Origin of the sequence: Novosphingobium decolorationis, assembly GCF_018417475.1 — a bacterium.
GTDB lineage: Bacteria > Pseudomonadota > Alphaproteobacteria > Sphingomonadales > Sphingomonadaceae > Novosphingobium > Novosphingobium decolorationis.
The window spans coordinates 1076463-1133614 of sequence record NZ_CP054856.1 but is presented as its reverse complement, the minus strand read 5'-3'; the positions used below and the strand labels follow the sequence as shown (position 1 = coordinate 1133614).

The 57152-nt window shown below is 65.5% G+C and carries 52 protein-coding genes and 1 tRNA gene (2 of these 53 cut by a window edge); 29 read left to right on the top strand and 24 right to left on the bottom strand.

The annotated features are described in order from the left end of the window. Positions 1 to 393 carry the beginning of a DUF4136 domain-containing protein gene (locus HT578_RS05150; RefSeq protein WP_213502430.1) on the bottom strand. Its footprint begins 516 nt before the window's first position, so only the first 393 of its 909 coding nucleotides appear in the window; the start codon lies at positions 391 to 393; the stop codon falls past the left edge of the window. A 221-nt stretch (positions 394 to 614) separates the two neighbouring features. Between HT578_RS05150 and ykgO the strand changes: the two genes are divergently transcribed. From ykgO to HT578_RS05115, 7 genes are all read left to right on the top strand, one after another. After that, complete coding sequence (gene ykgO, locus HT578_RS05145; protein WP_123152541.1) at positions 615 to 740, top strand: type B 50S ribosomal protein L36; 126 nt, start codon at positions 615 to 617, stop codon at positions 738 to 740. Between the two features lie 103 nt (positions 741 to 843). Next, the gene (locus HT578_RS05140) at positions 844 to 1455 is read left to right on the top strand and encodes an HAD-IA family hydrolase (protein WP_239026491.1); all 612 of its coding nucleotides are present in this window, start codon (positions 844 to 846) and stop codon (positions 1453 to 1455) included. Between the two features lie 164 nt (positions 1456 to 1619). Then, positions 1620 to 3062, top strand: coding sequence for a circularly permuted type 2 ATP-grasp protein (locus HT578_RS05135; protein WP_039392680.1), 1443 nt, complete (start codon positions 1620 to 1622; stop codon positions 3060 to 3062). Beyond that, a complete protein-coding gene (locus HT578_RS05130; protein ID WP_039392681.1) occupies positions 3062 to 4009 on the top strand; it encodes an alpha-E domain-containing protein in 948 nt (315 codons plus the stop codon). Before HT578_RS05135 ends, HT578_RS05130 begins: the two co-directional genes overlap by 1 nt. 9 nt (positions 4010 to 4018) lie before the next feature. Then, on the top strand, positions 4019 to 4894 hold the full coding sequence (locus HT578_RS05125; protein ID WP_213502428.1) for a transglutaminase family protein: 876 nt from the start codon (positions 4019 to 4021) through the stop codon (positions 4892 to 4894). Between the two features lie 97 nt (positions 4895 to 4991). Then, complete coding sequence (locus tag HT578_RS05120) at positions 4992 to 5756, top strand: proteasome-type protease (RefSeq protein WP_039392683.1); 765 nt, start codon at positions 4992 to 4994, stop codon at positions 5754 to 5756. A 171-nt stretch (positions 5757 to 5927) separates the two neighbouring features. After that, on the top strand, positions 5928 to 6377 hold the full coding sequence (locus HT578_RS05115) for a hypothetical protein (protein WP_213502427.1): 450 nt from the start codon (positions 5928 to 5930) through the stop codon (positions 6375 to 6377). 28 nt (positions 6378 to 6405) lie between these two features. Here the strand turns inward: HT578_RS05115 and HT578_RS05110 are convergent, their stop codons facing one another. Beyond that, the gene (locus tag HT578_RS05110; protein WP_213502426.1) at positions 6406 to 7089 is read right to left on the bottom strand and encodes an extensin family protein; all 684 of its coding nucleotides are present in this window, start codon (positions 7087 to 7089) and stop codon (positions 6406 to 6408) included. A 448-nt stretch (positions 7090 to 7537) separates the two neighbouring features. On the opposite strand from HT578_RS05110, the gene HT578_RS05105 reads away from it, so the two are divergent. The 11 genes from HT578_RS05105 to HT578_RS05055 all read left to right on the top strand — a co-directional run bounded on the left by HT578_RS05105 (position 7538) and on the right by HT578_RS05055 (position 20388). After that, a complete protein-coding gene (locus HT578_RS05105) occupies positions 7538 to 8671 on the top strand; it encodes a phosphoserine transaminase (RefSeq protein WP_039392686.1) in 1134 nt (377 codons plus the stop codon). A gap of 126 nt (positions 8672 to 8797) precedes the next feature. Next, positions 8798 to 10384: a phosphoglycerate dehydrogenase gene (gene serA / locus HT578_RS05100; RefSeq protein WP_039392687.1), complete on the top strand. Its 1587-nt coding sequence runs from the start codon at positions 8798 to 8800 to the stop codon at positions 10382 to 10384. A 356-nt stretch (positions 10385 to 10740) separates the two neighbouring features. After that, the gene (locus tag HT578_RS05095) at positions 10741 to 11355 is read left to right on the top strand and encodes a hypothetical protein (RefSeq protein ID WP_213502425.1); all 615 of its coding nucleotides are present in this window, start codon (positions 10741 to 10743) and stop codon (positions 11353 to 11355) included. Between the two features lie 598 nt (positions 11356 to 11953). Then, on the top strand, positions 11954 to 13078 hold the full coding sequence (locus tag HT578_RS05090; protein ID WP_213502424.1) for an ATP phosphoribosyltransferase regulatory subunit: 1125 nt from the start codon (positions 11954 to 11956) through the stop codon (positions 13076 to 13078). Positions 13079 to 13230: 152 nt separating this feature from the next. Further along, positions 13231 to 14520, top strand: a complete 1290-nt coding sequence (locus HT578_RS05085; RefSeq protein WP_213502423.1) for an adenylosuccinate synthase — start codon at positions 13231 to 13233, stop codon at positions 14518 to 14520. Positions 14521 to 14658: 138 nt separating this feature from the next. Next, positions 14659 to 15102, top strand: a complete 444-nt coding sequence (locus HT578_RS05080) for a L,D-transpeptidase family protein (RefSeq protein WP_338422168.1) — start codon at positions 14659 to 14661, stop codon at positions 15100 to 15102. 187 nt (positions 15103 to 15289) lie between these two features. Then, the gene (locus tag HT578_RS05075; protein WP_239026490.1) at positions 15290 to 15697 is read left to right on the top strand and encodes a MarR family winged helix-turn-helix transcriptional regulator; all 408 of its coding nucleotides are present in this window, start codon (positions 15290 to 15292) and stop codon (positions 15695 to 15697) included. Next, positions 15694 to 17781 carry an FUSC family protein gene (locus tag HT578_RS05070; RefSeq protein WP_213502421.1) on the top strand — a complete coding sequence of 696 codons (2088 nt, stop codon included), beginning with the start codon at positions 15694 to 15696 and terminating at the stop codon, positions 17779 to 17781. The genes HT578_RS05075 and HT578_RS05070 overlap by 4 nt, the downstream gene beginning before the upstream one ends. Then, positions 17778 to 17993: a DUF1656 domain-containing protein gene (locus tag HT578_RS05065; protein ID WP_039392694.1), complete on the top strand. Its 216-nt coding sequence runs from the start codon at positions 17778 to 17780 to the stop codon at positions 17991 to 17993. Before HT578_RS05070 ends, HT578_RS05065 begins: the two co-directional genes overlap by 4 nt. Next, positions 17990 to 18892, top strand: a complete 903-nt coding sequence (locus HT578_RS05060; RefSeq protein WP_213502420.1) for an efflux RND transporter periplasmic adaptor subunit — start codon at positions 17990 to 17992, stop codon at positions 18890 to 18892. The genes HT578_RS05065 and HT578_RS05060 overlap by 4 nt, the downstream gene beginning before the upstream one ends. Continuing rightward, entirely contained in the window at positions 18892 to 20388 is a 1497-nt protein-coding gene (locus HT578_RS05055) for a TolC family protein (RefSeq protein ID WP_213502419.1), read from the top strand. The genes HT578_RS05060 and HT578_RS05055 overlap by 1 nt, the downstream gene beginning before the upstream one ends. A 25-nt stretch (positions 20389 to 20413) precedes the next feature. Here HT578_RS05055 and HT578_RS05050 read toward each other — a convergent pair whose 3' ends face one another. Continuing rightward, on the bottom strand, positions 20414 to 20596 hold the full coding sequence (locus HT578_RS05050) for a DUF1674 domain-containing protein (protein WP_213502418.1): 183 nt from the start codon (positions 20594 to 20596) through the stop codon (positions 20414 to 20416). A 55-nt stretch (positions 20597 to 20651) separates the two neighbouring features. Here HT578_RS05050 and HT578_RS05045 point away from each other — a divergent pair, with 55 nt between their 5' ends. Next, the gene (locus HT578_RS05045; protein WP_213502417.1) at positions 20652 to 21890 is read left to right on the top strand and encodes an RsmB/NOP family class I SAM-dependent RNA methyltransferase; all 1239 of its coding nucleotides are present in this window, start codon (positions 20652 to 20654) and stop codon (positions 21888 to 21890) included. Positions 21891 to 22136: 246 nt separating this feature from the next. Here the strand turns inward: HT578_RS05045 and HT578_RS05040 are convergent, their stop codons facing one another. Beyond that, positions 22137 to 23216, bottom strand: a complete 1080-nt coding sequence (locus HT578_RS05040) for a choice-of-anchor A family protein (RefSeq protein ID WP_213502416.1) — start codon at positions 23214 to 23216, stop codon at positions 22137 to 22139. 128 nt (positions 23217 to 23344) lie between these two features. Then, on the bottom strand, positions 23345 to 23881 hold the full coding sequence (gene msrA / locus HT578_RS05035; RefSeq protein ID WP_213502415.1) for a peptide-methionine (S)-S-oxide reductase MsrA: 537 nt from the start codon (positions 23879 to 23881) through the stop codon (positions 23345 to 23347). Positions 23882 to 24040: 159 nt separating this feature from the next. Here msrA and HT578_RS05030 point away from each other — a divergent pair, with 159 nt between their 5' ends. From HT578_RS05030 to HT578_RS05015, 4 genes are all read left to right on the top strand, one after another. After that, positions 24041 to 24892 carry a class I SAM-dependent methyltransferase gene (locus tag HT578_RS05030; RefSeq protein WP_213502414.1) on the top strand — a complete coding sequence of 284 codons (852 nt, stop codon included), beginning with the start codon at positions 24041 to 24043 and terminating at the stop codon, positions 24890 to 24892. Between the two features lie 14 nt (positions 24893 to 24906). Beyond that, positions 24907 to 25782, top strand: a complete 876-nt coding sequence (aguB, locus tag HT578_RS05025; RefSeq protein WP_213502413.1) for an N-carbamoylputrescine amidase — start codon at positions 24907 to 24909, stop codon at positions 25780 to 25782. Positions 25783 to 25786: 4 nt separating this feature from the next. Continuing rightward, positions 25787 to 26329 (top strand): 2-amino-4-hydroxy-6-hydroxymethyldihydropteridine diphosphokinase, encoded by a 543-nt coding sequence (gene folK / locus HT578_RS05020; RefSeq protein WP_239026489.1) that lies wholly within the window; start codon positions 25787 to 25789, stop codon positions 26327 to 26329. A gap of 30 nt (positions 26330 to 26359) precedes the next feature. Continuing rightward, positions 26360 to 26435, top strand: a tRNA-Lys gene (locus tag HT578_RS05015). Between the two features lie 136 nt (positions 26436 to 26571). On the opposite strand, the gene HT578_RS05010 is transcribed toward HT578_RS05015, so the two are convergent. From HT578_RS05010 to HT578_RS04995, 4 genes are all read right to left on the bottom strand, one after another. Then, positions 26572 to 27972, bottom strand: a complete 1401-nt coding sequence (locus HT578_RS05010; protein ID WP_213502411.1) for a diguanylate cyclase domain-containing protein — start codon at positions 27970 to 27972, stop codon at positions 26572 to 26574. 182 nt (positions 27973 to 28154) lie between these two features. Continuing rightward, positions 28155 to 29369: a polysaccharide pyruvyl transferase family protein gene (locus HT578_RS05005; protein ID WP_213502410.1), complete on the bottom strand. Its 1215-nt coding sequence runs from the start codon at positions 29367 to 29369 to the stop codon at positions 28155 to 28157. Between the two features lie 328 nt (positions 29370 to 29697). Continuing rightward, the gene (locus tag HT578_RS05000; protein WP_213502409.1) at positions 29698 to 30528 is read right to left on the bottom strand and encodes a sulfotransferase family protein; all 831 of its coding nucleotides are present in this window, start codon (positions 30526 to 30528) and stop codon (positions 29698 to 29700) included. A 175-nt stretch (positions 30529 to 30703) separates the two neighbouring features. Continuing rightward, entirely contained in the window at positions 30704 to 31837 is a 1134-nt protein-coding gene (locus HT578_RS04995) for an acyltransferase family protein (RefSeq protein ID WP_213502408.1), read from the bottom strand. 432 nt (positions 31838 to 32269) lie between these two features. Here HT578_RS04995 and HT578_RS04990 point away from each other — a divergent pair, with 432 nt between their 5' ends. Continuing rightward, a complete protein-coding gene (locus tag HT578_RS04990; protein WP_213502407.1) occupies positions 32270 to 32701 on the top strand; it encodes a GtrA family protein in 432 nt (143 codons plus the stop codon). Here the strand turns inward: HT578_RS04990 and HT578_RS04985 are convergent. The 7 genes from HT578_RS04985 to HT578_RS04955 all read right to left on the bottom strand — a co-directional run bounded on the left by HT578_RS04985 (position 32646) and on the right by HT578_RS04955 (position 40945). Continuing rightward, entirely contained in the window at positions 32646 to 33659 is a 1014-nt protein-coding gene (locus HT578_RS04985) for a glycosyltransferase family 2 protein (RefSeq protein WP_239026488.1), read from the bottom strand. The two genes, HT578_RS04990 and HT578_RS04985, sit on opposite strands and share 56 nt — an antisense overlap. Then, entirely contained in the window at positions 33656 to 34672 is a 1017-nt protein-coding gene (locus HT578_RS04980) for an NAD-dependent epimerase/dehydratase family protein (protein ID WP_213502406.1), read from the bottom strand. The genes HT578_RS04985 and HT578_RS04980 overlap by 4 nt, the downstream gene beginning before the upstream one ends. Before the next feature lie 25 nt (positions 34673 to 34697). Next, a complete protein-coding gene (locus tag HT578_RS04975; RefSeq protein WP_239026487.1) occupies positions 34698 to 35957 on the bottom strand; it encodes a class I SAM-dependent methyltransferase in 1260 nt (419 codons plus the stop codon). Next, on the bottom strand, positions 35950 to 37170 hold the full coding sequence (locus HT578_RS04970; protein ID WP_213502405.1) for a DegT/DnrJ/EryC1/StrS family aminotransferase: 1221 nt from the start codon (positions 37168 to 37170) through the stop codon (positions 35950 to 35952). Before HT578_RS04970 ends, HT578_RS04975 begins: the two co-directional genes overlap by 8 nt. Further along, positions 37161 to 38318, bottom strand: coding sequence for a CDP-glucose 4,6-dehydratase (gene rfbG, locus HT578_RS04965; protein ID WP_213502404.1), 1158 nt, complete (start codon positions 38316 to 38318; stop codon positions 37161 to 37163). Before rfbG ends, HT578_RS04970 begins: the two co-directional genes overlap by 10 nt. Further along, positions 38311 to 39132, bottom strand: a complete 822-nt coding sequence (gene rfbF, locus HT578_RS04960) for a glucose-1-phosphate cytidylyltransferase (protein ID WP_213502403.1) — start codon at positions 39130 to 39132, stop codon at positions 38311 to 38313. Before rfbF ends, rfbG begins: the two co-directional genes overlap by 8 nt. A gap of 145 nt (positions 39133 to 39277) precedes the next feature. Next, positions 39278 to 40945, bottom strand: coding sequence for a hypothetical protein (locus HT578_RS04955; RefSeq protein WP_213502402.1), 1668 nt, complete (start codon positions 40943 to 40945; stop codon positions 39278 to 39280). A gap of 293 nt (positions 40946 to 41238) precedes the next feature. Here HT578_RS04955 and HT578_RS04950 point away from each other — a divergent pair, with 293 nt between their 5' ends. Genes HT578_RS04950 through HT578_RS04940 form a run of 3 tightly spaced genes read left to right on the top strand, consistent with a single transcriptional unit; the run spans position 41239 to position 44097 of the window. Beyond that, positions 41239 to 42411 (top strand): glycosyltransferase family 4 protein, encoded by a 1173-nt coding sequence (locus tag HT578_RS04950; RefSeq protein WP_213502401.1) that lies wholly within the window; start codon positions 41239 to 41241, stop codon positions 42409 to 42411. After that, a complete protein-coding gene (locus HT578_RS04945; RefSeq protein WP_213502400.1) occupies positions 42408 to 43379 on the top strand; it encodes an ATP-grasp domain-containing protein in 972 nt (323 codons plus the stop codon). The genes HT578_RS04950 and HT578_RS04945 overlap by 4 nt, the downstream gene beginning before the upstream one ends. A 7-nt stretch (positions 43380 to 43386) precedes the next feature. Next, the gene (locus HT578_RS04940) at positions 43387 to 44097 is read left to right on the top strand and encodes an HAD family hydrolase (RefSeq protein ID WP_213502399.1); all 711 of its coding nucleotides are present in this window, start codon (positions 43387 to 43389) and stop codon (positions 44095 to 44097) included. 15 nt (positions 44098 to 44112) lie between these two features. Here HT578_RS04940 and HT578_RS04935 read toward each other — a convergent pair whose 3' ends face one another. From HT578_RS04935 to HT578_RS04915, 5 genes are all read right to left on the bottom strand, one after another. Next, the gene (locus HT578_RS04935; RefSeq protein WP_213502398.1) at positions 44113 to 44784 is read right to left on the bottom strand and encodes a sugar transferase; all 672 of its coding nucleotides are present in this window, start codon (positions 44782 to 44784) and stop codon (positions 44113 to 44115) included. A gap of 6 nt (positions 44785 to 44790) precedes the next feature. Beyond that, the gene (locus HT578_RS04930; RefSeq protein WP_213502397.1) at positions 44791 to 47064 is read right to left on the bottom strand and encodes a GumC family protein; all 2274 of its coding nucleotides are present in this window, start codon (positions 47062 to 47064) and stop codon (positions 44791 to 44793) included. Between the two features lie 205 nt (positions 47065 to 47269). Continuing rightward, a complete protein-coding gene (locus tag HT578_RS04925; protein WP_213502396.1) occupies positions 47270 to 48475 on the bottom strand; it encodes a glycosyltransferase in 1206 nt (401 codons plus the stop codon). Then, positions 48472 to 49905, bottom strand: a complete 1434-nt coding sequence (locus tag HT578_RS04920) for a lipopolysaccharide biosynthesis protein (protein WP_213502395.1) — start codon at positions 49903 to 49905, stop codon at positions 48472 to 48474. The genes HT578_RS04925 and HT578_RS04920 overlap by 4 nt, the downstream gene beginning before the upstream one ends. 1 nt (position 49906) lies before the next feature. Then, positions 49907 to 51148 carry an O-antigen ligase family protein gene (locus tag HT578_RS04915; protein ID WP_213502394.1) on the bottom strand — a complete coding sequence of 414 codons (1242 nt, stop codon included), beginning with the start codon at positions 51146 to 51148 and terminating at the stop codon, positions 49907 to 49909. Between the two features lie 545 nt (positions 51149 to 51693). Here HT578_RS04915 and HT578_RS04910 point away from each other — a divergent pair. After that, complete coding sequence (locus HT578_RS04910) at positions 51694 to 53031, top strand: pectate lyase family protein (RefSeq protein ID WP_213502393.1); 1338 nt, start codon at positions 51694 to 51696, stop codon at positions 53029 to 53031. Between the two features lie 68 nt (positions 53032 to 53099). Next, a complete protein-coding gene (locus tag HT578_RS04905) occupies positions 53100 to 54227 on the top strand; it encodes a glycosyltransferase family 4 protein (protein ID WP_239026486.1) in 1128 nt (375 codons plus the stop codon). Positions 54228 to 54276: 49 nt separating this feature from the next. Here HT578_RS04905 and HT578_RS04900 read toward each other — a convergent pair whose 3' ends face one another. From HT578_RS04900 to HT578_RS04890, 3 genes are all read right to left on the bottom strand, one after another. Next, on the bottom strand, positions 54277 to 55518 hold the full coding sequence (locus HT578_RS04900) for an outer membrane beta-barrel protein (protein ID WP_213502392.1): 1242 nt from the start codon (positions 55516 to 55518) through the stop codon (positions 54277 to 54279). Positions 55519 to 55520: 2 nt separating this feature from the next. Beyond that, positions 55521 to 56117, bottom strand: a complete 597-nt coding sequence (locus HT578_RS04895; RefSeq protein WP_213502391.1) for a polysaccharide biosynthesis/export family protein — start codon at positions 56115 to 56117, stop codon at positions 55521 to 55523. 189 nt (positions 56118 to 56306) lie between these two features. After that, on the bottom strand, positions 56307 to 57152 hold the 3' portion of the coding sequence (locus HT578_RS04890; RefSeq protein WP_213502390.1) for a sulfotransferase family protein. 36 nt of this gene lie beyond the right edge of the window; 846 of the gene's 882 nt are visible here — the last part of the coding sequence; its start codon lies beyond the right edge, outside the window; the stop codon is at positions 56307 to 56309.

Genomic DNA, 57152 nt, shown 5'->3' with positions numbered 1-57152 from the left:
CCCCGGCACGGTCTCGGGGCCGTCGTCGTGCGTGTTTTCCTGCGCGGTGGTGACGACCTTGATCGGGCCGTGGCCCAGCGCATCGGCGAGCGCATCGGCGCGCACGAATCGGCTGACCTGGACGCGCCCATCGCGCGGGTCCTTCTCACGATGGCTGGAACGCGGCGCCATCGGTGCGATCGGGCCGCTCCAGCCCGGCCCGCGCCAGCCACCATAGCCCCCGTATCCGCCCCATCCGCCCCAACCGCCATAGCGCGAACCCCAGCCCGGCTGGGCGAGGGCGGGGGAGATCAGGAGGGCGCTGGCCAGCGAAACCGTCAGCACCCGCCCGGCGGCGCGGCGCACAGGGCCAGCGATGGACAGGCGATTCGGCGAAAGATCTCGATAGGCCACGTGCGTCTTTTCCTTGGGGCTGGCGTGTCGGGCGCGATCTGGGTAGGGGAGCGGACCCGCGAAGGCCATAGCATCTGCGTGCGTTGCTGGCAGATGAATGGCCCCGTTTTGCCGTTGCTGGCGCGGCGCGATGCTTGACTCTGTGCGCGCCAACCAGTAACGGGCCGACTTCAAATTTCCGGCGGTCGGTAACCGCCTGACCAACCTGGACGAGACAAGACATGAAGATTCGCAACAGCCTCAAGTCGCTCAAGGGCCGTCACCGCGATAACCGCGTGATCCGTCGCCGTGGCCGCACCTACGTCATCAACAAGACGCAGCCCCGCTTCAAGGCGCGCCAGGGCTGATCTGATTCGCCTGTCCCCGCGGCCTGTCGGCGGCGGGGAAACTTACGGCGGTCGGTCTGTGCACTGATGACATGAGACCCCCGCCATGTGCGGGGGTTTTGCCGTGTCCGGAATAGATGCCGTTGTTTTCGACGTGGGCCGTGTGCTTGTCCAATGGGACATGCGCCGCCTGTTTGCCCAGCTCATCGACGATCCGCAGGAGCTGGAATGGTTCTGCACCACGGTCGTCACCGAGAAATGGCACCATCAGCATGACGAGGGCCGCGAGCTTTCCGAGCTTGTCGCCGAGCGCAAGGCCGAGTTTCCCGGCCACGATCACCTGATCGACGCCTACGCCACGCGCTTCCTCGAGACGATCCCCGGCAATATCCCGGGCTCACACGAGATCGTGCGCGAACTCGCCGCTTCGGGAATGCCGCTGTTCGCGATCACCAACTTCGCCTCGCCCTTCTGGCGCGAATACCGCGCGCAGGAACCGCTCTTCGACCTGTTCGGGGAGATCGTTGTCTCGGGCGATGAAAAGATTGCAAAGCCCGACCATCGCATCTTTGACCTGGCCGCGCAGCGCTTTGGCCACGCGCCTTCGGCCATGCTCTTCATCGATGACAACGCGGCCAATATCGAGGCTGCGGCGGCGCTCGGCTGGAATGTCCATCATTTCCAGGATGCGCCCACCCTGCGCGCCGACCTTGCGTCCCGGGGGCTGCTCGCCTGAGCGCGCGGCGCCTGTCGTCACAGCCTGTGCTTCTGGCTGGAACACATTTCTCCTGTCTGCCTTAACCCTTCTGCAGGGTGTGAAACTTTTATTTCGCACCTGCAGCGGGGGGTCCTTGGCAAGTCCCGTTCTATGTTGCATCACGTGGACAAACGGGAGTCACGATGTCGACGACGAACGCACCGAAGTTTGACGAAATGCTCAACGAGGACGGAACTGTTCGTTCCGCCTATGCCGATTTTCGCAATTGGTACGATGCGCAGGACAAGTCCTGGCTGAAACGACAGGACGGGGAAGCGGAACGTTTCTTCCGGCGCATCGGAATTACTTTCAATGTCTACGGGGAATCGGACGCCGAAGAGCGCCTCATCCCCTTCGACATGATCCCCCGGATCATCACCGCGAAGGAATGGCGCAAGCTCACCAAGGGCATCGAGCAGCGCGTGCGCGCGATCAACGCCTTCCTTCAGGACCTTTACCACCGGCAGGAAATCATCCGCTCCGGACGCCTCCCGATCAGCGCCTTGCGCAACAACGAGGCGTTCCTCTCGCAGATGATCGGCTTCACCCCGCCGGGCGGCGTCTACACCCACATCGTGGGCATCGACCTCGTGCGCACGGGGCCCGATGAATTCATGGTGCTGGAGGACAATGCGCGCACGCCCTCGGGCGTCTCCTACATGCTGGAGAACCGCGAGACGATGATGGCGATGTTCCCGGACCTGTTCACGCAGATCCCGGTGCGCCCCGTTTCCGACTACCCGCGCCGTCTCGCCCGGTCGCTGCGCGCCTGTGCGCCCGCGGCCTACAACGCGGCCGGGGGCAAGCGCCCGGTCGTCGCGGTGCTGACGCCGGGCATCTACAACTCGGCCTATTTCGAGCACGCCTTCCTCGCCGACCAGATGGGCGCGGAACTGGTGGAGGGCAGCGACCTTCGCATCATGAACGGGCGCGTCGCGATGCGCACGACGACCGGCTACAAGGCGATCGACGTCATCTACCGCCGTGTCGACGATGATTATCTCGACCCGCTCACTTTCAACGCGGATTCGGTGCTGGGCGTGGCGGGCATCATGGACGTCTACCGTTCGGGCGGCGTCACCATCGCCAACGCGCCGGGCACAGGGATCGCCGATGACAAGGCGATCTACAGCTACATGCCCGAGATCGTGGAATTCTACACGGGCGAAAAGCCGATCCTCAACAATGTGCCGACCTGGCGCTGTTCGGAAGCGGATTCGCTGGCCTACGTGCTCGACAACCTGAAAGACCTGGTGGTCAAGGAAGTCCACGGCTCGGGCGGCTACGGCATGCTGATCGGGCCTACCTCCTCCAAGAAGGAGCTGGCCGCCTTCGAGCAGAAGCTGCGCGCCAAGCCCGACAACTACATCGCCCAGCCCACGCTCTCGCTCTCGACGGTGCCGATCTTCACGCGCGAGGGGCTGGCGCCGCGCCACGTGGACCTGAGGCCCTTCGTGCTGGTCTCGCCCGACGGGATCGACATCACGCCCGGCGGCCTCACCCGCGTCGCGCTCAAGAAAGGATCGCTGGTGGTCAATTCCTCGCAGGGCGGTGGCACCAAGGACAGCTGGGTGCTGGAGGACTGATGCTCGGACGTGCTGCCAATGGCGTTTACTGGATGGCCCGCTACCTGGAGCGGGCGGAGAACACCGCGCGCCTGATCGACGTGGGCTTCCACCTCGCGCTCACCGGATCGAGCAAGGATTCGCAGCACGACGAGTGGCGCTCGGTGCTGACGACGGCCGGCCTGATCGAGGATTACGAGGCGCTCTACTCCGATTTTTCCGGCCCGCAGGTGTTCAACTACATCCTGCGCGATCCCGAAAATCCGGGCTCGGTGCTCAAGATGCTCGAATACGCGCGGACCAACGCGCGGGTCGTGCGCACCAGCATCACCAACTCGGTGTGGGAAGCCACGAACGAGGGGTGGATGACGCTCAAGGACATGCTCGCGCGGCCCGTGCGCGAGACGAACCTGGGCGAAGTGCTCACCGCGATCCGGCGCACCGGCACGCTCGTGCGCGGCGCGCTTGAAGGCACCATGCTGCGCAACGAGGTCTACAACTTCGCGCGCATCGGCACCTTCATCGAGCGCGCGGACAACACCGCGCGCATTCTCGATGTGAAGTACTACGTGCTGCTGCCTTCCAACGCCTGGGTCGGCTCCAACCTCGACAACCAGCAGTGGGACACGCTGCTGCGCTCGGTTGCGGGCAACCGGGCCTTCTCCTGGCTCAACGCGGGCTCGATGGACCCGCGCGAGATCGCCCGCTTCCTGATCCTGGATGGCCAGTTCCCGCGCAGCCTGGTGTTCTGCGCCGAGAAGATCCGCAGCAACCTGGCCGGCCTTGCCAAGGAGTACGGCGGAGAGACGTCCGCGCACGAACTCCTGCGCGACAAGCTCTCGCGCCTGCACCAGATCGATGTCGAGGAAATCTTCGACCAGGGCCTGCACGAATTCCTGCAGGACTTCATCACCCGCACCAACGAGGTCGGCGCCGTGATCGCGGCCGACTACCGCTTCACAGAGTAAGGGGCCTTCGTGCTGCTGACCGTTTCCCATACGACCCGCTATGTCTTCGAAGACCCCGTTTCGCATGGATTGCAGCGCCTGCGCCTGAAACCCAAGTCCACCCACGGGCAGGAGGTGCTCGACTGGACGATGGAGCTGACCGGCGCGAAGGTCGAGGCCGAGTACGACGACCAGCACAACAACCACACCGCGCTCGTCTCGCTGGAGGCGGGCGCGCGCGAAGTGATCGTGACCTGCAAGGGCTCGGTGCAGACCTCGATCAGCGACGGGGTCACGGGCATGCATTGCGGGCACATGCCGCTGTGGTGCTTCCTGCGTCCGACCGACCTTACCCGTGCGGGCAACAAGGTGCGCCAGCTCGTCGCCTCGGTCGAGGCGGACCGGGAGGATACGCTCGGGTTCCTCCACGCGCTGTCCTACGCGGTGGGCGAGGCGGTCGAGTACCTGCCGGGCGAGACCGACACGACGACGACGGCCGAGCAGGCTCTCGCGGCGGGCAAGGGGGTGTGCCAGGACCACGCCCATATCTTCATCAGCGCCGGACGCCTGCTCGACATTCCGATGCGCTACGTGGGCGGCTATCTCAAGATGGACGACCGCGAGGAGCAGGAGGCCGGGCACGGCTGGGCCGAGGCGTACGTCCAGGGGTTGGGCTGGGTCGGTTTCGATATCTCCAACAAGGTCTGCCCGGATGAGCGGTACATCCGCGTAGCCACGGGTTGCGATTATCGCGAGGCTGCGCCGGTTACAGGTATTTCCCAAGGCGGCGGCGCGACGAGCCTCGATGTCCATTTGTCGGTGGCGGAGAAGCTGCTAGGAGGACAGCAGCAGCAGCAATCCGGCGACGGGGTGCAGCAGCAGCAGACGGGAAGCGGCTCGGCCTGAAGGTCGATCTGTCCCGTCTGTTCAGGTTACGGGACGTGAGACGTTCGGGGCAGGGCTCCGGCGCTCCTCAGAAAAGTTTGCAGGAACAAGAGCTTCCATGACGTACTGCGTTGGCATGATGCTGGAGCGTGGCCTCGTGTGCATGAGCGACACGCGGACCAATTCGGGGGTCGATAATATCTCGACCTTCCGCAAGATGAACCACTGGGAAGTGCCCGGTGAGCGAATCATCACGATCATGACGGCGGGCAACCTGGCCACCACGCAGGCCGTGATCAGCCAGCTGGAAGAGCGCAACAAGGCCCCTTCGGACCGGCACAACTCGCTGCTCGAGGCCGAGACGATGTTCCAGGTCGCCACGATCGTGGGCAACCTCCTTCACGAGACGATCGCCAGCCGGGTCGAGGACAACGGCCAGCGCGCGGCGGCGGGCACCTTCAGCGCGACGATCATCGTGGCGGGCCAGATCGCAGGGATGGAGCCGCGCCTGTTCATGATCTACCCGGAAGGCAACTTCATCGAGGCGAGTTTCGACACCCCTTTCTTCCAGATCGGGGAGACCAAGTACGGCCGCCCCATCCTCCTGCGCGGCTACGAGCCCGACATGAGCTTCGAGGCGGCGGTGAAGCTGCTGACCGTGTCCTTCGATTCGACCCTCAAGGCCAATCTCTCGGTGGGCCTCCCGCTCGATCTTCTGGTGATCGAGCGCGACCGCTTCACCCCGCTCCACGAGCGGCGCATCGAGGCGGGCGACCCCTATCTGCAGTCGGTTTCGGACGGCTGGGGCGAGGCGCTGCGCCAGGCGTTGGAAGCGCTGCCCGATTACCGCATGGACGGCGATGCGGGTGGCCTGTCGGCCTGATCCGCGAGAGCGCAAAACACCTCCATTTCCGAGTTAGTTGGCGCTGCTAACGCGCCTGCCTGCGTGGTACCCCAAGGCTTCGACTCCCCCACAAGAATGGAGCGGATCATGGGCCTTGGATTGTTCAGAAAAGGTGGCCGCGGGCCTGCGCAGAGCAGTTCGGCGGCGCGCATGCGCGACGTGCGCACCGAAGGGAAGGGCTACTTCCTCGCGGGCAAGGGGCAGTACACGCATGAGGTGGTGCGGCTGGCCCGGGGCCATTCGGCGCTGGCCTGGGGGGCTGAGCCGCCCACAGCCGTGGCGGGGATCGTCACGCATGGGACCAGTCAGGCAAAAGTGCTCGGGCGCGATTTTCTCGCCCGGCTGGTCGAGACCGCGCCCAATGGCTTTGCCTGCAACCGCATCGCCGTCCACATCACGGGCGAAGGCATCGGCTACCTGCCGCCGAGCCTGTCGTCGATCTACGCCGAATGGGCCGAGGACTGGCGCCTGACCCAGACCTTGATCCTGTGCAAGGCGCGCGTTCTCATCAAGCCGGGCAAGGGGCCCCGGCGGCGCCCCTGCGCGCAAGTCATGCTCGACATCGCGCGCCCCTTTGAAATCCGCGCCTTCGGGAGTTGAGGGAAGGGGGCTGGGGGACAGCCGCCGATTAGCGGCAATAGCTCCCGCCGCTCGCTTCCAGGTGGAAGTGGTTGGCATGTGCGGCGTTGTAATCGGGACCCAGCACCATGCCGAACCGCTTGCAGGCGCTCTCGTGGACGACGCGCAGGAAGCGCTTTTCCGCGCCGGATCCCTGTTCCCAGTCGTCCAGGACCGAAATCCGCCGTCCGTCGGCAAGGACGAAGCCGGAGACGTCGATGGCGTTGGCGGTGGCATGGCCCGAACGCTTCGCGGTCCCCGCCACGTTGCGGCAGTTGTAGCTGCCGAAGGTCTCGATCCGCGCGATGCGGCTGCCCAGGATCTGCTCGGCCGCGCGGTCGACGCCAAAGCGCGCCCATCCGGCAAACCCGGTCGCCACCGTGCAGGTCACCGGCCCCAGGTTGGAGAGGCCAAGCGAGGCGGTGTCGCTGGCAAGGCTGGACAGACGCACCGTGTTCACGGTTGAACAGCCCTTGCCGAAGTACTTGTCGTCGAGCGGCTGGAAGGCGGCGTGCTGCGCGCTCAGTTCGCTCAGGCATTGGCCAAAGGCGGGGCTGGGGCGGCTGTAGGCGCGCGATGGCCGCGAGGATTGGGACTGCCGTGCGCTCTCGCGCTGCGAGGCAGGCGGCTGCGGGCTGCCGATGCAGGCGCCGAGCAGGCCCACAAGGGGCAGGATCAGCAGGTTTCTGCGCATGGAACGAGCTTATCACACCTGCGTGGTTAACGTGAGGTTGCTCACTCAACCCGTGGAGATCGCTGGAGTTCCAAGGAGTTGGCGCTGCGGGCAGGGCAGCAGTCGGAAAAAGGTAGAAAGATGTTTCCGAGGGCCATCGCCCTCGGGCTCCCCAAACTGTCAAGCTCACCTTTGTCGCGCCGCCTTGGCGGAGACTGGTGAGGGTGCCGATCTTGGGGTCAAGGGGCGATGGCCCCTTGAAAGACAACTTCTTTTTCGTGTCTGGCGGACGTCTCTGCGCGGGCGCCATCACGCGAAAGTGCCCTTTGGGTCCGAGATGTATCCGACCATCGTACAATTGCCCCGATTGGCAGCGGGAATCGTTTGACATGATCGGGCAACGCTTTAGATGCGGCTTCGGGCCACGCGGTCCCAACGCCGCGCGTGCTCTCTGTGAGGAGAGTCTTAAATGACTGATATTACGGTTCCGGCGCGCAAGCCTGCGCGTCCGCATTTCTCGTCGGGTCCCTGCGCCAAGGCACCCACCTTTGCTCCCGAAAAGCTGGCCACCGAATCGCTGGGTCGTTCGCACCGCGCGAAGATCGGCAAGTCGCGCCTTCAGTACTGCATCGACCTGATGCGCGAAGTGCTGCAGCTGCCCGACACCCACCGCATCGGTATTGTCCCCGGTTCCGACACCGGCGCCTTCGAGATGGCCATGTGGACCATGCTCGGCGCCAAGCCGGTCACCACGCTCGCCTGGGAAAGCTTCGGCGAAGGCTGGGTGACGGACGCGGCCAAGCAGCTCAAGCTCGACCCCACCGTGATCCGCGCCGACTACGGCCAGATCCCCGACCTCACCCAGGTGGATTGGAGCAACGACGTGCTCTTCACCTGGAACGGCACCACCTCGGGCGTGCGCGTTCCCAATGCGGATTTCATTCCCGCCGACCGTGAAGGCCTGGCCTTCGCCGACGCGACCTCGGGCGTCTTCGCCTACGACATCGACTGGTCCAAGATCGACGTGGCCACCTTCTCCTGGCAGAAGGTCCTGGGCGGCGAGGGCGGCCATGGCGTCCTGATCCTCGGCCCCCGTGCGGTCGAGCGTCTGGAAACCTACACCCCCGATCGCCCGCTTCCCAAGATCTTCCGCATGACCAAGGGCGGCAAGCTGATCGAGGGCATCTTCAAGGGCGAGACGATCAACACCCCCTCGATGCTGGCCGTCGAAGACGCGATCTTCGCGCTGGAGTGGGCCAAGGACCTGGGCGGCCTCGAAGGCCTCAAGGCCCGTTCGGACGCCAATGCGGCCGCTCTCGACAAGATCGTTGAAGAGCGCGACTGGCTCGGCCACCTGGCCGCCGATCCGGCGACCCGTTCGAAGACCTCGGTCTGCCTTACCGTCGAAGGCGCGGACACCGACTTCATCAAGAAGTTCGCCGCCGCACTTGAGAAGGAAGGCGCGGCCTTCGATCTCGCCGGCTACCGCGATGCGCCTGCGGGCCTTCGCATCTGGTGCGGCGCCACGGTCAACACCCAGGACATCGAGGATCTCGGTCCCTGGCTTGACTGGGCCTACGCCACCGTCAAGGCCGCTGCCTGATTTTGTCGCTGTGTCCCGGCCATTGCGCCGGGGCCGGTTCTCCCGCAGGCCTGGCCATGTGCCGCCTGTGCTCCCCGCCAGCTGTCCATGTGTGGACGCGCGGGACGACGACAAGGAATTTGTAAAATGACCAAGCCCAAGGTTCTCATTTCGGACAAGATGGACCCCAACGCTGCGCGCATCTTCGAAGAGCGCGGCTGCGACGTGGACGTCATCACCGGCGAAACGCCCGAGCAGCTGATCGCCCGCATCGGCGAATACGATGGTCTCGCCATCCGTTCCTCGACCAAGGTCACCAAGGAAATCCTTGATGCCGCGACCAACCTCAAGGTCATCGGCCGCGCCGGCATCGGCGTCGACAACGTCGACATCCCCTATGCCTCGGGCAAGGGCGTGGTTGTCATGAACACCCCGTTCGGCAACTCGATCACCACCGCCGAGCACGCCATCGCCATGATGTTCGCGCTGGCTCGCCAGATCCCGGAAGCCAACGCGCAGACCAAGGAAGGCAAGTGGCCGAAGAACGCCTTCATGGGCGTGGAAGTCACCGGCAAGACGCTCGGCCTCATCGGCGCGGGCAACATCGGCTCGATCGTTGCCAGCCGTGCGCTCGGCCTCAAGATGAAGGTCGTCGCCTACGATCCGTTCCTGACCCCTGAGCGCGCCGTGGAAATGGGCGTGGAGAAGGCCGACCTCGACACCGTCCTGGGCAAGGCCGACTTCATCACGCTGCACACGCCGCTGACCGAGCAGACCCGCAACATCCTCTCGGAAGACAACCTCGCCAAGACCAAGAAGGGCGTGCGCATCGTCAACTGCGCGCGTGGCGGTCTGATCGACGAGAACGCGCTCAAGAAGATGCTCGACAGCGGCCACGTCGCCGGTGCCGCGCTCGACGTGTTCCAGACCGAGCCGGCCAAGGACTCGCCGCTGTTCGAGTGCGCGAACTTCATCTGCACCCCGCACCTGGGCGCCTCGACCACCGAAGCGCAGGTCAACGTCGCGCTGCAGGTGGCCGAGCAGCTTGCCGACTACCTCGTCAACGGCGGCGTCACCAACGCGCTCAACATGCCCTCGCTCTCGGCCGAGGAAGCGCCCAAGCTCAAGCCCTACATGAAGCTCGCCGAACAGCTCGGCAGCCTCGTCGGCCAGCTGACCCGCGATTCGGTCCCGCGCATCTCGATCCACACCGAAGGTGCGGCCGCCGAACTCAACATGCGCCCGATGGTCGCCGCTGTTCTCGCCGGGTTCCTGCGCGTCCAGTCGGACTCGGTGAACATGGTCAACGCCCCCTACCTCGCCAAGGAGCGCGGTCTGGAAGTGCGCGAAGTGAAGACCGAGCGCGAAGGCAACTACCACACGCTGATCCGCGTCTCGGTCAAGACCGAAGCTGGTGAGCGTTCGGTGGCCGGCACGCTGTTCAACAACCAGGACCCGCGCCTGATCGAACTGTTCGGCATCAGCGTCGAATCCGACCTGTCGGGCGACATGATGTACATCGTCAACGAGGACGCCCCGGGCTTCATCGGCCGCATCGGTACGCTGCTGGGCGAAAACGGCATCAACATCGGCACCTTCAACCTGGGTCGGCGCGAGACCGGCGGCGAAGCCGTGCTGATGCTCTCGGTCGACAGCGCGGTCCCCGAGGACGTGCTCAAGCAGGCCGAAGCCCTTCCGGGCGTGAAGCTGGTCAAGGCGCTCAAGTTCGCCTGATCCCCGCCGCGGCCTCCGGGCTGTCGTAGTTACGAACGATCATGGGGGCGGGCCTTCGGGCTCGCCCTCTTTTCGTTTCGAAGGGGCTGGGAACCTCGAAGAAGGGGAAGGAAGACAAATGCGAGGGCCATCGCCCTCGCGCTCCCGGAATCGGAGAGCTGTGGCCTATTGGAGAGGTCGCTTCCTCCTGCTGTCGCTGTTCTCGCCAGGGTCGGTCCGGTGCCGTCTGGGCGAAGCTCGCATTGATGGTGTTGTGAGGAATGGAGCGATTGTGTCTTCTCAAGAACCTTTTAGTGTCATGATCTTCAGAAAGAGACATTCGCGTTGTTGAAGGTTCTCGGGGCGGAGGTGTGGTCATGCTTTCTTTGATTTTACTTGGGCTGTCGTCAAACTTGACGGCGCCAACTTTAAGTCGCGACAAGATTCTGGAAATTGGCTCGGGCCTGGCGCAACTGCGAATAGATGGCAATGTCGCGGCAGAACTTGACCTGATACTGTCGCCCGAGGGCAAACCGTTGCGCTGCAAAATACTGCGGAGCAAGGGCAATTCGAAAATGGCCGAAGCCATTTGCCCCACTCTTATGCAGATGAAAATGTTGAAGCCTGCCGAGGCCGATGGAGGCCGCGCGTACGGCAGACTGCGCTATATATTTCAAGCAGGGACGAGACGAATTGACCTCGGGTTGAAAGCGAATCCCGATATGGAGCTATTCGTCGCAAACCTGCCCGGCGAGAATGAAAATCAACTGGATGTGCCGGTTTCGGTGTACATCGACGGCGAAGGGCGGGTCGCAGATTGCCAAGGGGCCTCGGCGCAGAGCAGTCCCTATGCCGATGTGGCCTGCCAGCAAGTACGAGGACAGGCGTTCACCAGATTGTACGATAAAGATTCTGTCCCGGTCTCGTATGTTGAGGAGTTGCTGATCCGCTTCAGCATTCAAGCACCCGATGCGCCGAATGCGGAAACTTGAGTGCATCGCGAGGCATGACGGGTCTTCACATCACGATCTGCAAAGAAGGATCGCGGCCATTCGCGGGGGACGCGCGCCGCTGACCTAGGCTGTTTGGGGAGCCCGAGGGCGATGGCCCTCGGAACTCAACCTCTTTCCGCTTTTTTTAGCCGCATTTTCAAGCAAGGCACGTGCGAGGACGCCGGCAGGGCCTTGGCCTTGCGCGCGGTGAGATTGGATTTTCCTACACCGGGGCGCCTGGGGTATTCTCTCCGTTCGCTCTGCCGTGTTGGGGCGGTCGGAAAGGTAAGGGATGCGTGGCGGTACAATTCTGCAAGGGCCGGACGGCGGGGCGGGGTGGCGCAGGGTGACAGGTGACACGATCTTCCTCTGGACAGTGTCAACTGTGTCAACCTGGGTATCGTCCCTGGGGCCGATAGGGGCGTGAAATCGGGGCGGAGCTGGCAAGATCGTGCGCGGGGGTGGCTCGCGGCTTGCTGAATCCGTCTTGCTGGCCCTATAGGCGCACCCGAACAAGGCCGCGCACTTCCCGCGCGCGGTTCGAAAGCGCCGGATCGCCCGATCTGCCGTCCGGCCATTGGAGTTTGGAAACGTTCACATGCAGGATACCGACCGCGACCTGTTGCCCGAAGGGCTTGGAGACCGTCTGCCCGCGCAGGCCCGTGCCGCACAGCATGTGCGCCGCGTGGGGCATGACGTTCTGGCCAGCCACGGCTACGCGCGCGTCGAGCCGCCGCTTCTCGAATTCGAGAAGTCGCTGGCGAGCCGCATGGCCGGTGTCCAGGCGCGCCGCATGTTCCGTTTCGTCGATCCCGCGTCGCTGCGCCTTCTTGCGCTGCGCTCGGACATCACCGCGCAAGTCGCGCGCATGGCCGCGACCAGCCTCGCCACCGCGCCGCGCCCGCTGCGCCTGTCCTATTCGGGCCCGGTCTCGACCATCAAGGGCGATGGCCTCGACCCCGCGCGCGAGCGTCTGCAGCTGGGCGCCGAGCTGGTTGGCACCGACACGGTCGCGGCGGCCGCCGAGATCGTGGAGCTGGCCATCGAGACCCTGGCGAGCGCCGGGGCGACCGGGATCTCGGTCGACTTCACGCTGCCGGATCTTGTCGACACGCTGAGCGCCGGGCCGCTGCCGCTGGACGCTGCGCAGATCGAGAAGGTGCGCGAGATGCTCGATGCCAAGGACGCAGGCGGGCTCGTCGACGTGGGCGGCGAGGGCTATCTCCCGCTGCTTTATGCGGTCGGCCCGTTCGAGAGCGCCATCGCGCAGCTGGAGTCGTTCCAGGCGGGCGGTGCGCTCGACAGCCGTATCGAGGGGCTGCGCGCCATTGCCGCGCGCGTGGGCGGCAAGGCCCGCCTCACGCTCGACCCGTCCGAGCGCCATGGCTTTGAATACCAGTCCTGGTTCGGCTTCACGATCTATGCCGAGGGCATTTCGGGCAGCCTGGGCCGGGGCGGGACCTACCAGATTCTCGGCCAGGCGGGCGAGGAGCCCGAGGCCGCGACCGGCTTCTCGCTCTATCCCGACCCGCTCATCGGCGCGCTTGCCGCCACCTCGGACGAGCCGCAAAAGCTTTTCCTCCCGTTGGGTTACGACGTGCAGGTGGCTGCCCAGCAGCGCGCCGTGGGCTGGATTACGCTGGCCGCGCTGTCGGACAGCGACGATCCCCGTGGGCTGGGCTGCTCGCACGTTCTGGAAGGGCGCGAGGCGGTCGCGCTGTAAGGGGCAGGGTGGCCTTGTGGGTAATGCAATTCCCCGCAAGGCGGCCTTCATGGCAATTCTATTGCAGATGGCGGCGTCCAAACCTTGCCCTTGGCGCCTCCTTCCCCTAGGGCGCGCCTCGGAACTTCAATTAGCAGTGAAAGCGTGAAGCGTTGGCAAACGTAACGGTGATCGGCGCCCAGTGGGGCGATGAGGGCAAGGGCAAGATCGTGGACTGGCTGGCCAGCCGGGCCGACGCGGTTGTCCGTTTCCAGGGCGGCCACAACGCCGGGCACACGCTCGTCGTGGGCGAGCAGGTCTACAAGCTGTCGCTGCTGCCTTCGGGCATCGTGACCGGCACGCTGTCGATCATCGGCAACGGTGTTGTGCTCGATCCCTGGCACCTCAAGTCCGAAATCGAGAAGCTGCGCGGCCAGGGCGTGGAGATCAACGCGGACAACTTCGCGATCGCGGACAACTGCCCGCTGATCCTGCCGGTCCACCGCGAACTTGACGGTCTGCGTGAAGCGGCGGCAGGTGCGGGCAAGATCGGCACCACCGGTCGCGGCATTGGCCCGGCTTACGAGGACAAGGTCGGCCGCCGCGCGATCCGCGTGTGCGATCTGGCGCACCTCGACGCGCTCGAGCCGCAGCTTGACCGCCTGTGCGCCCACCACGATGCGCTGCGCGCCGGCTTCGGCCAGCCGCCCATCGACCGCGAAGCGCTGCTCAAGGAACTGGCCGAGATCGCACCGTTCGTGCTGCAGTTTGCAGGGCCGACCTGGCGCCGTCTCAACAAGGTCAAGAAGGCGGGCGCCCGCGTCCTCTTCGAAGGCGCGCAGGGCGTTCTGCTCGACGTCGACCACGGCACCTACCCCTTCGTCACCAGCTCGAACACGGTGTCGGGCACGGCGGCGAGCGGTTCGGGCCTTGGCCCGTCGGCCACCGGCTTCGTGCTGGGCATCGTCAAGGCCTACACCACGCGCGTGGGGTCGGGCCCGTTCCCGACCGAACTCGACGATGAAACCGGCCAGCGTCTTGGCGAACGTGGCCATGAATTCGGCACCGTCACCGGCCGCAAGCGCCGCTGCGGCTGGTTCGACGCGGTCCTCACCCGTCAGTCCTGCGCCATCTCGGGCGTGACCGGCATTGCGCTGACCAAGCTCGACGTCCTTGACGGCTTCGAGAAGGTCAAGATCTGCACCGGCTATCGCCTTAACGGCAAGGTCCTGGACTACTTCCCGAGCCACGCCGCCGACCAGGCGAACGTCGAGCCGATCTACGAGGAAATGGACGGCTGGCAGGGCACGACCGCGGGCGCGCGCTCGTGGGCGGACCTTCCCGCGCAGGCGATCAAGTACATCCAGCGCGTGCAGGAACTGATCGAGACCCCGGTTGCGCTGGTCTCGACCAGCCCCGAGCGTGAAGACACCATCCTCGTGCGCGATCCCTTCGCGGACTGAACGCAGGCGGTGCTTTGCTCCGCATACGTGCGGACTGGCGGCCCGCTGAGGGCCTGATAGGATCGGGGCATGCGCAGGCTTGCCCCGATCCTTCTGTTTTGGGCCCTGGTTCCCGCCGCGGCGGAGGCTCCTGGGTCGTTGCCGCTGCCGGTTCTCGACTTCCTACGCGTCACCAAGTCCGCGCGCACGCTGGAACTCTGGCAAGGAGAGCCGGGGAAGGGCGGCCGTCTCGTCCACGTGATCGAGGGACTGCAGTTCGGGGACAGCCCGCAAGGCCACAAGCGCTTCGAGGGGGATGAGCGCACGCCCGAGGGCCGCTACGTCATCGACTGGGGCAATCCCAATTTGCGCTACCATCTCTCGCTCCACATCTCCTATCCCAACGCAGCCGACCGGGCCTACGCGAGGGCGCGGGGGCGTTCGCCGGGCGGGATGATCATGCTGCACGGTCAGCCCAACGGTTGGGGGGAGGGGCGTGTGCCGGGGGACTGGACCGACGGCTGTATCGCGCTCTCCAATGCTGAGATCGAGGCCTTGTGGGAGGCCGTACCCGACGGCACGCCCATCGAGATCCGTCCCTGATAAAAGGCATGATGCGCGGCTGTGCGCGCGTGCCGCGCAGGCATTTCTTTCTTTTCCGGGTTGCAAAAAGCGACATTGCTGCAATGTAAAACGCAAAACACACCCTGTTGCGGAAAAAGCTTAGGAGCCTAACTAAGCATCCATGCCTCACCGCGATTCCCTGTCCGCTGCTCTGCCAGCGCATGTCATGACACTTGCCCGTAGCTGGCGGCAGCTGGCCGATCGGGTGCTGGCCTCGCTCGAGATCTCGAATTCGACGGGCTACGCGCTGCTCCATCTCGAGCGTCGGGGGGGAGGCATGCGCCAGTCCGACCTGGCGCGTGAGATCGGTATTACCGAGGCCTCGCTGGTGCGTACCTTGCAACATCTCGAACGGGCGGGCCTTGTCTCGCGCGAAGGTGATCCCGAGGACGGTCGTGCCAAGATCCTCGACCTGACGGGCGAAGGCGCAGGCCTGGCGCGCAAGATTGATGCCCGGCTCATCGAGCTGCGCGCCGAACTGCTCGACGGGATCAGTGAAGAGGACCTCGCCACGACGGTCGAGGTTCTGGATCTCATTGCAGCCCGTATCAATGAGCGGCGCGCACGCACATGACCAACCGCTGGGGCATCAGTGCCGCGGTGTTTTCACTCAAGTGCTACATCGCTTCCATGCTGGCGACCTTCATCGCCTTCTCGATCGGGCTGGAGCGTCCCTACTGGGCGTTCCTTACTGCCTACATCGTCTCTGGCCCGTTTGCAGGCGCAGTCGTCTCGCGCGCCCTGTTCCGCCTGATCGGTACTTTCGTGGGCGCGTGCTTTGCGATCTTCATCGCGCCGCCGCTGGCGCACAGCCCTGTGCTGCTGGTCAGCGCCATGACGTGCTGGCTGGGGTTCTGCGTCTTCCTTTCGCTTCTCGACCGCAAGCCGACCTCGTACATGTTCGTGCTTTCGGGCTATACGGCGGGCCTCATCGTGTGGCCGATTGTCGATGCGCCGCAGCATGTGTTCGACGTTGCGACCCTGCGCGCGCAGGAGATCGCTATCGGCATCCTCTGCTCCGCGCTCATCCACGGCGTCGTCCTTCCAGGCTCGGTGTCGCGCGCGCTGGCAGGGCGCATGGCGGCGATTCTGAAGGACGCGGAAGTCTGGAGCCGCGACACGCTCGACCTTGAACCCGATCCGAAGATCGATATCGAGCGTCGCCGTCTTGCCCAGGACATTACCGAATTGCATCAGCAGTCGGTTCACCTTCCCTTCGAGACCACCCAACTTGCGCCGCGCGTGAAACTGGTGCGCGCGATGGAGGACAATCTCGCCCACCTCATGCCGCTGGGCGCGGCCATCGCCGATCGCATTGCCACCTTGCGTGCGCACGAGGCGCTGCCCGAGAGCACCATGGCCCTGATGGCCGATATTCGCAGCTGGATCGACACGCTGAATGACGACCTGGAAGCCATAGAGGAAACCGGCGATGCCCTGATGGTGCGCTGCTCGGAACTGGAACCCGGGATTGATGCCCAGAGCGACTGGGTGGCCTTGCTCCACATGAGCCTGGTCGCGCGGCTTGGCGAACTGGTTCGTGCCCATCTCAACTGCCGGGTGCTCAAGGCGCAGTATGTCGCGCCCTCGACGCGTCCGGTCTCTGCCCGCATTCCTGCGCTTCTCGCCGACATCGGCGAGCGCCAGCTCAATCGCGACTACGGCGGCGCGGCGCGTGCGGCAGGCGGCGCGATGCTGACGGTCGTCGTGGGCTCGCTGATCTGGCATTTCAGCGGTTGGAGCGATGGGGGCACCTTCCTGATGCTGGCCTCGGTTTTCCCGGCGCTGTTCGGGGCGATGGATAATTCCCTCCCTCCGGTCGTCGGCTTCTTCAAGGGAACGGTTCTTTCCGTCGTTATCGCAGGGGCCTATGGCTTCGCGATCCTGCCCATGCTCGACGGATTTCCCGAAATGGCGGTTTCACTGGCACCGGCGCTTCTGGTGCTGGGCGCGCTGATCGCCAATCCGAAGACGGCCGGGTTTGCACTGCCTACGATGTTGGGGCTGGGAAGTCCCTTCATCATCTCCGAGCAGTATGGCGCGGACCTGGGGCCCGGGGTGCCTGCAACCTTCGCGACCTTCCTCAATTCCCAGATGGCGACGTTCGTGGCGATCTTCTTTGCCGCAGGTATGGTCCGCATCATTCAGACAGCCGGCGTCCATCACGCCATCAAGCGCAGCTTACGCGCGGGCTGGAACGATCTGGCCGAGCGCAGCAACCGATGGGCCCGTCCCAACCTGCAAGGCTGGATCTCCCGCATGCTGGACCGCCAGGCCCAGCTCGGACCGCGGCTTAAGGCGGCAGGCAAGGCTCCGGTGGAGCCGCATTACGACATCTTGCGCGATCTGCGCGCAGGTGTCGCCGTCGGCGAGTTGCGTGCCCTGCGCCTGGATATCGACAAGACACAGCACGCGCCCCTTACGGACGTGCTGGTGGGGATGCAGGGCTATTACCGCAAGCTCACGCCCGAGGAGCCGCCCACCGACGATCCCACGCTCTTGGCCCGGATCGACGCGGCTCTTGCACGTTTTCAGGCCAATCCTGTGGAAAGCGTCCGGCGCCGCGCCGCACTGCCCCTGATCACCCTTCGTCGCACCCTTTTCGCCGACGCTCCGCCATTCACGGGCGTCTCCACCCCTCCCGGAGGAAAGCCATGAACGGAGAGTTCTCGCTTAACGGCATCTACGTGCCGTCTCTGCTGGTCTTCGGGATCATCGCGTCGCTTTGCACGATTGTCCTGATCCGGCTGTTCAACCGCTTCGGCATCTACCGCTTCGTGGCCTATCGCGCGCTGGTGGACTTCGCCCTCTACGTCATCGTCTTCGGTGCCGTGGCCTTTCTTGCTCCCCATTTCGGTTTCGCCCCATGAAAAACATACTCGCCATGATCGGCCGCAGCGCGGCCACCATCGTCATTGTCCTCATCGCGATCGTGATCGCGATCTGGATGTGGAACCATTATGAGCGCAGCCCCTGGACGCGCGACGGGCGGGTCCGGGCCGAAGTCGTGCGCGTGACCCCGGACATTTCCGGGCTCGTCACCTCGGTCGAGGTCCAGGACAACCAGAAGGTGAAGGCGGGCGACCTGCTCTTCGTGCTCGACAAGCCGCGCTATACGCTGGCGGTCGAACAGGCACAGGCCGGGGTGGCGAGCGCGCAGGCGACACTGGCGCAGGCCCGCCGGGAGGCGAACCGCGACCGCGCCCTCGGCGATCTTGTCGCCACCGAAACCCACGAGCAGAACCTGGCCCGCGTGCAGACGGCAGAGGCCGCACTCGCCGAGGCGAAGAGTGCGCTCGATGGCGCAAGGCTCAATCTGGAGCGTACGCAGGTCGTGGCTTCGGTTGATGGCACGGTGACCAACCTTGACCTGCATCCGGGCGACTACCTTGCCGCGGGCAACCAGGCGATGGCGCTGGTCGACCGCAACTCGCTGCGCATCGAGGGCTACTTCGAGGAAACCAAGCTTCCCATGATCCACATTGGCGCGCCGGTGACGGTGCATCTCATGGGCGAGGAAAAGGACCTCAAGGGCCGGGTTGAGAGCATCGCGGCGGGTATCTCGGACAGCTCGCGCGGAAACGCCAGCAACCTCCTGCCTGACGTCGAGGCGACTTTCGCCTGGGTGCGTCTGCCCCAGCGTATCCCGGTACGCGTGAAGCTGATCGACGTGCCCAAGGATGTGCGTCTCGTGCTGGGCCGCACGGCGACGGTGACGGTCGAGCAGCATGAAAAGGTCAAGGCCGAGCCGAAGAGCGAGGGGCAGTGATGCGAACGCTGCGTTCCTACGTCGCCCTTGGTGCGCTCGGGCTGGCGCTGGCTGGCTGCGCGACGGCCGGGCCCGACTATACGCCGCCCGAACACTCCGTGGCGAATACCCCGGCTGCGCAGGGCAGCTTCGATTCGGGCGACGACGACGCCTTCGCGCAGGCTGATCTGCCCGACCACTGGTGGCGGCTTTACGAGGACCCGCGTCTCGACGCGCTGGTGGAGGAAGCTCTGAGCGCCAATGCCGACCTGCGCGCGGCCGAGGAAAACGTGCTGCGCGCCGATGGCGTCGTGCGCGAGCAGGCCGGGGAATATGGTTTCGGAACCGAGCTTTCCGGCAACGTCCAGCAGGAGCGCAACTATTCGCTGCGTTCGGCCAACACCAACCTGCCTGGCGTGCTGACCGGAACCTTTGGTCTTTCGGTCACCTATCCGCTCGACCTGCACGGCAAGATCAAGCGCGGCATCGAGGCGAGCCTGGCAGACCGCGCGGCGCGCGAGGCGGCGCGTGACACGGTGCGCACGACGGTCGCGGCGGCGACCGCGCGCGCCTATGCCAATGTCTGTACGAGCAACTACCAGATCGCGACCGTAAAGAAGGTGGTGAGGCTGCAGGAAGAGACGCTCGATGCGACGAAGCGGCTCCAGAAGGGCGGGCGTGGCACCAGCTTCGATGTCAGCCGGGCGCAGACCGCGGTCGATGCGAGCCGGGCGAACCTTCCGGCACTCTATGCGCGGCGTAAAGGTGCGCTCTATCTGCTTGCGACCCTGCTCGGGAAGGCGCCTGCGGACTATCCGCGCGATGTCGAGAACTGTGCGAGCCTGCCCCGACTTTCACGCCCCTTGCCCATTGGCGATGGCGCGGCGCTGATCCGCCGCCGGCCTGATATCCGCGAGGCGGAACGTACGATTGCGGCGGACACCGCGCGTATCGGCGTGGTGACGGCGGACCTGTACCCCTCGATCAGCCTTGCGGGCGGGATCATGGCGTTCAACCAGGCGAAGAACCTGCCCAAGCAGGAATCGTTGAGCTTTGGTCTCGGTCCTTTGCTGAGCTGGAGCTGGCCCTACCAGTCCCAGGTCCGTGCCCGGATCGACCAGGCGAACTCGCAGGTGCGCGGGGATATCGCCCGTTTCGATGCGACGGTTCTGGAAGCGCTGCGCTCGGCCGAGACTTCGCTCGACGAGTACGCGCGGGGCCGTGAACGCGCGGCGGCACTGGGCAAGGCGGCGGACAGCGCCGGGGTTTCCGCGGCGCAGGCGAACAAGTTGTTCCGCTTTGGCCGCGCGGATTTTCTCTCGCTCCTGACCGCACAGCGTGAACTGGCGAGCGCGGAAGTCTCCCATGCCGCGGCCGAAGCCGCGCTGGTCGACAACCAGATCGCCGTGTTCCTGGCGCTGGGCGGTGGCTGGCAGAAGGACGCGGATGAGGAAGCCGCCGCCGCGCAGGCGGCTGCAGACGCGTCCCAGGCTCCGGGAAATTCCGAGACAAACTGACCGCTCGGGAGCGATCAGGCCTGGCTCAGAAGTCGACCGCGATACCCTTGAGTACCCAGTCGCCGTAGCGCGTGGGGGAGATGCCTTCGGGCTCTTCCCCTTCGGGTGCTGTGGTCTTGGTCTCGCCCGTGGGCTCGGGCGCAGGCTCGTTCGTCCAGTGTGCGGGCTTCACGAAGCCTTCGGGACGGGTTGTTGCGCGCTTGATCATGGAGCCCCTACTGCGACGACTGGCGGGAAAAGGCAATCGCCTGTAAGGCGCTGCGATGGATATTCCCGGTCTTCCCGCGCGCCGTGCCGCGCTTAATCTCATCGATGCCGTGCTGCGGCGGGGCGAAACGCTCGACCAGGCCGCCAGTTCGGCACTTTCGCGCGTGCGTGGCGAGCCCGACCGGGCGCTGGCCCGCGCGATCGCGGGTGAGGTGCTGCGCTGGCGCGCCGACCTCGACGAGTTGATCGACAGCGCCACGCGCATGCCGCTCGCCGATGACGCCAAGGCCCGGGCCGTGCTGGAGATCATGCTGGCGCAGGTGCTGCGTCTCGAGACGCCCGCCCACGCCGTGATCGCTACTGGCCTGCCGCTCCTGGCTGGTGGTCCGCGCCGTCTGGCACATGGGGTGTTTTCCACGCTCACCAGGCGCGGCATTTTTCTTCCGGACGTGCCCACTTTGCCCGACGCGCCGTATGAGCGTTGGGGTGGCCGTGTCGAGGGCATTGCGAAGGGGCTCGCGCTGCCGCCCCCGCTTGACATTGCCCTGCGCGATGCGTCCGAGACGCAGAACTGGGCCGAGAAGCTGGGCGGAACCTCGCTCATGCCTGGGCACGTGCGGCTGGGACGTGGCACCCCTGTGACCGAGCTTGCCGGATTCGGTGAGGGTGCCTGGTGGGTGCAGGACCTTGCGGCGAGCCTGCCTGCGCGCCTTCTCGGGCCTGGTGGCGTGGGGCGCCGTGCGCTCGACCTATGCGCGGCTCCCGGGGGCAAGACCATGCAGCTGGCTGCGGCTGGCTGGGACGTGACCGCGCTCGACATTGCCGGACGTCGTCTCGAACGCCTGAGGGCGAATCTGGAACGCACGAACCTTGGTGCCGAGGTTGTTCAGGCCGACGCTTTGAAATGGGAGCCCGAGGCGCCGTTCGACGCAATCCTGCTCGACGCACCGTGCACCGCAACCGGAACTTGCCGCCGTCACCCCGAAGTGCTGCACCGCATCGGCCCGCGCCAGATCGACGAGATGGCCGAGATTCAGGCAAAGCTGCTTGCCCGCGCCGCCGAGTGGCTCGCGCCGGGCGGGGTGCTGGTCTATGCTGTCTGCTCGCTGGAGGAGGCCGAAGGCGAAGCGCAGGCGCGCGCGCTCGAAGGACTCCAGCCCGAAGCGATTACGCAGGCGGAACTTCCCGATGGTCTGGCGCCGACAGAAGAAGGCTGGCTGCGCACCGATCCCGGCATGCTGGCCGGGCAGGGGGGGCTCGACGGCTTCTTCATCGCGCGCTGGCGCAAGGTGTAGAAGAGATCATTTATCAAGGGGCCATCGCCCCTTGACCCCAGAACTGGCGACCTCACCTTTGTCAGCCCATGTCGTGGGCGGGCGGTGAGGGCACGCCTCGGATCATTCTAGAGGGGCTTCGCCCCTCAATTTTCCGGATAACAGCCTTTCCCACCTCCGCCAGCACCGCGCGAGCACACTGTGCTAGACAGTTTGGGGTGCCCGAGGGCGATGGCCCTCGGAATCACCCTTTCACCGGTGTTCTTTTCAGCCCACGAGGGCGCGGCGGCGGCGCACCATCAGGGCAAGGCCGCCCAGGCCAAGGCCGAAGAGCAGCAGCATGCCCGGCTCGGGTACATCGGTTCCGCCCGAGGTGCTGCCGCCCGAGGTCGAGCCGCTGTGGGGATCGCCGCTGGGGTCCCAGCCACCTGCGAAGGTGCCCACGTGCATCTCGCCGTCCTGGTCGAGGCTGCCGAAGACGGCCGAACCCTCGATGTAGTTGCCCGTGCGCGCGTTCGCGTGCGGAGCGAGGACCGAGCCTTTCCACGCGGTCGAGAGGGTCAGTTCCTCGGCCTCGGGGAAGTTCCAGATCACGTTCTCGCCAAGGCCGCTCGCATCGCCGAGGAAGTTGTCGTTGAGCGTGATCGACTTGCCCGAGACATTGACGATGACGGTGTCCGCGCCGCCGGTGTCGAACGAAATCTCACCCACGCTGTCGAGCTGTGCCGCGGTGATGTTGAAGACGGCCGTACCGTCGGCTCCGGGCGTTGCCGTGAAGGTCGCGCGGTTGCCGTTGATCGCGACCGTGTTGGTCGCCGCCATCTGACCCAGCGTATAGGAAAGTTCCTGGGTGGAGGTGGAAATCAGGCTCTTTTGCTGGGTGAGGTTCTGGATGAAGGCGGGATCGCTGGCGCCAAGGCCCGCCTGCACCACGTTACTGTTCACGTTGGTGTTGCTGATCGATCCGCCGACCAGCACCGTCTGCGTGCCGCCATTGAGGTTGAACCCGCTCGCTACGTTGCCGCCGACAATGGCGCCCGATCCGTTGTTGAGGTTCTTGATGTTGCCGGTGACATCGCCAACGACGGTCAGCCCCGAAACGCCGTTCGAATTGTCGACGCTGCCCGAAATCTGGTAGTTCGAGGACGATCCGGTGAGGTTTCCTCCGACCCAGGTCTTGCCTTCGACTTCCGAGGTGGAATCGAGGTCGCCCAGGACTACCAGGTTCCAGGTTCGCAGAATGTCGAGCCCCGAGACCATCGGGATCGAGTCGGCAAGAACGGCCGAAGGGGCGAGGGCTGCGGCCAGGGTGGCCACGCCAAGGGCAATCTTGCGAATATCGGTCATGGAGTAAGGAAAACCTGGGTTAACGGCGGATGCCGGACTTTCGGTTCGCTTACTAGGACTTGGCAATTGTATAAAGGTTAATTGAAGGACTGTCCCGTCCAAGGACAGTCCTTCGTGCACGGTAGGCGTCAGGCCTTTTCGCTTTTTACGGCGTTCTGGAAACTCTTGCGAAGTTTCATCAGCTTGGGCGGAATCACGGCCATGCAGTAGGGATTGCGCTGGCCTTCGCCTTCCCAGTACTCCTGGTGATAGTCCTCGGCCGGGTACCAGGTCGCGGGCCCCTCGATGGAGGTCACCACCGGAGCCGTGTTGGCCTCGCCCGCACGTGCGATCGCGGCCTTGGCTTCGGCGCGTTGCGCATCGTCGAGGGGGAAGATCGCCGAGCGGTACTGCGTGCCCACGTCATTGCCCTGGCGGTTGAGCTGCGTCGGATCGTGCGTGCCCAGGAACACGTCGAGGATCTGGGCATAGGAGATGGCGGCCGGATCGTACGTCAGGCGCACGCCTTCGGCATGGCCGGTCGCGCCCGTGCATACCTCCTTGTAGGTCGGGTTCTCGGTGGTGCCGCCGATATAGCCGCTCTCGACTTCGGTGACGCCGATGACGTCGCGGAATACCGCTTCGGTGCACCAGAAGCATCCGCCTGCCACGATGGCTGTTTCCATGATCTGTCCTGTCCTTGTGATCGGGGGGGTACCCTGTGCAGATAGGGATCGAAACCGTGCTTGTCATTGGCCGGGCGGACACTAGGTTCGCGCTTCAGGGAATTAGCGCGTGGACACTCCCTTCCGGATGGAGCCCGCGCCCTGCCTAGGAGGATACCGATGCGCCGTTTCATGCTTGCTCTTTCCACCTGTCTTGGGCTGATCGCGGCCCCGGTCACGGCTGATGCGGCCGAGGATGGCGCCGAAGTCGTCTCGTGCAATGGCTGCGAGGCGCTGCTCGAACTTGCGGCCGCCACCCCAGCCCGCAAGGACGACCGCGCCCGCGATGTCTACCGCCACCCCGTGGAAACCCTTAAGTTCATGGGCGTTGCGCCCGACATGAAGGTCGGCGAATACGCACCGGGCGGCGGCTGGTATTCGCGCATGCTGGCCCCCTACCTTGCCGAGGAGGGGCATCTGACCGGCCTCTACTTCAACCCGGACGTGGTGCCCTTCGATGGAAGCAAGCTCGCCGAATCGGCTGCGGCTTTTCCGGGCAAGGTCGTCGAATGGACCGGCGTCGATCCCGATTCGGTCTCGGGCATGACGCTGAAGGACATTCCCGATGCCGAGAAGGGCTCGTACGACCGCATCGTCCTCTTCCGCATGCTGCACAACATGATGAACTGGAACATCGCGGATTCCGAAATCAAGGCCATGCGCACGCTCCTCAAGGACGATGGCCTGCTGGGCGTTGTCCAGCACCGCGCCAAGGCCGATGCGCCCTTCAGCTATACCAATGGCAGCAAGGGTTACCTGCGCCAGGCCGATGTCGTGCGGCTGATGGAGCTTAACGGCTTCGAGCTCGTCGCCAGCTCGGAGATCAATGCCAACGCCAAGGACCCCGCCAACTGGGAAGGCGGCGTGTGGACGCTGCCGCCGCAGTTCGCGCTCAAGGAGCAGGATAAGGCCAAGTATGCGGCCATCGGTGAAAGCGACCGCATGACGCTTCTTTTCCGCAAGCGGGACTGATATCGGCCCGGCCCATGAGCACCATCACCGTCGCCGCACTCCAGCTTCCCCTCGGCTCGCAGGTCGAGGCCGAGAACATCGCCGCTGTCTCCGCGCTCGTCGAGGAGGCAGCGGGCAAGGGCGCGCAGCTGATCCTGCCACCCGAACTGTTCTCGGGCCCCTACTTCTGCAAGACCGAAGAGGAAGAGCTTTTCGCATTGGCGCGTCCGACCGAGGCTCATCCTTCCGTCATCGCCATGCGTGAGCTGGCGGCGAAGTGGAAGGTGACGATTCCCACCAGCTTCTTCGAGAAGGACGGGCACCACTACTACAACACGCTCGCGGTGATCGGACCGGACGGCGCGATCATGGGGACCTACCGCAAGAGCCATATTCCCGACGGGCCGGGCTACGAGGAGAAGTACTACTTCCGCCCGGGCAACGACGGGTTCAAGGTCTGGGACGTTCCGGTGAACGGCGAGGTCGTGCGCGTGGGCGTGGGGGTGTGCTGGGACCAGTGGTATCCCGAATGCGCGCGCGTCATGGCACTGATGGGCGCCGAGCTTCTGCTCTACCCCACAGCCATTGGTTCCGAGCCCTACGACGCCACGCTCGACACCAGTCGCATGTGGCGTCGCGCAATGATCGGTCACTCGGTCTCCAACTGCATGCCGGTGATTGCCGCCAACCGCATTGGCGTCGAAACTGAGTGCGGGACCGAGCAGACCTTCTACGGCCACTCCTTCATTTCCGACGAATGGGGGGATTACGTCACCGAATTCGGTAAGCAAGAGACGGGCGTGCTGGTGGCAACGCTTGATCTTGCACGTGCGGCGAAGCACCGCGCAGGGATGGGCTTTTTCCGGGATCGCCGCCCCCAGCTTTATGGCCGCATCGCGCAGGACGTCTGAGAGCGTGACCGGCACGGCGGGGCATGGCGTGGCTCGGGATGAGGAGGGCGCCTATCTCGTCGCGCTGGGGTCGAACATGCGCCACCCGCGCATCGGCTCGCCGCGCCGGGTCCTTACGCGCGCGCTGGATCTGATCGGGGAGGAGATCGGCGAAGTCACGGCGATTTCGCCGTTCCTTGAGACACCCCCGGTCGGCCCCTCGCGCCGACGCTACCTCAACGCGGCCGCCATCGTCGAGACTGGGCAGGCTCCCTTGGCCGTGATGCGGGCACTTCTCGCGATCGAGGCGCGGCTGGGGCGAAAGCGCCTCGGCCAGGACTGGCAATCGCGCGTCCTTGACCTTGATATCGTGCTGTGGAGCGCGGGCCCCTGGGCCGAGGATGACGGACACACCAGTCTCGTCCTGCCCCACCCCGTCTTCCGCCAACGCGATTTCGTCCTCGCCCCGGCACGCACCATAGCGGGCACCTGGCGGGATCCTCTGACAGGTTTGTCGATCAACCAGTTACACACGCGCTTGACCAAGCCCCGACATGCCCCTAGGTGAGCCTCCACCAGATCCGCAAAGCGGCGTCGGGGGCCCTTAGCTCAGTCGGTAGAGCAACTGACTTTTAATCAGTAGGTCGCTGGTTCGAACCCAGCAGGGCTCACCACCTTTTCCAAACAATGTCCAGGAATTGCCCGGGGGGCGAAGACCAAGTAGTCGCTTCGCGGTTGCCGAAGGTGGCAGGCAGGGTTGCACCGTGCCGAACTGCGTGCCTCCGCCTCAGTTACATGTGTCCCCTGGCGTCAGGGGCGAGCGATGTTGTTGCCGGCAGCTGTCGCGCGCAGCGGGAAGGCCGTTGGTGTGCTGGGTATCTGGAAGGGGAGCGGGGAAAGTGCCTCGCAGCTGGCGCGCATCTCGTCCATGTGCTCGTGGATGGTGCGTACCAGGAGCGCGATCTGCGCATCATCGGCCTGACGCAAAGCCGTCTCGGCACCCGCGGCAAGGGACTGCAGGTGCGTTGCGCCGAGCGTGTCGGCGCTCCCTTTCAGTTTGAAGAGCCGGCGGGCGAAGTGCAGGGTGGCCTCATCTTCCTCCATGTCCGCGTACTTGCGCGGTTCTACAAGGTCCTCGAACTGGTCAAGCAACTTGGCGACAAGGGTGATGAACAGCTCGCGATTGCCACACAGGCGCTGGTGCGACAACTCGTTGTCGATGCCTTTGATTTCGGGCCAGGGAGCATCTTTTTCAGGGGATGTTTCCGGGGGAGGTACCGGACGGCGGCGACCCGAACGATAGACGAAGCGCGCCCGGCCTGAATCTTTCGCTTCGGAGAGGGCCTGCGCAGCACGTTCGCCTAGGTCACGGCCTATGGCCTCGACCGTGGTTTCGGTGTCGATGTCGCTGGATGGCTCCAGGCAGGCAAGGCCCAGGCTGACGGTGACATGGTCTGCGACCTGGGAGCGCAGGTGCGGGAGCGCGGCGTCCTCCAGAGTTGTCAGGATCGTCTGTGCCACCTCCATGCCCCCGGCCGCAGGGGTGTGAGGCAGGATCAGGGCCAGTTCCTCCCCGCCAATGCGCGCCACTGCGTCCGCGGGACGGCGCGCGCAGGTTTGCAGGAGCTGCGCGACCTTGCACAGGCACTCGTCACCCGCACCATGGCCATATTGGTCGTTGAAGAGCTTGAAATCATCGAGGTCGACGAGGATCAGGCTGAGCGGTTCGCGGCTTCGCCGAGCGCGGGCCAGCTCGTTGTGCAGCACCTCGTCATAGCGGCGTCGGTTGATGAGCCCGGTCAGCGGATCGGTCAGGTTGAGCAACTCAAGCTCGCGGGTCAGGCGGGCCAGTTCCAACTGCGTTTTCACGCGGGCGCGCAGAACCGCTCCGCGGGGTGGCTTGGAGATGAAGTCCACGGCGCCGCTTTCCAGACCTTCGATCTCGAAGCTTTCCCCGGTCTGGGCCGTGAGGAAGATGATCGGCACGTGGGCAAGCCGCGCGTCGCTGTGCAGCGCACGGCACAGGTCAATCCCGTGGGTGCCGGGCAACTCGGTGTCCAGCAGGATCAGGTCGGGCACGCGCCGTGCGATCTGCTTCATCGCCTCACTTGCGTTCGCGGCTACGCGCGGCCGCGTCAGTGGGGCGAGCTGTTCGATGAGAATCTGGGTCATGATGGGATCGCCATCAATGGTGAGAATGTCGTGCTCCATCCCATACCCCTTTTGCCGTGCCGGGAAGGCCATGAGGGTAAATGCCAAATTAAAACGGCGGCCTAGGGGGAAGGTAGGTGTAACCTCTCGTATCGGCGTCAACCGACTTTGCCTCGGCGCGAGGCGACGAGGCTGTCAGGCTGGCGTTGCCATCGCCATCGCCATCGCGGGGCCATGCGCAGCTAGGCCAGAATGCTGACCGCTTCGCGAACGACGGAGGAGGTCTGTATACTCTCCAGTGCGCCTTTGATGCGTATGGATTCGTTTGCGTGTTCCGCGCTCATGCGGTCGATCTGCTGGAATATCCGGCCGGTGTCGGGGTCCCGGATGTCAACGACGTAGTCCTGCTGCTCGAAGTGCTCGGCGAGGTCGGTGTACTTGCTGGCCCAGCCCAGGATTACGGCCGGAACCCCGCTCCTGTAGGCAAACACCACCGAGTGGTAGCGCGATGCAACGACGTATTTGAACCGGCTGATGATCTCGATCAGGGTCGGGCTCGAGTGTTCTCCGCTTATGATCTTTATGTGCTCGGGCTTGCAGACCTTGCCGAGCACACTGTTCACAAGGTTTGTGTCGGCGGTGGACGTGTTGATGATGTAGACATTCTCTCCGTTATCGATGAGCCGGTCGAGGATCTTCGCATAGAGATCGAGGACGGCGTCTGGATCGCCGATCCGGAAGACGTTCTGGTTGATGATGAAGCCGACGGAATCTTCAGGGGGGAGATCGAACGGTTTGGCTGCCAGGGACGTATGGATGTCATTTGCTGTCGGGAAGATCTTTTCGCGGATGACCATATCCTGCGACAAGGCGACGTTCGTGAGGCCAAGCGATGTGAGGCAGTCGTACCCCTCCTTTTCGCGCGCGTAGATCTTGAGGCAGTATTCCAGTTCGTCCTTGATCCGGGCTAGGAACTCGGAATTGTCCTCATCGGCCCAGTCGAAGGGGCCGAAGCTTTGCGGCATCAGGATGATCTTCTTGTTATAGGACCGGGCTATCCGGATCGTCTGGAGCAGCAGTTCTCCGGCCTGTTTGCTCCAGCCGGAGCCGAGCGTGTAGCCGCTGGCATCGAAGATGGCGTCAGCTTCGCGCAGCGCCTTTTCCATGGCGGGGACCTTGCCGTTCCACTTGTCGCTCTTTTTCCAGAGGCCGACCGAATAGGTCAGGAGCGATTCCAGGGGCAGGATCTTATTGAGGTGATACTTGAATACACGGCGGGTGTAGTCGTCGTAGGGCAGCATGTTGAAGGTGTATTGTTCCGGGTGATCATACTTGTTGGCAAACCCCACGACCTCGCAGTCGGGATAGAGGGAGCGAAGGGTGTAATACAGCGAGAGAAACATGGCCTGGGAGCCCTTGTTTCGCATTTGTATGCCGGTGATCACGAATTTTCTCATCGCTGTTGCCCTCTCCCGCTGTGTCCGCATTCAGTGATCCCGGAGTAGGGGGCGGCCTTGGCGGTCCTGCCATTCGTTTCCCGGGAAGATGTTTCGATCACAGCGTGTCATGAATATGTGTCTGCACATGTATCGTGCCGTCTTGGCGGGAGCCTTCGCAGGGTCTGCGATATCAGGGCGTGCGCCGGGGTACATCTGCATAAAGGGGATTAGCACGTTATCGACATCGCATATGCCGATAGGCGCGGGGCCCGAGCGCGAAGGACCGGGCGACCCACACGTGGAGGGGGATGCCGAGCCCCTCAGCGTAGACATTCGCATGCCCACCTCATGCCGTGGGGCCATACCAGTGGCGAAGGGATTGGCCGCTGATCCGCTCCAGGGCCTCGATCGAGGGACTGTAATAGTCGTTGAGGCGCTTGCGCAGATCCTCTGTCAGTGGCGGGTACTGGACCTTGCGGGCAATCAGACCCCGCAGGGATTCGAAGGCGGACGTGCCGCGCAAGGGCCGGGCGAGGGGCTTCATCCAGGCAAGGCGCCTTCGCAGGATGGGCGGGACGAGCGGGGCCGTCTTGTCCTTGACCTTCCCTCCGCCATCGCGGGCGAGAGCGCGTGATGGCAAGCCCAGGTGGGAGCGAACAAGGGCCATCTGCGCGTCGGGATCGCTCATGACGCCTTCGAAGAACAGGACCAGAAGCCGCTCCTCACCGAAGAGCTCGATATAGGGCTTCAGGTGCGCGGCGAAGTTCCCCGAACCCAGGAGTTGCATGTTCTCGCTGGTCGCAGGATCGAGGTAGGACGTGATGTCCGAGCCGACCTCTCCGCGCCGGAACAGCATGCAGTAGCCCGAGTAGGCGCGTTCGACCGGATTGCGCAGTTGGGCAACCAGCTTCACGTGCGGAAGGTGGCGATGCAGACGGGCCGCTGCCTCGGGAGAATAGAGGTACGAGTTGGACTTTTCGCCAACGGTCCGGCCCGCCGGGTCCGTGTCGAACTGGGAGAGGTACCAGTCCTGACCGCGCGCGTATTCCCGCGAGAAGTAATGAAGTTCCGGGTCCGGCATATGGACACCCGGATCGGACTGCAGTTGCTTCTGGAGCCAGGTGGTCGCCGATTTGGCGGCTCCAATGATGACGAAGTCGATGTCATTGAACTGCATGGGCGGACAAGGCCTTCTGGTTGATGCACTGCCACGGCCGGCAACGTGAACGGTTGTCGGTGCGACTTAGGTACAAGTTGGGCGTGTAGCCTCGCAATTACCTCTTAGGTTGAGCGCTGCGTAAAAAGGGGCATGTCGGAGGTGGCCTTGTGGCTCTTCCGGTCAGTGCCAGGCCTCACTTGTGGAAGATGCGCTCGTGGAAGAAGCGCCGGTAGGGGTAGCGCTCCAGCGCGCGGTAGACACCTTCGGTCAGCAGCAGCGTCAGCGGGATCGTGCAGGCGAGGAAGAGTGCGATCGAGACGAGCCAGTCCGATGTGAACAGGCCAGCTTTCACGAATACCGTGCGCAGCCCGTAATAGGTGTAGGGATGGCAGATGTAGAGGCTGTAGCTGACCGTGCCGAGATAGGATGAGAAGCGGTTTGCCAGAAGGCGTGAGGTCAGGCTGTTCGGGCTGATCGCCAGGTAGAAGTAGGCGACCGTGGCAAGAAAAACGGCATAGGTACGCGGGTCCGAGAGATCGCCGTGCCCGAAGGTATAGTGCCGCACCGAGGCCAGGATAAGGCATGCGGCGAAGGCCAGGATCTCGAGCCAGGGGCGCAGGCGCAGCGGCGGCCAGACCTGGCGTTCGTGGAGCAGGCGTACCGCGATCCCACCGAGGAAGAACGCCATGGCGGGATAGCGCCACAGGAACACCAGCGAAATGGCCGCGAGGGCCAGCGTGAGGCTCTTGTTCCCGGTGCGAACGCCGGTGTGCACGATGAGGCAGCAAAGCGTGTAGAAGACGACTTCGTAGCTCAGGCTCCACGCGTTGGGCGTCAATTGCTCGGTGTGGGTAAGCAGGTTGATCATCAGCAGCGCAGGCACGATCGAGCGCCAGTCGTTGAGCGCGGGATAGGCGTTGGTGAGGGCGTTCGCGCAAATGAACACGAGCGAGAAGGCGAGGAACAGCGGGTAGAGCCGCAGCAGGCGGCGCAGGGCGAACTCGCGCGGGGAATAACGCATGACACTGGGTAGAATGACGAAGCCGCTGATCACGAAGAACAACCACACGCCCCAGCGTCCGAAGTTCCAGGGCGCGTACGTCAGGCCAAGATAGGCCGGAACGTTGGCGTAGACGTGCTCGCCCACGCCGCCGAGCATATGGGCGAGGAAGACCATGAACGCGGCCACGCCGCGAAGGGCATGGACGGTGGTGTTGAAGGTCCGCTCCTGAACGTGCGGGCGCTCGGGCGCGGCCGCGTTCTGAGCCGTGCGCGGGGCAAGGCGGTCGGGAGCCGTCGGGGCGAGGGTGTCGAGCCGGTCGAGCATGGGCGAAAGGGCCTGGTGATCCTGTTCTGGCTCCCAAGATGGTCGAGGGCAGATGGCAAGAGCGGGGACTTGCCGATGCCGGATACCGCGGGGACGCAGGCCGAGCGTCGCGGGGAAGGCGGCCCGGGTCAATTGCCCTGAATTGCCGCGATGTGCCTCGAAAGATGGAGCGAAAAGGCATGGACGGGGTGACTTCGGGGAGCCCCTGAAAGGCCATGGACCACCCCCTTTGCGCCCTTGTTCCGGCGAGGGCGCAAGGGCAGCGTGGAGGTCGTGCGTCAAGGTTGGCGCGCCTGTCCGCGTGCATGTCCACGCACATGTCCCCCTGGCCCCTGAAAGGAGTGTCTTCGTGGCAACCCCTGTCCGGCTTTACTCTTCCGCTAGTGGTCCGAGCCCGAGGAGCCTCCCTTGTGCGGCGTGGCAGGTGCAGGGGTGACCCGGCTGAGGGGGGCGGCCCTGCGCTCCGAACTCGTGCTGGCTCTGCGCTTCGGTCTTGTCGGGCTTGCCAATACGGCGATCGGCTATGGCCTGATTCTGGCCTGGCTCCTTGCGGGCGTCGGTGACTATGGCGCCAACGTTCTGGGCTTCGCGTTGGGCTTTCCGATCTCCTATGCGCTGCACCACAGGCTTACCTATCGACGCCGGGAGGCGATGAGCCGCCAGGCTCTGCGGGCCTATGCACTCGCCTTTGCGGCGTCCTATGGCGTCAATCTGGGGGTCGTGGCCGCGGGGCGGGCGCTGGGTCATGTGGGCAGTCCGCTGGTGCAGGGACTGGCCGTCCTGGCCTATGCCGCCTGCCTGTTCGTTCTCACTCGCTGCCTTGTTTTCCGTTCTTCACAAGCGAGACGACCTGCGGAAAGTTGAGCTGGCTCTCGACGATCGGCTTGATCTCGGTCTTGGCCTGCAGGAACAGGCGGCCCACGTATTCGCCCAGGATCCCCATGAAGATCGCGTTGATCGCGATCGACATCAGGAGGAGGATCGTGGTGGTGGCAAAGCCGTCCGGCCAGGACTGGCCGAAGATGAGCCGCCCGACCAGGTAGACGAAGGTCAAGAGGAGGCTGAGCAGGCCGATCACCAGCCCTGCAATCGAGGCCAGGCGCAGCGGCAGCAGCGAATGGTTGAGCACCCCATCGACCGCGAGCGAGAGCATCGACTTGAGAGGGAACTTGCTCTCCCCCTCGGTGCGGCCCATGCGGTCGTACTCGAGCCCGACCTGGGAAAAGCCCATCGCGCTGATGAGCCCGCGCAAGTAGGGCGAGGCATCGGTGACCTTCTGGAGTTCAACCAGGATGCGCCGGTCGACGAGGCGGAATTCGCCCACGTTGACGGGGAGTTCGTCCTCGCTGATGAACGACACGAAGCGGTAGTAGAGGCGCCGCAGCGAGGCGATCACGAACCCGTCCTGCAAGGTGCGCCGGATACCGTAGACGACCTGGTGCCCGATGCGCCAGAGTTGCAGCATCTTGGGGATCAGTTCGGGCGGGTCCTGCAGATCGCAGTCGAGCTGGATCGCGCAGGCCCCGCTGGCCGCCTGATAGGCCGTCAGCAGTGAGCGCTGGTAGCCGTAGTTGCGCGAGAAGCGGATCACCTTGAGCGCGGGATCCTTTGCTGCCAGTTCTTCCAGCAGCGGGAAGGTCCGGTCGGTCGAGTGGTTGTCGGTGACGATGATCTCGTAGTCATAGTCGGGCAGCTGGCGGAAGACCTTGACGATGGTTTCGTAGCAGCGAACGACGTTACCTTCCTCGTTGTAGGCCGGAACCAGGACCGAGACCAGCGTCCGGGGCGTGCAGGTGGACCCGGTGATGCCAGGGCCGGTCACGACCAGGTCTCGGCTAGATGGGCCTTGGCAAGATGGTTCTGGGCAAGATGGTTCTGGGCGAGGCGTGCGGCGCGTGCGCGGCGCTCGGATGCGATGGTTTGCACAAGGCCTTCCTCCAGCCCGATCGCACAGCGCCAGCCAAGACGATGCCAGGCAAGTTCCGGGCAGGTGCGAAGTTCCGTCACAGGACGTCGCGAGGCTCCACTGTCCAGTCGCACGAAGTCCGCGGGGGCGCCGATCAGGGCGCGCAACGTCTCGAGCACGTCGGCCATGCGCGGGGCATGGCCCGATCCGATATTGATGACAGGGCAGTTGGCGGGCACGATGTCGGCGATCCGCATCAGGCCCGCAACGGCATCCTCGACGTGCATCAGATCGCGGCGGTCGTCTGGTGCGCTCAGGGTAATCGGGCGCTCGTCGAGGAAGGCGTCGATCGCCTCGGCAAGGAGAAATGCGCGTGATTGGCTTGGGCCGTAGCACAAGGCGAGCCGGGCCGTGACGACGGGGAAGGGCAGGCTGGCAGCCAGCACGTCGAGGGCGGCGGTCAAAGCGAGCATGCCCGCGCCATAGGGCGTGGCCGGGCGGACGGGGCCGTCTTCACGGCTGGGCACGTCTGTCGGGCCATATTCGGCCAACGTTCCCGCGCGGACAACGATCCGGGGCGGGACGGGCAGGCCGGCGAGGGCCTCTACAAGGGGCAGCGTGGTCGTGAGGCTGGAGTGTATCGCGGAGTCGACCGCCTCGATGGGGGATGCCGCCCGAGGCCGTGTATCCGCGGCAAGATGATAGACGTGGGTGGGCGAAACCTCCTTGAGGCAGGCCTCGAGGGCGGTGCGGTCGCTCAGGTCGATCCTGTGCAGCGTGATCCGGTCCAGCACGGGTGCCAGCCGTTCGAGCCGGGTCGAGGGCCGCACGAGAGCGTGGACCTGCGCCCCGCGTTCAAGGAGGCTCCGCACCAGGTGCGCGCCGACGAAGCCGGCGGCACCTGTCACGAATGAGACACTGGGAAGCACGCAATCCTCCTGAGGTGGGCGTCAGTCAGACGATCTGCGGCGAGGGCAGGGGGACCAGGAACTTGCCGCCGCGCGCGCGGAAGGCCTCCTGCTGCTCGTAGATCTCGTCGAAGAAATTCCAGGCCAGGACGAACAGGACGTCGGGTGCCTTTTCCTCGATTGCGCTCACCGGCTTGATCGGAATGCGCGTGTTGGGGGAGTAGAGCCCGTGCTTGAGCGGGTTGCGATCGACGAGGAAATCGAGATACCGCGTATCGATGCCGAAGTGCGTGATCAGCGTGTTGCCGCGCGCCGAGGCGCCGTATCCCGCGATCTTGAGCCCTTGCGCCTTCAGGTCATCGAGCATGGCACGGGTTTCCCGGCCCATCTCCTCGACCCGCGAGGCGAGCTCGTCGTAGGTACTTTGTTCGAGCATCCCCGAACCCATTTCCTCGGCGAGCATCGCTCCCACCCGGTCACTGGGCGCGCGGGGCGCTTCCTTGCGGGTGAGAAAGACGCGCATCGAGCCGCCGTGGATGTCAGGAAGCGAAAGCGCGTCGGTGACTTCCAGGTCGAAGTTCGCGGCGAGCTTGGCAATCGAGAGCAGGCTGAACTCGGAGACGTGTTCGTGGTAGATGTTGTCGAATTCGGTGTGCTCGATGTACTCCTTGGCGCGCGGTACCTCGATCACGAACGTGCCGTTGGGAGCCAGGAGAATGCAGATCGCTTCCATGAAGGTGTGCAGGTCACCGATGTGATTGAAAGTGTTGGTGGTGACGATCACCTTGGCCGGCCCGCGCGCGTCACGGACCTGCGCGGCCGTCTCGGGCGTGAAGTAGGCAAGGAAGGTCTCGACCCCGCGCTGGGCGGCAAGTTCGGCGATGTTCTCGGCCGGATCGAAACCCAGTGTCGTGCAGCCCAGCGTGTTGCAGGCGGCGAGTAGCAGCCCGTCGTTGCTGCCGATGTCCACGATCAGCTCCTCGCCCGCGATCCCGGCAAGGACCTCCGCGAAATCGTGGAAATGCGTGTGCATCCGCGCGGCGCCCGAGGGGACGTAGAGGTAGTGGCGGAAGAAATCGGCCGGGATCTGGTCGGCGATCTCGATCAGGCCACATTCAAGGCACACCTGGGTGTTGAGCGGGAACGCGGGCTGGGGGCGATCGAGGTCCTCGGGACGGATCAGCATCTGTGCTGGCGCATGGTCGCCCAGCGGCAGGAAGAGGTAGGGCGAAGGCGCCTTGCAGGCCCGGCAGGCGGTGAGCGTGGCGTTGGTGGCGAGCGGCGGCATGGTCGTGTTCTCAGGCATTCGAAACCTCCCGGCTGCGCTGGTCGGCGAGCGCGTTGCTGAAATCCTCGAAACGGGCGTGCATGTAGTCGATATGCGCGTCCGTAAGACCGTGGTGGCAGGCAAGCAGGATGCCGCCGCGCATCACATCGTCGGCGACTGGATAGCCTGCGGGATCGCGCGCCACGGTGACCGACTTCATGGCCGGCTGGCGCAGGATGTTGCCGGTAAAGACCGGTCGGGTCTGGATGTCACACCCCTCCAGCCACGTCTGAAGCTCGCGCCGGGTGAAGGGGGCATCCTCGCGAATGGTAAGCGGGAAGGCCAGCCAGCCGGTGCGCGAGCCGGGCATCTGGCGGGGCAGTTCGAACCAGTCCTCATAGGCCTTGAAGAAGTCGTACTGGCGCTGGAAGTTGTGTTCGCGCGCGGCGATGTTGTGTTCCAGCTTGCCCAGCTGGACCAGACCGAAGGCCGCGCCGATTTCCGACGGCTCGACGTTGAAACCCAGCTCCTCGAACAGGAACTTGGCATCGTAGCTGAAGCCATCGAGCTCGACGTTGAAGCGCTTGTCGATGCTTTCGGAATCGACGTAGAGCGAACTTGTCCGCCCCCACGAACGCAGCAGCAGACCCCGCCGCGCCAGATCCGGATCGGACACGCAGAGCATGCCCCCGTTCCCCGCCGCGTTGATGACGTGGCTGCCATAGAAGCTGGTCGTCGAGATGTGCGAGCGCGTGCCCGTGCTGGTGCCATGCAAGGTGGCGCCCAGCGTGTCGGCGCTGTCCTCGATCACCATGAGGCCATGGGCCTGGGCGATCTCCCAGATACGGTCCCAGTCGGGCAGGTTGCCGATCAGCGAGGGGATCATCATCGCCCTGGTGCGCGGCGTGATCATCGCCTCGATCTTGTCGACATCGATGTTGTAGGTGCCAGGCGCGGCATCGACGAAGCTGGGCACGAGCCCTGCGCGCACGAGCGGGGCGACCGTCGTTGCGAAAGTCAGCACCGGGGTAATGACCTCGCTCCCCTTGGGCAGGTCGAGCAGTTCGACCGCGAGGTAGTTTGCCGAGGACCCGGAGTTGACCATGATCCCATGGTCTTTCGCGAAGAGCGCGGCGACCTTCTCCTGCATCTCGCGGACCTTGAGGCCCATCTGGGTAGAGGTGCGCAGCACCTCGAGCACGGCGGCGATTTCCTCCTCGCCGTGGACTGTCTGGCCGTAGTTTACGCGCATGCTGCTGCCGCCCTTTCGATGGATGGTTGACGCGGGGTGAGGGATGTCGGGTGTTCGCTGTAGCGGGCGATCTGCGCGGCGCTGAAGGCGCGCATGTCGGCGGCGTGGGCACAGGCCTCGCGGTACCATTCCACGCTCATGCGCACGGCCTCCCCGGTGGAGAGACGCGGTGTCCAGCCGAGCACGGCGCGCGCCTTGCTGCTGTCGAGCGTGAGCATACCCGCCTCGTGCGGATCATCTGGCCGTTTGCCGAACAGGATACGCGGGGCCCCTTCGCCCCAGGCTGCGATGACGTGCTGCGTAATGGCTTCGACGTCGAGGAAGTCGTCGGCACTCGGCCCGAAGTTCCAGCCCTGCGCATAGCGCTGGCCGTCCTCGCCCATGAGGCGTGCGCCAAGGAGGAGATAACCTCCCAGGGGTTCGAGTACATGCTGCCAGGGGCGCACGCTGGCCGGATTGCGGATCGTGACCGGCTGGCCGGCCAGAGTTGCGCGCACGATGTCCGGAAGCAGTCGGTCGAGCGAGGCATCGCCGCCGCCAATGACGTTGCCCGCGCGCGCGGTGGCGATCTGGCACCCCTCGGGGGCACTGAAGAACGAGCGGCGAAAGGCCTCTGCGACCAGCTCGGTGCAGCCTTTGGATGCGCTGTAGGGATCGGCTCCGCCCAGAGGGTCGGTCTCGCGATAGGCCCAGTGCCATTCGCGATTGTCATAGCATTTGTCGCTAGTCACCACGACGACCGCGCGGGCGCTGGGCATACGGCGTACCGCATCGAGAACCACGGCCGTGCCGGTGACATTGGTGGCGAACGTCTCGACCGGCGCGGCGTAGGAGGGGCGCACCAGCGCCTGGGCTGCAAGGTGGAACACGATGTCCGGAGCAAGCCCCGCGCACGTCTCTGCAAAGGCGCGCTCGTCGCGGATGTCGGCGATGCGGTGGTCGATGAGCTCGGAAATCCCCACGCTGCGGCCGAAATCGGGGCCGTCGGGATCGGTGGGAAGGGCAATGCCCGTGACTTCGGCGCCGAGCGCCTTCAGCCACAGGGTGAGCCAGGCCCCCTTGAAGCCGGTGTGCCCTGTTACCAGCACCCGCTTGCCGCGATACGTGTCGGCCAGCGTCTGCCCGAGAGAAGGGTAGACTTCAGACATTGATGAGCTTCGTCGGCGCATCGGTGGTCAGCACGGCCTGCCCGTTCTCGAAATCCATCCAGGGCGGCAGGGCCTGAGTGGCGAGGGCATCGAGCGTGTCGCGGTCGCGCACGGTGTCCATGGGATGCCAGAAGCCCTTGTGCTGGTAGGCCATAAGTTCGCCGTCGTGGGCAAGGCGGGTGAGCGGGGCCTGCTCGAGCGGTTCCTCGTCGCCCTCGAGGTAGTCGAGAACACCCGGCTCGAAGATGAAGAAACCGCCGTTGATCCAGGTTTCGTACTTGCGCACCTTCTCGGTGAATTCGACCACCTGGCCATCCTCGATCTCGAGGTTGCCGAAGCGGGCGGGCGGGCGCACCGCGGTCACCGTCGCAAGCTTGCCGTGTGAACGATGAAAGTCGAGAAGCGCGCCGATGTCGACGTTGCCCACGCCATCGGCATACGTGACCATGAAGGTTTCATCGTCGAGCCAGGAGCGCAGGCGGCGCAGGCGCCCGCCGGTCATCGTGGCGAGCCCGGTGTCGACGACCGAGACGCGCCAGTCGATCTTGCTGGTCGGGCGCAGCGCCATCTCGCCATTGCCGATCCCCACCGTGAAGTCGTTCGACATCAGGTGCAGGTCCTGGAAGAAGCTCTTGATCGCCATGGCCTTGTAGCCGCACGCGACGATGAAGTCGTTGTGCCCCCAGTGGTCATAGATATCCATGACGTGGAGCATGATCGGCCGTCCGGCGACCTCCACCATGGGCTTGGGGACGCGGACCGTCTCTTCGGCAAGGCGGGAGCCCAGGCCCCCTGCGAGCAACACGACTTTCATGTTCCAAGGCTCCGATCAGTGTGTGGGATCAGCGGTTGGGAAGCGCTCCTGAAGGTCTCGCTTCGGGACATGCAGGAAGGGTAAGGCTTGAGCGGGATGCGGCGAAATGGGCATCGGGGTTAGGCGGGTTTAGCCAGGTGGACACTCAAAGGGTGGAGGGCCCGCCCGCCGGGGGCAGGACAGGCGTCGCATCCGGGCGGCGGTACAGTTCGATGGTCCGTCCCTTGTGGCGGCGCCGAAAGCCGGTGTAGCCGTGGGACAGCGCATAGGCCTTGAAGGGCTCTTCCAGCTTTTCCTCGCCACTGATCAGGATCGCGGGCGGCGGGGCGGCGTCGAGGAAGGCGGCCAGCCCGGCGGCGGAGGTCGTGGTGTAGTAGCGCCGGTCACCTTCAGGGATGTAGGGCGCAACGCGGTACACGAACTGGCCCGCCGCGAATTCGGGGGGCACGGCGAAGTTCCCCGCGAGCGCAAGGGCCGGGGTGAGCGTTGCGACCCGTTCACCGCCGGAAAAGCCCGCCTCGCGCGCCAGGGCGCGCATGTCGCGGTGCAGGCTGATCGTCTCCCACTGTTGGGGGCGGGCCAGCTGGACAAGCCCGGGCCCGATCCGCGATGCACATCCGACAAGGGCGAGGAGCGCCACGGCCCCAAGCACCGCTTGGGCTCCCGGAAGGTCGGGCGTTGCCGTGCGGGCGCGCAGCAGGACAACAGCCAGAATCAGGAACGGGATCGGGGGTACGAAATACTGCGGGAAAGAAGGCGAGGGGACGAAGGCCACCACGAAGCCTGTCGCGGCAAGGCCCAGCGCCAGGACAACGCTCCAGCCCCGGACAAGCCGTAGGCTCTCACGCATGTTCGTGCGCATGGCCGGGATGAGCGCGAGCGCCACGATCCCTACGAGGCTGAGCAGCGTTGCATTCGCAAGCCAGATGCTCTCGGCGAGCAGTATCCTGGCGGCCAGTGTGTCCACCTTGGGCTCGCTGGAAGCGGCCCAATAGGCCGGCTGTAACTCGGTGAAATAGCGCAGGGTGTGGGCAAAGAAGCTCTGCGTATCGAACAGGACGTACATCAGGACGGGTAGCCCTGCGAGCAGGCCGCCTGCCGCCAGCGGAAGGGTCCCGGCCAGAAGTCGCAGCGCGAACCCGCGCGAGGTCGGCGCGAACAGGGTCGCAAGCGCAAAGAACGGGGCCAGAAAGATGTAGTTGGCCTTGAGACCGATGGCGCAGGAGACCAGGACACCTGCGGCAAAGTAGGCGAGCGGCGCGGGGCGGGTGGATCCGATCCCGTGCAGCAGCGCGTAGAAAGCCAGCAACGCAGGGGCGAGCGGGAGCAGGTTGTTGGTGGCCAGCATCCCCGCCCCGCCCAGCAGCAGGACGTTGCCCATCAGCAGGCACGCGGCGGTGAAGAAAGCAAGGAACCCCGCTTCGGTCCGGCGGCAGATCAGCCAGATCGCGCCAAGTGCCGCGGCCCATCCGGCCAACACCAGAAGGCGCGCGACGAGGAGGAAATGTTCGGTTCCGACAAGGTCGTAAAGGCCGCCCAGCAGCCAGGGCAGGATGGGCAGGTGGTTGTAGCCAAGGTCAAGATAGATGTCCTGCGTCCCACCCAGCCGGGCGACCGTGAGGAACAGGTTTTCGTCCCGGCTGAGCGGGGTGGACATGAGCCGTCCCGCAAGCCCCAGGAATACGATCCCGAGAACCCCGAGCCCTACCAGTTCGAGACGGGCAAGAGGCTTTGGCCGCGGGCGCACATGCACGGCCTCGGCGTATTCGGGGCGAAGCTCCATCCAGTCCTCGGCGATTTCGACACGTTGCATCTGTGGCCTGCATTTCCCGCTGTTGATCCTGTGAAATCTGACGGATCGGCAGGCCGCGAGGCGAGCACGATTCGGGCGTACCCATTCCGGGTCGCGCCTCCCACGAAGGGGAACGGGAGAGCGTCGGGCGGGCTCGAAGCGGGGGCGCGGCCCTCCCAAGGGCTGCAGGCCGGGCCAAAAGGGGTAGACCGTATTCCCAGATTTCCGGGGGGCACGATCTGATACGCTCGGCAAGACCGACAGAGCTCCGTGCGGGGGCTCCTTGCGTGAAACCGGAAGACGGATTTTGCCGCGTGCCTTCTAGCCAGACCCCACCCCAACACATTCTCATCGTGACCTCGGGCCTTGGTGCGGGGGGCGCGGAACAGGTCATAGCGCAGCTGGCGCACCATCTGGTCGAAGCTGGCCATGAGGTGGACGTCGCCGCCTTCGATACCGACGAGGCGCGCATCTACCACGAGCTTCCCGTCGTGAGCCGGGTCTTCCGGCTGGGCGGGCGCTCCGGACTTGTGGGCGTTGCAGGACGGGTCAGGGCGCTTCGCGGTCTCGTCGCCCGGCGCCGTCCCGATGTCGTCCTCTCGTTCCTGACCAAGATCAACCTGGTGGCGGCCTTGGCGGTTCAGGGCCATCCCGCTCGCCTGATCTGCGCCGAGCGCAACAACCCCGAGCAGCAGCAACTGCATCCCTTGTGGAACCTGGCGCTGCGCTGGTTCTACCGCCGAGCCGACACCATCATCTGCCAGACCGAGGGGGTACGCCGCTGCTTTGCACATGACCTGCAGGGGCGGCTGGTGACCATTCCCAACCCCGTTCCCGAACCCGATGTCGTGCGCGGGGAGGGGACTACCTACACCGTCTGCGCGGTCGGGCGTCTCACCTACCAGAAGGGGTTCGATCGGCTGATCGAGGCCTTCGCCGACATCGCCGCCGATTACCCGCAATGGCGCCTCGCCATCTGGGGCGAAGGCCCTGATCGCGAGGCGCTTGAGGCGCGTATACGCGAGAGGAGCCTGGAGGGGCGCATTGTCCTGCGCGGACTTGGCGAAAGGCCGCGTTCCTGGATCCGCGAGGCCGACGTCTTCGTGCTCTCTTCGCGCTACGAGGGGTTCCCCAATGCCCTGGCCGAGGCCATGGCGGCCGGTCTCCCCGTGCTGGCAACCCGATGTGATTTCGGTCCCGAGGACATGATCCGGGACGGTGAGAACGGTCTCCTGGTCAAGGACGAGGGCGCACACGCTGCGCTGGGCGCCGCGCTCGCGCGACTGCTCGGCGACGCGCCGCTGCGCGAGCGACTGGGCCAGGCGGCGACGTGTTCGATGCTGCGCTTTCGCCCGGCTTACGTGCTGCGCCGCTGGGACGAGGTCTTGCGGCATCCTCCCGGCCATGGTCTGTCCGCAGGAGGTTCACGGCGAGGCGCGCGCCGGTCTCCAAGGGACAGGGCGCATGCTCTGGCGAGGAGCGAATGAGCGTGCAGATGCTGCGGGTGCTGTTCACTTCGGCGGGACGCCGGGTCGAGCTGACCCGATGCTTCCGGCGAGCGGGCACGGTGCTCGACGTCGCCATCGAGGTGCATGCCTGCGACCTCACGCCGCACCTCAGCGCCGCGTGTCTTGATGCCGATGCCAGCTTTGCCGTACCGCGCTGCACGAGCCCGGACTATGTGCCGCGCCTTCTCGACTACTGCCGGGCGAACGGGATCGACCTGCTGGTGCCGACCATCGACACCGAGCTTGAGGCGCTGGCCGCCGCGCGCGAGGACTTCGCGGCAGTGGGGACGCTGGTTCATGTCAGCGCGCCCGAGACGATTGCCATTGTCCGGGACAAGGCCCGGACGACCGAGGTGCTCGAGCGCGCCGGCGTTCCGGTGCCGCGGACCGCCCCCATCGAGGCGGTGCGCGCGGCGCCGGGGGACTGGAGTTGGCCGCTCTTTGCCAAGCCGGTCGGAGGGAGCGCCAGCCGCGGTATCGGAGTGCTGGAAGGTCCCGGTGACATCTGTGCCCTCTACGAAGAGCCGATGCTGGTGCAGGACCTGCTCGAAGGCCCCGAATACACGATCAACATGTACCTTGATGGCGAGGGGCATATGCTGTGCGCCATTCCCCACGAACGCCTTTCGGTCCGCGCGGGGGAAGTGGAGAAGGGGCGCACCTTGCGCGACCCGCGCATGATCGAGATTGCAGAGGCCATCGCGCAGACCCTGCCCGGCGCGCAAGGGGCGCTGTGCTTCCAACTGATCGATGACCCCTGCCATGGCCTGCGCGTGTTCGAGATCAACGCGCGCTTCGGAGGCGGGTACCCGCTTGCCGATCATGCGGGAGGACGCTTTGCCGAAAATCTCCTGCGCCGGGTCTTGGGCCGCGCACCGGTGGACCCTTCTGACTGGCGCGCCGGGGTGACCATGGTGCGCTACGACGCGGCGCATTTTGTTGGCTGATCCGTACTTGGCAGAGGACAGCGGATGTCTCGATCTGACGGACCGCGTCCTCGTGCTCGATCTCGACGATACGCTCTACCTCGAACGCGACTTCGCGTTCAGCGGCTTTGCCGCGCTGGAGCCGTTGGTCTTCCAGCGTATGGGCCGGACGGGCTTTGCCCGGGCTTGCCGCACCCTGTTCGAGGCAGGCCTTCGTGGAACGATTTTCAACCAGGCGCTGGCGGAGCTGGGTGCTGCGGGCGAAGAGGAACTGATCCGCGAACTTGTCGGGGCCTACCGCGCGCATGATCCGCAGATCGCGCTCGCCTCCGATGCGGCGCGCTTTCTTGCACGGGCGCCGTGCGCAAGCAGCGCGCTGATCTCGGATGGGCCTGCGGGCATGCAGCGCTCCAAGGTGCGCGCGCTTGGTCTGGAGGAAAGGCTGGGACGGATCGTTCTGACCGGCGAACTCGGCCCCGGCTGCGGCAAGCCGCACCCCCTTGGCTATGCCCTAGTCGAGGAATGGTCGCAGCGTCCTCCCGAGGCGCATGTCTATATCGCGGATAACGCGGCCAAGGACTTTCTCGAGCCGCGCCGACGCGGGTGGACGACGATCCAGATCCTGCGGCCCGAACGGGTTCATCGCGGCGCGGCACCTACCCTTGCGCACCGCGCGCACCATGTCGTGGGTTCGCTGGATGCGCTTGCGCTTCGCAAAGGTGCGGTGGGCGCGCGGTAAGGTCCGGGGCGGTGCCTATTCGGCAGCGTCGGATGGGCAGGCCTCGACCCGGGGCGTTTCGATCTTCGGGGCCCGGCGTTCGCCGCCCAGCATCACCCAGAACGTGCGCAAAAGGATCTGCATGTCGAGGCGCGGGCTCGCGTTGTCGATGTAGCACATGTCGAGCGCGACCTTCTCGTCAAGTGAGAGCAGGGTGTTGCCGTTGACCTGCGACCAACCGGTGAGCCCGGGACGCACGCGCGCGCGCTGGCGGCCGCGTTCGCCGAGCTGTGCGATGGTTTCGGGAAGGAGCGGGCGCGGCCCCACGAAGGCCATGTCGCCGCGCACCACGTTCCACAGGCCTGGCAGTTCGTCGAGACGGCTTCGGCGCAGGAACTTGCCCAGGCCTGTGACGCGCGCCTCGTCGGGGAGGGGCGCTCCCGCTGCATCGAAGGCGCTGCGCATCGAGCGCAACTTGAAGAGCGTGAAGCGTGCCTGGTGAAGTCCGGAGCGTTCCTGCCGGAACAGGATCGGGCGGCCCATGCTGAGCGCCACGCCCAGCCCCAGAACGCCGATGACGGGCGCGCAAGGGACAAGCATCAGCACGGCAAGCGCGCGCGTAGCCAGACGCGAGCCGCCGGGGCGGGTGGCCGGGGATGGCTCGTGCGCGGCGGTGTCCTGCAAGGGGTCATCGGTGGGGGGGGGCATCGACGCTCAGGCCGCGCTTGGCTGGTAATCACCGCGCGCGAACATGCGGCGGATGCGCTCGCCCCAGGTCGGGATCGGCGGGATGTCGGAGGTGTAGTATTCGGCCGAATAGCGGTAGAACTGCACCGAATCCCCGTACCTGCGGCGGGCGTGTTCGGCGTAGTCGACCTGGTCGAAGATGACGCCGCGGATCCTGTCGGTGTCCATGACCTCGAAGGCAGCGCGCATCTGGTCGATGGTGGTCTTGCCCCAGCGCGCGACCAGGATCGTCTGGTCGGCAAAGTCACACATGGTGCGCGCATCGCGCACGGCCAGCGCGGCGGGGGCATTGATGACGATGAGGTCGAAGCGTTCGCGAAGCTGTTCGAGCAGGCCGGTGAGGCGGTGGGATGACAGGATCACGGCGGGCTCCGCGACGGGTGCCTTCGCGCTCAGGAGATAGATGCGCTTTTCGCTCGGCTCGCTGTCCAGGATGGCCTCGAGATCGCGCTCGTCCCGGGCGATGTCGTCCGGCCCTTCGACCCGGCGATGCTGGAGCATCAGTCCGTCAAGGTCCGCGCGGCCTGTCACGATATCGACCAGGTCCGGGGCCAGCGACTGTTCCTGCAGGCGTTGGAGCACGCCGCGCTTGCGCAGGTCGAGGTCGAGGACGACGGTGCGATCCCCCATCGCCACACCTGCCGCGGCGAGGGAGAGCGAGACCGTCGATTTGCCATCGCCGGGAACAGGCGAGCTGATCAGGACGACCTGCGAGCCCTTTCGCCCCGGGCGCAGGGCGCGCAGGTCGCAATAGGCCGAGCGTGCAACTTCGGAGAACAGCGATTGCGGTTCTGTGAGCACGACGCTGTCCTTGGGGTCCTGCGAAAGACCGTGCGCGATCTGGGGCAGCATGCCCAGGGTCGGCCGACCGAAGAGGCGGCGGATCTGGGCGACGGTGCGCAGCTTGTTGTCCAGGAATTCGCGGGTAAGGGCCGCCATGAAGGCAAGAACGGTCGAGCCCAGGAACGCGGTGACCGTCATCTTGAGAGGGTTGGGCGCGATCGGTGCGTAGTCGGGAACGGCGGGCGAGACGATGGTCGAGGCCACGCCCTGCAGCTGCATCTGGGCACCTACCTGCTCCACGCGCTCGGCGAGGACCTTGTAGGCCGCTTCGGCCAGATCGGACTGGCGCACCAGCTTGTCGAGCTCCACCGTGTTCTGCGCGTTGCGATAGGCGCTGGACGACAGGCTGCCGACGACGTTCTGCAGGCGCGCGGCCATGGCGGCGGCTCCGGCCGCTTCGCTGCGGGCAAGCTGAGCCATCTTCTCGCCTTCGGCACGGGCGACGGCCTGGGTCGCGGCCTGAACCTGGTTGCGTTCACGAGCGATGCTGGTGTCGATCGTGGCAAGCTGCGAGTTGACGCGGCGCACGTCGGGGTGATTGGGGCCCAGGCTGGTGCTCAGCTTGGCCTTTTCCGCCACGAGTTCGCCGCGGCGCCGTTCGAGGGAATCGAGCGCGGTCGAGGTCGCAGTCGCCGTGCTCTGGATCTCGCTGGCGCGCGAAATTCCGGCGCTGCGGGCCGCCGAGGCATCGCGTGCAGCGTTGGCCGCTGCACTCTGGAGGGCGATGCGGTTGATCTGCTGCAGGTCCTCGGCCCCGCCGGCGCCGACAAGCATGCGGTTGCGGGTGCGGAACTCGGCGACCTTGGCGGCGGCGTCGAGGGCGGCCTGTTCGCGGGTCTGCAGTTCCTTCTCGAGCGAGCCGAGAAGTTCCTGACGCCGCTCGTTGGTCTTGGCGTTGCGCAGGATGCCGACCGAGACGGGCAGCTGGTTGGCGATATCGGCGGCAAGCTCGGGCGAACGCGACGTCACCGAGATCTGGATGAGGTCGGAACCGCTTTCGGCATTGATCGCCAGCATGCCGAGCAGGTGGTTGATCGCGAGTTGCATCAAGGCCTTGCCGGTAAGATTGTCGTTGCCCAGTTCACTGCGGAACCTCTCATCGTTGAGGAGGTCGAGGTCCTTGATGATCTGGCCGGCCACCGAACGCGAGCGGTGCAGGCGCACCGTGTTCGCGACACGCTCGGCGTTGCGCGAGTTGACGTCGGCCTGGTTGGTGCCGACCTCGTCGATCAACTCGACCTGGACGTTGGAGCTGGACTGATAGAGCGGGGGCGAGGCCAGTTGCTGGGCGAGCACGAGCACGGTGATCACGCTGACGATGGCGAGGATCATGCCCCGATAGCGGTGGAACAAGCGCACCAGGTCCTGCGGTCCGATCTGTTCGGAGGCTGCACCCATCGCGCTTCCTTCCGGCTGCGGGGACGTGCGGTGCAGCGCAACCGAAGCGTCAGGGTCGTGATGTGCGATCGACGTCGACATTTCCGCTCTCCTCGGGCTGGACGCAGGGACCATCCGATGTGTGTGGTGTCAGGAGAGGGCAGTATGGTTCACGGCCCTGCGGGAACAAATCGCGCATCCGGAAGGGGGCCTGCTTCTTTTCTGGCTAGTCCTTATGGGCAGGACCGGAACGAAGGAGGGACTTGTAGAGGTCGAAATGGCGCTGCGCGGAGCCCTCCAGGCTGTAGCTCTGGCTCGTTGCGAGCGCGCCTTGCGAGTAGGAGTGGTAGTAATAGGCGTTGTGGGCAAGACGGGCGATCGCGTTGGCGAAGGAGGACGGCTTGTCGAGCGCGCACAGCGCGCCGTTGCGCCCGGGCACCACCAGCCCGCGATTGCCGTTGACATCGCTGGCGACCACGGGAAGTCCCATCGACATGGCTTCGTGGATTGCGATCGATGCGCCCTCGTAGCGCGAGGTGTTGAGGTAGATGTCACTGGCAGCCAGGAGGTCGCGGATGTCGGCGCGTTCTCCCAGGAATTGCACCATGTCGGCAAGGCCAAGGGCATCGACCTTGCCACGCAGCCGCTCCAGGTCCGTGCCGCCGCCCGCCACGCGAAGGCAGAAGACGGGCTCGGTTCCCGGGCGGAACTGGCGCAGGACACGCGCGACCTCGATGAGCAGATCGTAGTTCTTCTGGTCCGAGATCGCCCCCACGGTCAGGATGCGGCAGGGGGTCCCAACGCTCTCGCGCGGGGCCTTGGCGCGGTAGCTGGCGGCCGGCGCATTGGGGATCAGAGAGAAGGGACGGCGCGAGAGGTCGCGATAGAGCGATGCGGTCTCGTTGCTGATCGCGACATAGTGCGCGACCACGTGGTCGAGAAAGCGGAATGCCGCTGCCGGAAACGAGAGGCGGCTGTTGTGATGGGTGAAGACGACCGGTCCTCCAAATCCCGAAAAGGCGAGCATGAGTACGGCGCGCACCGTATGGGCATGGACGATGTGCGGGCGCGTTTCACTCAGGTGGCGCCGCAGCGCGCGTACTCCTTCGATCAGTCCGCGCCGTCGGGTCAGGGCCAGGCTGTCGAAGTGCGCACCGGCCTTCGTGATGCGTTGCTGGAGTTCGGTTTCCATGGCTTGCGAGTTGCCCAGGGTCTGGGCATCGCACAGAGCCGTGACGCAGGCGCGCGCGCCAAGCCCGGCATAGGCCTCGTTGAGATTGGTGATGAGGATTTCCGCGCCGCCCGAGGTCAGGCTGGTGAGGATCGAGCAGATTCGCAGGGGCTCGGTCCCGGTCCGCGCGCCGGGCGATGACGCGGGCACGGGCGGCTGGGGACGGACGACGAATTTGCCTTGGGGGGCCTGATGGGTCATGGCAGGGGCTCCTTGGTCGAGGCGCCCACAGGTTCAGGGCGTCGGCTGGCGGCGAGGCGGCCATGCAAGGCGATATCGAACGCGAGGACCAGCATGAGGCCAAAAACGATGTGGGCGAAGTTGGCCCCGATCGCGCCGTAGCGCGGGACCAGGAGGGTGGCCGTGATGAAGAAGGCGAAGGTGGCCAGAACGCTGCAGGCAAGCACGAAGCTCGGCCGGTTCATCGCCAGAAGCGCCGAACGGGCCGGGGCCGCATGCAGCATCAGCATGATCGCGACGAGCTGGGCGAGGAGCAGCGCGAAGCTGCCCGAGAAGGCATCGCCGAAGACGAATTCGAGAAGCGGCCTGCCCATGAGCCAGCACAGCGCAAGGGCGACCAGTCCGATCCCGCCCAGAGCCAGTTGCAGCATCGTCACCAGGCGCCGCACGCCCTTGCGCGAGGACTGGTTCCACAGCCGCGCCAGGTCGGGATAGATGATCGTCTGGAGTAGGTCGCCCGCGGTCTGGACGACTTTCGCGATGCGCCGCGAGAGATAGTAGAGGCCCGCCGCGGCGGGTCCGGCCAGGGTGCTGACAAGTAGCGTGTCCATCTCGTGGGTCAGGGTGCGCAGGCCCGAGGACAGGTTCGTCGAGATCGCAAAGCGCAGGAAGCCGGGGAACTTGCTGGGCAGATGGCGCTTGTCCGCGCGCCAGGGGCTGGGAATGCCGGTCTGTTTCAGGGTGCGCAGCCCCAGGGCGTTGAACAGGAGGGAATCGAAGAGCTGGGACACGGTCCAGGCCACTACGAATTCGGTGATCCCCCGGCCCAAAGCATAGAGCAGGCAGGCCAGCGTCAGGCGGAGCAGAACGGCGGCCAACTGCACGTAGGCGAGCACGCGGAAGCGCCCGGCAAGGCGCAGGGCTGCGCTCGCCATGCCGCGCAGGTTTCCGGCAATCGCGAGCGCATAGATGGCCACGAGGAAGCGCGCGTCGCCATCAAGGCCAAGCAGGGGCCCTGCCTCCAGCGCGACTATCACGGCGAGCAGTGCAGCGCCCAGCGCGCTGGCAATGTCGAGAAGGAGGCTGTAGGCGTAGAGCGAGGCAAGGCGCTCGGGCGAGGCGCTCTCTTCCTCTGCCGCGACGAAGCGGATCAGCGGTTGCCAGGATTCGAAGCGGACCAGGCGTTCGCAGGTGCGCGAGATGGTGAGGACGATCACGAAAGTCCCGAACGCCTGTGTTCCCAGCGCGCGGGTTGCGATCGCCAGCGTCGCCATCATCAGGACGGCGGCGCCAAGGCTTCCGGACATGAGGTGGGCCAGGCTGACAAGACGCGGGCGGATGAGCGTGCTGCGCTGCCAACGTTCACGCAGCGAGGCTCGCGGCGGACCGGACGCCGGGGTGCTGGCATGGCGGCGCGCGGCGCGCGGTGTCAGGCCGATAAGGTCCGTCATCTCAGGACAACTGCTGGTGGCGGGAGCCGGGCCCAGGCCCGTATGCCGTCCGCTCGTCGCTTGGCGCCACTCCCTGCGCCGAGCGCGTCGAGATCCAGGCCAGCGCGAACATCAACATGACGGGGCCATTCCAGAGCCGGGCAAACATGTGCGGCAAGGACATGGTGTAGATGAAGAACACGGCGAGGATCGCGAGGCAGGAAATGCCCTCCACCCGGTTCACGCCCGCGATGGCCTTGCCCTGGAGGAGAAGCGCCAGCGCCATCAGGCAAAGGCCGAGAAAGGAGACGATCCCGCCCTCGTTCAGGACCAGCAGGTAAAGCTGGTGAACCGGCATCCCGTGGGGGCTCGCGACACGGTATCCGTCGCTGCCAAGGCCGATGAGCAGATGGTCGTCGGCCAGCTGCCAGGCCTCGACGATCAGCGCTGAGCGGCCCACGAAAGTCCCGGCCCGGGTCGGATCGCCGGTCATGAGGGCCTCGCCGACACGCTCTTCGAATATCCCGGGAACCGGCCCGCCCAGGCTGGTGTAGGCCAGCACGATCAGGGCAAGGGGAACGGCGATGCGCACGAAGGTGCCCAGGCGTGAGAGGCCCAGCACGAAGCCGCAGGCGAGCAGGGCGGCGAAGGTACCGGTAAAGGTGGCGGAATAGACCAGGCCCGCGATCACGCAGAGCGCGAGGATCAGCGCGTAGATCGTGCGCAGCCGCCCGGTCATCACGCCCCGGATCAGAAAGAGCAGCGCGAAGGCGCAGACCGCACCATTGGAATTGGGCTCTCCGGTCATCGCGCCCAGACGCCCGTTCCCATAGACGACATGTTCGTTCACCATCGCGGAGATCTGCGCGCGATCGAACAGGGTTATGAGCGTGATGCCGATGACCTGCGAGACCGCTACGCCCAGGATGTAGGCATTCGCGCAGCGCTCGAGGATCGGCCGGGAACACGAGGTCAGGAGCATCGGCACCAGCAGCATGGCAAAGGCATATTGCCCCGCCACGATTGGCCAGCGCATGAAATCGCCGTGGACGAGCGAGCCGACCAGCATCCCGCCCAGCAGCATTGTCAGCCCCGCCACCCACAGCGCGGTGTAGCGTGCGAACATGCGCGCGTTGAGGCCACCTGCGACGAGCGCGAGGGCAAGGGCCGTGAACAGCGCGACATCGGAGATCGAGATGTTCATGCCCGGCAAGCGACCGGCTTGCCACCAGGACAGGAAGAAGGCCGCTCCGGGCAGGAGCATGCCAAGAGCCCGTTCCTGGCGCGGGCGTGGGACCGGGATGGAGGGCACCCATTGCGGGGGCTGGCGCACGTTTGCCGCGTGCGTGTCGCTGCCGCCGAGAGGTGTGTAAGGGGAAGGGCTGGTGGCCATGACCCAAGCATGAAACGCACGAGGCCAGCAGGCAAAGGCGAGTGTGGAGAAAGCGCGGCGCATTGTCGGTAACGCCAAAGGGGCATCGCGAAGGGCGCATTATACCCAAAGGATAGCTTGTCCGGGCAGCAGGGCGCACCCACACTTGTCCGGTCGCGTAAAGCCGCGTCCCGGACGAGGCGAATGAGCGCACTCGGGGCGCGCAGGCGTCCGGGGGAAAGGTCCGAAGCCCAAGGGCGGAGGCGCGAACCTCATGCGCGCGGTGCCTGGTCTGGCATCCTGTTCCGATCGCGTGTGCGCCAGTCGGTCGGCAATTTTTCATCTGGAACTGGCGCGAACGGGAGAGCGCGGTGCGAACAGCAAGGCAGGAACGGGCGAACACGGATCGCGCGCAGCGGCTCGTGGCGGGGCCTGTCATGGCGAAGCGGAGTCTCGTATTCGCAGGGCTCGTGGGTCTGGCCCTCGCCGATTGCGCGCCGCCAAGCGCGGCAGCTTCGGCCCCGGTCGTGCGCACGCCCGCCGGGCAGAAGGCCTTTCCCGGCGCCATGGGGTATGGTGCGGTCAGCGCCGGAGGGCGCGGGGGGCGGATCATCTATGTGACGACACTTGCCGACGGCGGTCCGGGATCGCTGCGTTCGTGTATCGACTACAAGTTTCCGCGGGTCTGCGTCTTCCGCGTGAACGGGGTGATCCGCTTCACCCAGCGCCCGCCGCGCATCCGCTATCCCTACATCACCATCGCGGGTCAGACCGCGCCGGGCGGCGGAATTACGCTTGCCCACAATGGCGGGGCCAACGGGCAGACACCGCTCGTCATCAAGAACTCGCACGATGTGGTCGTGCGCCACATCCGCGTGCGCAACGATAAGGCGGGCAAGTACCGTGGCGCCGAAGACAACATCACGATCGAGAACAGCTCCAAGGTCATCATCGACCACGTCAGCACCTCGTGGTCGCGCGACGAGGGGATCAATGGCTATGCCGACAACGATCTCGTCACGATCAGCAACTCGATCTTTGCCTGGGGCATTCCCAAGCACGACAAGTGCGCGCTGCTTGCCAGCGACCCCAAGGACAAGCAGAACCTCAGCTTCATCAACAACATCTGCGCGCACAACGGCGATCGCAATCCCGACATCAATTTCCCCAGGGGCTCGTGCGTCGAGCTCGTCAACAACATCCTCTACAACGCCCAGTCGGAATTCGCCGAGGTCTGGGAGACCTATGGCGGCTCGCCGGTCTCGATCGTGAACAACACGTTCCTCGCGGGCAACAACACCAACACCAACAGCCGGGGCATCGCGCGCGAGACGGTCGGATCGACCGGCCGCGCCCAGATCTACCTCTGGGGCAACAAGTATGAAGGCAACTTCAAGCACATCAGCTCCGAAGTCGATGTCGCGCAGGTGCAAGTTGGCCCGTGTCCGCTGACCGTCACCCCCCAGACCGCCAATGCCTCGTTCTACACCGTGCTCGCCCGTTCGGGCGCCTTCCCGCGCGATGACATCGATGACGAAATCCTGTCCGACGTGCGGAACCGCACCGGACAGATTGGCTCGCCTGCGCCTGCGCTTCCCTACCAGCCCGCCGCGAACCCCTATCCGGATGCGGACAAGGACGGCATGGACGATAGCTGGGAGGCAAGCCATGGCGCCAATCCGGCAAAGTCGGATGCCTGGGCTGATGCCAACGGCAACGGGGTCTCCAACTTCGAGGACTTCCTGACATCGCGCGAGCGGGGCTTCGGGCTGTGACGGGCCTCGCCGGGGCGCAGCTTGCCTCCGAACCATCGGTCGGCCGCCCTCGCGCGCAGGGCCGTCCGTTGACGATCTGCTTTCCCTTCAGCGGAGACGAGCTTGGCGGCAGCCACATGTCGGTGCGCGGGCTGCTCGAGCAACTCGATCCGGGCCGTTACCACGTTCTGATCGTGCCCGAGAAGCCGGGCGGGGATATCGCCGAGTTCTTTGCGTCCTGGCCGCAGGCCGCCGATCCCGCACCGCCGCGCCAGTCGCTCGTGCCCGGTGCCCGGATCGGTCCGGCCAAGGCGCTTGGCGCGCTTGCCGGCGTGCGGGCGCGCAGCCGTTTTCTGCAGGCGCGGGGCGTGGATGTCGTGCACAGCAACGACGGGCGCAGCCATGCGGCCTGGGCCCTGGCCGCGCGCCTCGCGGGAAGCCGGTTGCTGTGGCACCACCGCGGCGATCCTTCCGCGCGGGGGCTGCGCTATGTCGCGCCGTTCCTGGCCGACCGGATCCTGACCGTGTCCCGCTTCTCCCTGCCCGCGCAAGGCTCGCGCGCCGCGCAGCGCGCGCAGGTCGTCCACAGTCCCTTCGATACGCAGGTCGAGGCCTGCCGGGAAACAATGCGGGCCCGGATCCTCGACCATATCGGAGCTCCGGCCAATGCGGTCCTGTGTGGCTATTTCGGAAACTTCATCGAACGAAAGCGCCCGATGGGCTTTCTCGACACGGTCGAGGAACTGGGGCGCCTCGTCGATAGACCGGTCCACGGGCTGCTCTTCGGCGATCCGCGCAATACCGAGTACGGGGAGGTTCTGCCCGAGCGTGCGGCGCGGATCGGAGGCAATGCGCGGGCGCACATGATGGGCTTCCGATCGCCCGGTCACGCCTGGCTGGCGGGATGCGATGTGCTGCTGGTCCCCGCCGCGCGCGAGCCGCTCGGACGTACGCTGGTCGAGGCGATGCTGGTCAAGACGCCCGTCGTGGCAACCCGTTCGGGGGGCAATCCCGAAGCGCTCGAAGGCGACTGCGGGATCCTGTGCGATCTCGATGATCCTGCAGGCATGGCCCGCGCCGTCGCGCGCCTTCTTGCCGAGCCGGAGCAGCGCCAGGCCATGTGCCTGCGTGCGCACGTCGCGGCCCGCGCGCGCTTCTCGCGCGAGCACCACGCCGAGCAGGTGGCGGCGGTTTATAATGAGCTTGCCACGCCATGACATGAAGGCCCGGGGGCAGGGGCCCCCGGTTTGATCGAGGCGCGCCTCTTCAGAACCGGGCGCGCAGGCTGAAGCCGGCGCGGAAGCGTTCGAAACGCGCCGCGAAGCGTTCGCTCGTGCGCTTGGAGAACTGCGCGTCGAGACTGAGCGAGAGGTTGCGGGCGATCACGTGCTCGATTTCGCCCGATACGCTCGCGGTGTCCTCGCTTATCCCGGTGCCCACGAACTTGCTGCGCCGGAAGCTGCCACTCAACTTGGCGAACAGGTCGTGGCGGATCTCCTGCTCGGCGGTGAGCCGGACGCGGGTGTCGGTACGACCCTGCGCGCCGGTGCGGAAGGTTGCGACATCGCCGTTGAAGGCATCGAGAAGGAGCGCGGTGCGCCGCGAAGGGCGGTAGATCAGGGCGCCCGAGACCGACAGGCCGGTGCGGCCAGGCGCGGTTGGCTCGTCGGGGTCATAGCGAAAGACACCTACGCCCAGACGCCCTTCGAAGAGCCCTCCAGGTTCGACGTTGAGGCCGAGCTGGCCGCCGTAGGTTGTCGTATCCCGCTCGAGACCGGCCGGGGTTCGCGAAAGGCGGAACTCGCGGCGGTTAAGGAAGGTGCTGGCGGTGACGAACACGGTGCCACCCACGCGAAGGCCCACGGCGGCCTGGCCGTTGTAGGCGGAGAAATCGCGATCGGCATCGAGGCTGGACAGGGCGTCGAAGCGGGTCGCGCTGGCCTGGACATCGAACAGGAGACGCCCGGGCTGCGTGCGCAGGTGAAACTCGGTGGCCAGGATGTCGAACCGGCGCGGGCCGCGATCCGGGTCGGTACGGGCCTCGGAATCGCTGCGATCCTCGACCGCGCGCTGCAGGCTGGCGCCAAGCGAATAGAGCGAGGTTCGGGTGGGTGACCACTTCACCGTGGTATCCAGGCGCCAGCGCTCGGAATTTTCGGTGCTTCGGCTGGAATAGCGGCGCACGGTTCCCGTGACCCCGGTCGTTACCGTGACGGGCCCGGGGCTGCTGTCAGCGCGCACTTCGCCCGAGAAATCGGCGTAGACATCGTCGTAGCGTTCGATGGGGGCGGCGTAGATGTTGCTGTCGTAGTTCAGCCGGACATTGGCGTTGGTGGTGAGACTGAGGCCGCCCAGGTGGATCGGTTGCGCGCGGTACTCGGGATCGTCGGGATAGACCGTGGGCGCCGTACTGCCGAGGGTCTCGGTCTGCGCGCGGGCGGGGATGGCAAGGGCGCCCAGGGCACCCAGGTCGAGGACCAGCGCGGAGAGCGCGAGACGGGCCTTCATGGTCAGAACCAGCGTTCGAAGACCTGGATCCTGTCACCGGGTTGTATCGGTGTCGTCTCGGTTGCCTTGGCGATGATGTCCCGCCCGTCGACCGAGCGCGTGATCGAGACCTTTCCAGTGGAGGCGCGGTAGGTGTACCCGCCAGCGGCGGAAAGGGCAGCAAGCACGGTCATGCCGTGACGATAGGGGAACTCGCCGGGCCGGTTGACTTCGCCGGTCACGTAGAAGGGGCGAAGTTCGATTGGGCGGACATTGACCACCGGCTGCCCGACGAGGATGCCTTGGGAGAGAAGCCGCCTCGCGATGCCCTGCTCGATCTCGCGGTAGCTGAGCCCGGCGACGGGCATCGTCTTGACGTAGGGCATCGAGATCGTGCCCGTCTCCTCGACGACGTAATCGCCGCTGGCGTCCTGCAGCTCCTGTATCGCGATGTGGATCTTGTCCCCCGCGGCGACCTGGTAGGGAGCGGCCTCCATCTCGGCGAGCGCGGGCAACGAGCCGGTGGGCGAGGTGCAGCCGGCGAGCGACATGGCGGTGGCCGTGCAGACAAGAACGGCGGTCTGTGCAAAGAGTTGTCGGCGAGGCGCGGGGGCGGTCATGCTCGGCTCCTGAAACGGCTGGCCCGGCCAGGGCGCGCCTTGCGGCGTGAGAGGCAGGACCAATGAACGGGTAGGATGACCACAGGCTAACCCGTATCGGCCTGAACCGGAGGTGCTATTCAGGGCTAGATCCCCCCGAATTCGAACAGGGCGCTACCTATTCTGGAGCCGGGCCGCGGACATGAGGCATTACCTCGAAGCCTGCGCGGGGATCGGTGTCCGGGCACTCTGCCAGCAATCGAGGGGGCGTTCGATGAGCGTGCCCAGCCTTTGCGTGTCGGGCGCGTAGAACTCGCATAGCCGCGCGCGCAGGCTTGTGCTCAAGGGGGGATAGCGCATTTCCTGGGCGAGGAGCGAGCGCGCGCCTTCGAAGATGCGCGTGCCCCGCAAGGGGCGCGCGGCATCCTTGAAGGGGGCCAGCATCCGGCGCAGCGGTAGGGGCAGGATCATCGTCCGGCTCGAATTTTCGTGCGTGGTGTCGATTGTCTCGGGAAGGGTCGGCTCCAGCCCGATATGGCGGGACACCTCGGCGAGAACCTCACGCGGGCGCTCGTCGAGATCCTCGTGCAGGTAGACCCGGATCTGCTCACGCGGGAAGACCTCCAGCCAGCGATCGAGGTGGCGGGCATAGAGGCCATCCTCGAGAAAGCGCGGGTGCGGATTGGCGAGATCGGCCAGATAGTCCTCGGGTGGTCCGGTGACGGTGCCGCGCCGGTAGAACATCTTGTAGTCCGAATAGGCTCTCTCGACCGGATCGCGCAGCATCACGACCAGGCGGGCATGGGGGAGCATCCGGGCCAGCCGCGCGGGCGCTTCGGGATGGGCGAGGTAATCGGCGGACTTTTCCCCGATGCAGGTGACGCCCTCGGGGATCGCGTTGAAGAAGCCGCGGTAATGGCCTTCGCCTTCGGCATAGTCGGTGCTGAAGTAATGGGGTTCGGGATCGGGCATGTAGACAGCCGGATTTTCCTGAAGCCGGGCCTGGATCCAGGTCGTCGCCGCCTTGGCCGCGCCGATGACCACGAAGTCGGGCTG

Excerpts from the sequence above, each read along its gene's own strand:
- ykgO (WP_123152541.1), top strand. The coding sequence starts at position 615 with ATGAAGATTCGCAACAGCCTCAAGTCGCTCAAGGGCCGTCACCGCGAT.
- HT578_RS05135 (WP_039392680.1), top strand. The coding sequence starts at position 1,620 with ATGTCGACGACGAACGCACCGAAGTTTGACGAAATGCTCAACGAGGAC.
- HT578_RS05130 (WP_039392681.1), top strand. The coding sequence starts at position 3,062 with ATGCTCGGACGTGCTGCCAATGGCGTTTACTGGATGGCCCGCTACCTG.
- HT578_RS05120 (WP_039392683.1), top strand. The coding sequence starts at position 4,992 with ATGACGTACTGCGTTGGCATGATGCTGGAGCGTGGCCTCGTGTGCATG.
- HT578_RS05115 (WP_213502427.1), top strand. The coding sequence starts at position 5,928 with ATGCGCGACGTGCGCACCGAAGGGAAGGGCTACTTCCTCGCGGGCAAG.
- HT578_RS05110 (WP_213502426.1), bottom strand. The coding sequence starts at position 7,089 with ATGCGCAGAAACCTGCTGATCCTGCCCCTTGTGGGCCTGCTCGGCGCC.
- HT578_RS05105 (WP_039392686.1), top strand. The coding sequence starts at position 7,538 with ATGACTGATATTACGGTTCCGGCGCGCAAGCCTGCGCGTCCGCATTTC.
- serA (WP_039392687.1), top strand. The coding sequence starts at position 8,798 with ATGACCAAGCCCAAGGTTCTCATTTCGGACAAGATGGACCCCAACGCT.
- HT578_RS05095 (WP_213502425.1), top strand. The coding sequence starts at position 10,741 with ATGCTTTCTTTGATTTTACTTGGGCTGTCGTCAAACTTGACGGCGCCA.
- HT578_RS05090 (WP_213502424.1), top strand. The coding sequence starts at position 11,954 with ATGCAGGATACCGACCGCGACCTGTTGCCCGAAGGGCTTGGAGACCGT.
- HT578_RS05075 (WP_239026490.1), top strand. The coding sequence starts at position 15,290 with ATGACACTTGCCCGTAGCTGGCGGCAGCTGGCCGATCGGGTGCTGGCC.
- HT578_RS05070 (WP_213502421.1), top strand. The coding sequence starts at position 15,694 with ATGACCAACCGCTGGGGCATCAGTGCCGCGGTGTTTTCACTCAAGTGC.
- HT578_RS05065 (WP_039392694.1), top strand. The coding sequence starts at position 17,778 with ATGAACGGAGAGTTCTCGCTTAACGGCATCTACGTGCCGTCTCTGCTG.
- HT578_RS05060 (WP_213502420.1), top strand. The coding sequence starts at position 17,990 with ATGAAAAACATACTCGCCATGATCGGCCGCAGCGCGGCCACCATCGTC.
- HT578_RS05055 (WP_213502419.1), top strand. The coding sequence starts at position 18,892 with ATGCGAACGCTGCGTTCCTACGTCGCCCTTGGTGCGCTCGGGCTGGCG.
- HT578_RS05050 (WP_213502418.1), bottom strand. The coding sequence starts at position 20,596 with ATGATCAAGCGCGCAACAACCCGTCCCGAAGGCTTCGTGAAGCCCGCA.
- HT578_RS05045 (WP_213502417.1), top strand. The coding sequence starts at position 20,652 with ATGGATATTCCCGGTCTTCCCGCGCGCCGTGCCGCGCTTAATCTCATC.
- HT578_RS05040 (WP_213502416.1), bottom strand. The coding sequence starts at position 23,216 with ATGACCGATATTCGCAAGATTGCCCTTGGCGTGGCCACCCTGGCCGCA.
- msrA (WP_213502415.1), bottom strand. The coding sequence starts at position 23,881 with ATGGAAACAGCCATCGTGGCAGGCGGATGCTTCTGGTGCACCGAAGCG.
- HT578_RS05030 (WP_213502414.1), top strand. The coding sequence starts at position 24,041 with ATGCGCCGTTTCATGCTTGCTCTTTCCACCTGTCTTGGGCTGATCGCG.
- aguB (WP_213502413.1), top strand. The coding sequence starts at position 24,907 with ATGAGCACCATCACCGTCGCCGCACTCCAGCTTCCCCTCGGCTCGCAG.
- HT578_RS05010 (WP_213502411.1), bottom strand. The coding sequence starts at position 27,972 with ATGGAGCACGACATTCTCACCATTGATGGCGATCCCATCATGACCCAG.
- HT578_RS05005 (WP_213502410.1), bottom strand. The coding sequence starts at position 29,369 with ATGAGAAAATTCGTGATCACCGGCATACAAATGCGAAACAAGGGCTCC.
- HT578_RS05000 (WP_213502409.1), bottom strand. The coding sequence starts at position 30,528 with ATGCAGTTCAATGACATCGACTTCGTCATCATTGGAGCCGCCAAATCG.
- HT578_RS04995 (WP_213502408.1), bottom strand. The coding sequence starts at position 31,837 with ATGCTCGACCGGCTCGACACCCTCGCCCCGACGGCTCCCGACCGCCTT.
- HT578_RS04975 (WP_239026487.1), bottom strand. The coding sequence starts at position 35,957 with ATGCCTGAGAACACGACCATGCCGCCGCTCGCCACCAACGCCACGCTC.
- HT578_RS04970 (WP_213502405.1), bottom strand. The coding sequence starts at position 37,170 with ATGCGCGTAAACTACGGCCAGACAGTCCACGGCGAGGAGGAAATCGCC.
- rfbG (WP_213502404.1), bottom strand. The coding sequence starts at position 38,318 with ATGTCTGAAGTCTACCCTTCTCTCGGGCAGACGCTGGCCGACACGTAT.
- rfbF (WP_213502403.1), bottom strand. The coding sequence starts at position 39,132 with ATGAAAGTCGTGTTGCTCGCAGGGGGCCTGGGCTCCCGCCTTGCCGAA.
- HT578_RS04955 (WP_213502402.1), bottom strand. The coding sequence starts at position 40,945 with ATGCAACGTGTCGAAATCGCCGAGGACTGGATGGAGCTTCGCCCCGAA.
- HT578_RS04945 (WP_213502400.1), top strand. The coding sequence starts at position 42,408 with ATGAGCGTGCAGATGCTGCGGGTGCTGTTCACTTCGGCGGGACGCCGG.
- HT578_RS04935 (WP_213502398.1), bottom strand. The coding sequence starts at position 44,784 with ATGCCCCCCCCCACCGATGACCCCTTGCAGGACACCGCCGCGCACGAG.
- HT578_RS04930 (WP_213502397.1), bottom strand. The coding sequence starts at position 47,064 with ATGGGTGCAGCCTCCGAACAGATCGGACCGCAGGACCTGGTGCGCTTG.
- HT578_RS04925 (WP_213502396.1), bottom strand. The coding sequence starts at position 48,475 with ATGACCCATCAGGCCCCCCAAGGCAAATTCGTCGTCCGTCCCCAGCCG.
- HT578_RS04920 (WP_213502395.1), bottom strand. The coding sequence starts at position 49,905 with ATGACGGACCTTATCGGCCTGACACCGCGCGCCGCGCGCCGCCATGCC.
- HT578_RS04915 (WP_213502394.1), bottom strand. The coding sequence starts at position 51,148 with ATGCTCCTGCCCGGAGCGGCCTTCTTCCTGTCCTGGTGGCAAGCCGGT.
- HT578_RS04910 (WP_213502393.1), top strand. The coding sequence starts at position 51,694 with ATGGCGAAGCGGAGTCTCGTATTCGCAGGGCTCGTGGGTCTGGCCCTC.
- HT578_RS04900 (WP_213502392.1), bottom strand. The coding sequence starts at position 55,518 with ATGAAGGCCCGTCTCGCGCTCTCCGCGCTGGTCCTCGACCTGGGTGCC.
- HT578_RS04895 (WP_213502391.1), bottom strand. The coding sequence starts at position 56,117 with ATGACCGCCCCCGCGCCTCGCCGACAACTCTTTGCACAGACCGCCGTT.